This window comes from Pandoraea eparura (assembly GCF_902459725.1).
GTDB classification, from domain to species: Bacteria; Pseudomonadota; Gammaproteobacteria; order Burkholderiales; family Burkholderiaceae; genus Pandoraea; species Pandoraea eparura.
Map to the genome: position 1 here is coordinate 1 of NZ_CABPSH010000019.1, position 52,326 is coordinate 52,326.

The 52,326-nt window shown below is 63.9% G+C and carries 44 protein-coding genes; 23 read left to right on the forward strand and 21 right to left on the reverse strand.

From position 1 onward, the window contains the following. The first annotated feature begins 496 nt into the window (after window positions 1-496). Genes PEP31012_RS22665 through PEP31012_RS22680 form a run of 4 tightly spaced genes read left to right on the forward strand, consistent with a single transcriptional unit; the run spans window position 497 to window position 4,675 of the window. Window positions 497-1,921 carry a circularly permuted type 2 ATP-grasp protein gene (locus PEP31012_RS22665; RefSeq protein ID WP_150591463.1) on the forward strand — a complete coding sequence of 475 codons (1,425 nt, stop codon included), beginning with the start codon at window positions 497-499 and terminating at the stop codon, window positions 1,919-1,921. Window positions 1,922-1,966: 45 nt separating this feature from the next. After that, window positions 1,967-2,965: an alpha-E domain-containing protein gene (locus PEP31012_RS22670; protein ID WP_150591464.1), complete on the forward strand. Its 999-nt coding sequence runs from the start codon at window positions 1,967-1,969 to the stop codon at window positions 2,963-2,965. A gap of 4 nt (window positions 2,966-2,969) precedes the next feature. After that, entirely contained in the window at window positions 2,970-3,776 is an 807-nt protein-coding gene (locus PEP31012_RS22675; RefSeq protein ID WP_150591465.1) for a transglutaminase family protein, read from the forward strand. Between the two features lie 50 nt (window positions 3,777-3,826). Continuing rightward, a complete protein-coding gene (locus tag PEP31012_RS22680) occupies window positions 3,827-4,675 on the forward strand; it encodes a proteasome-type protease (RefSeq protein WP_150591466.1) in 849 nt (282 codons plus the stop codon). 76 nt (window positions 4,676-4,751) lie between these two features. Here the strand turns inward: PEP31012_RS22680 and PEP31012_RS22685 are convergent, their stop codons facing one another. The 5 genes from PEP31012_RS22685 to uraH all read right to left on the reverse strand — a co-directional run bounded on the left by PEP31012_RS22685 (window position 4,752) and on the right by uraH (window position 10,466). Next, window positions 4,752-6,131, reverse strand: a complete 1,380-nt coding sequence (locus tag PEP31012_RS22685; protein WP_150591467.1) for an MATE family efflux transporter — start codon at window positions 6,129-6,131, stop codon at window positions 4,752-4,754. 535 nt (window positions 6,132-6,666) lie between these two features. Beyond that, window positions 6,667-7,791 (reverse strand): nickel/cobalt transporter, encoded by a 1,125-nt coding sequence (locus PEP31012_RS22690; RefSeq protein ID WP_150591468.1) that lies wholly within the window; start codon window positions 7,789-7,791, stop codon window positions 6,667-6,669. After that, window positions 7,785-8,417, reverse strand: a complete 633-nt coding sequence (locus tag PEP31012_RS22695) for a DUF1007 family protein (protein WP_150591469.1) — start codon at window positions 8,415-8,417, stop codon at window positions 7,785-7,787. Before PEP31012_RS22695 ends, PEP31012_RS22690 begins: the two co-directional genes overlap by 7 nt. A 450-nt stretch (window positions 8,418-8,867) precedes the next feature. Then, on the reverse strand, window positions 8,868-10,073 hold the full coding sequence (locus tag PEP31012_RS22700; protein ID WP_150591470.1) for a urate hydroxylase PuuD: 1,206 nt from the start codon (window positions 10,071-10,073) through the stop codon (window positions 8,868-8,870). 42 nt (window positions 10,074-10,115) lie between these two features. Continuing rightward, window positions 10,116-10,466 carry a hydroxyisourate hydrolase gene (gene uraH, locus PEP31012_RS22705; protein ID WP_150591471.1) on the reverse strand — a complete coding sequence of 117 codons (351 nt, stop codon included), beginning with the start codon at window positions 10,464-10,466 and terminating at the stop codon, window positions 10,116-10,118. A 441-nt stretch (window positions 10,467-10,907) separates the two neighbouring features. Here uraH and PEP31012_RS22710 point away from each other — a divergent pair, with 441 nt between their 5' ends. Beyond that, window positions 10,908-12,269 carry a nucleobase:cation symporter-2 family protein gene (locus PEP31012_RS22710; RefSeq protein ID WP_281355553.1) on the forward strand — a complete coding sequence of 454 codons (1,362 nt, stop codon included), beginning with the start codon at window positions 10,908-10,910 and terminating at the stop codon, window positions 12,267-12,269. Next, entirely contained in the window at window positions 12,269-13,627 is a 1,359-nt protein-coding gene (locus tag PEP31012_RS22715) for an 8-oxoguanine deaminase (protein ID WP_150591473.1), read from the forward strand. Before PEP31012_RS22710 ends, PEP31012_RS22715 begins: the two co-directional genes overlap by 1 nt. A gap of 200 nt (window positions 13,628-13,827) precedes the next feature. Here PEP31012_RS22715 and PEP31012_RS22720 read toward each other — a convergent pair whose 3' ends face one another. Continuing rightward, entirely contained in the window at window positions 13,828-14,766 is a 939-nt protein-coding gene (locus PEP31012_RS22720) for a LysR substrate-binding domain-containing protein (RefSeq protein WP_150591474.1), read from the reverse strand. Window positions 14,767-14,863: 97 nt separating this feature from the next. Then, the gene (locus PEP31012_RS22725; RefSeq protein ID WP_217427160.1) at window positions 14,864-15,394 is read right to left on the reverse strand and encodes a cupin domain-containing protein; all 531 of its coding nucleotides are present in this window, start codon (window positions 15,392-15,394) and stop codon (window positions 14,864-14,866) included. Between the two features lie 378 nt (window positions 15,395-15,772). Between PEP31012_RS22725 and PEP31012_RS22730 the strand changes: the two genes are divergently transcribed. Further along, window positions 15,773-17,368 carry an ABC-F family ATPase gene (locus PEP31012_RS22730; RefSeq protein ID WP_150591475.1) on the forward strand — a complete coding sequence of 532 codons (1,596 nt, stop codon included), beginning with the start codon at window positions 15,773-15,775 and terminating at the stop codon, window positions 17,366-17,368. A gap of 180 nt (window positions 17,369-17,548) precedes the next feature. Continuing rightward, window positions 17,549-18,982 carry an aldehyde dehydrogenase family protein gene (locus tag PEP31012_RS22735; protein WP_150591476.1) on the forward strand — a complete coding sequence of 478 codons (1,434 nt, stop codon included), beginning with the start codon at window positions 17,549-17,551 and terminating at the stop codon, window positions 18,980-18,982. On the opposite strand, the gene PEP31012_RS22740 is transcribed toward PEP31012_RS22735, so the two are convergent. From PEP31012_RS22740 to PEP31012_RS24095, 6 genes are all read right to left on the reverse strand, one after another. Then, window positions 18,963-19,178: a DUF1289 domain-containing protein gene (locus PEP31012_RS22740; RefSeq protein ID WP_150591477.1), complete on the reverse strand. Its 216-nt coding sequence runs from the start codon at window positions 19,176-19,178 to the stop codon at window positions 18,963-18,965. The genes PEP31012_RS22735 and PEP31012_RS22740 overlap by 20 nt on opposite strands. A 156-nt stretch (window positions 19,179-19,334) precedes the next feature. Further along, entirely contained in the window at window positions 19,335-20,639 is a 1,305-nt protein-coding gene (locus PEP31012_RS22745) for a phospholipase A (RefSeq protein WP_150591478.1), read from the reverse strand. A 142-nt stretch (window positions 20,640-20,781) separates the two neighbouring features. Continuing rightward, entirely contained in the window at window positions 20,782-22,116 is a 1,335-nt protein-coding gene (locus PEP31012_RS22750; protein ID WP_150591479.1) for a putative bifunctional diguanylate cyclase/phosphodiesterase, read from the reverse strand. Between the two features lie 315 nt (window positions 22,117-22,431). Beyond that, entirely contained in the window at window positions 22,432-23,697 is a 1,266-nt protein-coding gene (locus PEP31012_RS22755) for an NAD(P)/FAD-dependent oxidoreductase (RefSeq protein WP_150591480.1), read from the reverse strand. Between the two features lie 369 nt (window positions 23,698-24,066). Next, complete coding sequence (locus tag PEP31012_RS22760) at window positions 24,067-24,537, reverse strand: Cd(II)/Pb(II)-responsive transcriptional regulator (RefSeq protein ID WP_150591481.1); 471 nt, start codon at window positions 24,535-24,537, stop codon at window positions 24,067-24,069. Between the two features lie 56 nt (window positions 24,538-24,593). Continuing rightward, entirely contained in the window at window positions 24,594-24,926 is a 333-nt protein-coding gene (locus PEP31012_RS24095) for a hypothetical protein (RefSeq protein WP_246171433.1), read from the reverse strand. Between the two features lie 39 nt (window positions 24,927-24,965). On the opposite strand from PEP31012_RS24095, the gene PEP31012_RS22765 reads away from it, so the two are divergent. Then, complete coding sequence (locus PEP31012_RS22765) at window positions 24,966-27,140, forward strand: heavy metal translocating P-type ATPase (protein ID WP_246171434.1); 2,175 nt, start codon at window positions 24,966-24,968, stop codon at window positions 27,138-27,140. 21 nt (window positions 27,141-27,161) lie between these two features. Here the strand turns inward: PEP31012_RS22765 and PEP31012_RS22770 are convergent, their stop codons facing one another. Both PEP31012_RS22770 and PEP31012_RS22775 read right to left on the reverse strand, forming a co-directional pair. Next, the gene (locus tag PEP31012_RS22770) at window positions 27,162-28,076 is read right to left on the reverse strand and encodes a CHAD domain-containing protein (RefSeq protein WP_174978364.1); all 915 of its coding nucleotides are present in this window, start codon (window positions 28,074-28,076) and stop codon (window positions 27,162-27,164) included. 515 nt (window positions 28,077-28,591) lie between these two features. Then, window positions 28,592-28,870, reverse strand: a complete 279-nt coding sequence (locus PEP31012_RS22775) for an HU family DNA-binding protein (protein WP_017234305.1) — start codon at window positions 28,868-28,870, stop codon at window positions 28,592-28,594. 454 nt (window positions 28,871-29,324) lie between these two features. Here PEP31012_RS22775 and PEP31012_RS24300 point away from each other — a divergent pair, with 454 nt between their 5' ends. Continuing rightward, the gene (locus PEP31012_RS24300; protein WP_425494986.1) at window positions 29,325-29,933 is read left to right on the forward strand and encodes a metallophosphoesterase; all 609 of its coding nucleotides are present in this window, start codon (window positions 29,325-29,327) and stop codon (window positions 29,931-29,933) included. Further along, window positions 29,884-30,654: a ferredoxin--NADP reductase gene (locus tag PEP31012_RS22785; protein ID WP_150591484.1), complete on the forward strand. Its 771-nt coding sequence runs from the start codon at window positions 29,884-29,886 to the stop codon at window positions 30,652-30,654. The genes PEP31012_RS24300 and PEP31012_RS22785 overlap by 50 nt, the downstream gene beginning before the upstream one ends. A gap of 81 nt (window positions 30,655-30,735) precedes the next feature. Here PEP31012_RS22785 and PEP31012_RS22790 read toward each other — a convergent pair whose 3' ends face one another. The 5 genes from PEP31012_RS22790 to PEP31012_RS22810 all read right to left on the reverse strand — a co-directional run bounded on the left by PEP31012_RS22790 (window position 30,736) and on the right by PEP31012_RS22810 (window position 37,661). Further along, window positions 30,736-32,316 (reverse strand): isocitrate lyase, encoded by a 1,581-nt coding sequence (locus PEP31012_RS22790; protein WP_150591485.1) that lies wholly within the window; start codon window positions 32,314-32,316, stop codon window positions 30,736-30,738. A 538-nt stretch (window positions 32,317-32,854) separates the two neighbouring features. Next, the gene (locus tag PEP31012_RS22795; RefSeq protein WP_150591486.1) at window positions 32,855-34,441 is read right to left on the reverse strand and encodes a PepSY-associated TM helix domain-containing protein; all 1,587 of its coding nucleotides are present in this window, start codon (window positions 34,439-34,441) and stop codon (window positions 32,855-32,857) included. Window positions 34,442-34,451: 10 nt separating this feature from the next. Then, a complete protein-coding gene (locus PEP31012_RS22800; protein ID WP_150591487.1) occupies window positions 34,452-34,706 on the reverse strand; it encodes a hypothetical protein in 255 nt (84 codons plus the stop codon). Next, window positions 34,696-34,974, reverse strand: coding sequence for a hypothetical protein (locus PEP31012_RS22805; protein WP_150591488.1), 279 nt, complete (start codon window positions 34,972-34,974; stop codon window positions 34,696-34,698). Before PEP31012_RS22805 ends, PEP31012_RS22800 begins: the two co-directional genes overlap by 11 nt. A gap of 362 nt (window positions 34,975-35,336) precedes the next feature. Further along, the gene (locus PEP31012_RS22810; RefSeq protein WP_150591502.1) at window positions 35,337-37,661 is read right to left on the reverse strand and encodes an FdhF/YdeP family oxidoreductase; all 2,325 of its coding nucleotides are present in this window, start codon (window positions 37,659-37,661) and stop codon (window positions 35,337-35,339) included. Between the two features lie 219 nt (window positions 37,662-37,880). Between PEP31012_RS22810 and PEP31012_RS22815 the strand changes: the two genes are divergently transcribed. The 10 genes from PEP31012_RS22815 (at window position 37,881) to PEP31012_RS22860 (ending at window position 48,866) form a co-directional block, all read left to right on the forward strand. Next, window positions 37,881-38,954 (forward strand): substrate-binding domain-containing protein, encoded by a 1,074-nt coding sequence (locus PEP31012_RS22815; protein ID WP_150591489.1) that lies wholly within the window; start codon window positions 37,881-37,883, stop codon window positions 38,952-38,954. Between the two features lie 266 nt (window positions 38,955-39,220). Continuing rightward, a complete protein-coding gene (locus tag PEP31012_RS22820) occupies window positions 39,221-39,703 on the forward strand; it encodes an NAD(P)H-dependent oxidoreductase subunit E (protein WP_150591490.1) in 483 nt (160 codons plus the stop codon). Beyond that, window positions 39,696-41,336, forward strand: coding sequence for a formate dehydrogenase beta subunit (locus PEP31012_RS22825; RefSeq protein WP_150591491.1), 1,641 nt, complete (start codon window positions 39,696-39,698; stop codon window positions 41,334-41,336). Before PEP31012_RS22820 ends, PEP31012_RS22825 begins: the two co-directional genes overlap by 8 nt. A gap of 30 nt (window positions 41,337-41,366) precedes the next feature. Next, window positions 41,367-44,252: a formate dehydrogenase subunit alpha gene (fdhF, locus tag PEP31012_RS22830; RefSeq protein ID WP_150591492.1), complete on the forward strand. Its 2,886-nt coding sequence runs from the start codon at window positions 41,367-41,369 to the stop codon at window positions 44,250-44,252. A gap of 34 nt (window positions 44,253-44,286) precedes the next feature. Further along, window positions 44,287-45,279 carry a formate dehydrogenase accessory sulfurtransferase FdhD gene (gene fdhD / locus PEP31012_RS22835; protein WP_343039922.1) on the forward strand — a complete coding sequence of 331 codons (993 nt, stop codon included), beginning with the start codon at window positions 44,287-44,289 and terminating at the stop codon, window positions 45,277-45,279. 27 nt (window positions 45,280-45,306) lie between these two features. After that, window positions 45,307-45,567 (forward strand): formate dehydrogenase subunit delta, encoded by a 261-nt coding sequence (locus PEP31012_RS22840; protein ID WP_150591493.1) that lies wholly within the window; start codon window positions 45,307-45,309, stop codon window positions 45,565-45,567. A 97-nt stretch (window positions 45,568-45,664) separates the two neighbouring features. Then, window positions 45,665-45,859: a hypothetical protein gene (locus PEP31012_RS22845; RefSeq protein WP_150591494.1), complete on the forward strand. Its 195-nt coding sequence runs from the start codon at window positions 45,665-45,667 to the stop codon at window positions 45,857-45,859. A gap of 93 nt (window positions 45,860-45,952) precedes the next feature. Further along, on the forward strand, window positions 45,953-46,321 hold the full coding sequence (locus PEP31012_RS22850; RefSeq protein ID WP_150591495.1) for a hypothetical protein: 369 nt from the start codon (window positions 45,953-45,955) through the stop codon (window positions 46,319-46,321). Between the two features lie 115 nt (window positions 46,322-46,436). Further along, a complete protein-coding gene (locus tag PEP31012_RS22855; protein ID WP_150591496.1) occupies window positions 46,437-47,198 on the forward strand; it encodes a phytanoyl-CoA dioxygenase family protein in 762 nt (253 codons plus the stop codon). 282 nt (window positions 47,199-47,480) lie between these two features. After that, window positions 47,481-48,866: a sodium-dependent transporter gene (locus PEP31012_RS22860; protein WP_217427161.1), complete on the forward strand. Its 1,386-nt coding sequence runs from the start codon at window positions 47,481-47,483 to the stop codon at window positions 48,864-48,866. A 172-nt stretch (window positions 48,867-49,038) separates the two neighbouring features. Here PEP31012_RS22860 and gor read toward each other — a convergent pair whose 3' ends face one another. Further along, window positions 49,039-50,400 (reverse strand): glutathione-disulfide reductase, encoded by a 1,362-nt coding sequence (gor, locus tag PEP31012_RS22865; protein ID WP_150591497.1) that lies wholly within the window; start codon window positions 50,398-50,400, stop codon window positions 49,039-49,041. Window positions 50,401-50,764: 364 nt separating this feature from the next. Here gor and PEP31012_RS22870 point away from each other — a divergent pair, with 364 nt between their 5' ends. Continuing rightward, complete coding sequence (locus PEP31012_RS22870) at window positions 50,765-51,277, forward strand: hypothetical protein (protein ID WP_150591498.1); 513 nt, start codon at window positions 50,765-50,767, stop codon at window positions 51,275-51,277. A gap of 517 nt (window positions 51,278-51,794) precedes the next feature. Continuing rightward, window positions 51,795-52,220, forward strand: a complete 426-nt coding sequence (locus PEP31012_RS22875; RefSeq protein WP_150591499.1) for a F0F1 ATP synthase subunit epsilon — start codon at window positions 51,795-51,797, stop codon at window positions 52,218-52,220. Window positions 52,221-52,326 lie beyond the last annotated feature (106 nt).

The following is a 52,326-nucleotide window of genomic DNA, read 5'->3' on the forward strand; positions in this document are numbered from 1 at the left end:
TTCTGCAGCGAGTTGGGTCTATGTTTGAGAGGCGGAAAGGGGCCCCGGTCCGTCCAGGGGGGAGGTGTTGAGGGGGGCGGATACGCCTAGAGGGGGTGTTGAGGGGGCTGATAACTTTAGGGGGGGTGAGGTGGGCTGATAACTCTGGGGGGTGTGTTGAGGGAGCCGATAACTCTGGGGTGTGTTGAGGGAGTCGATAACTCTGGGGTGTGTTGAGGGAGTCGATAACTCTGGGGTGTGTGGGGGTGTCGATAACTCTGGGGTGTGTTGAGGGAGCCGATAACTCTGGGGGGTGTTGAAGTGCGGGACTGCAGAGGCTGCGTCCGAGAGATAAACTAAGCCCCAACACTTGGCGAAAACCCAACTCCTATACTAAGAATCACCAGCATGGTGCGGAATGGCGGGAGAGGTGCACGGAAATCGTGCGATAGGGATAAAAAAACAGCTCGGGCATGGATATTGCTCGATCTCGACACAGCAATCTGCGGAGAAGCGTATGGTCGAGAGCTACAACGAGATGGCGAGCACCACGGGTGCGACGCGGGCGCATTACCGTCGGTTTGACGATTGGCTGAAGTGCCAGTCCGACGATATCTTGCACCACAAGCGGGCCGAGGCTGATTTGGCATTCCGGCGCGTGGGGATCACATTTGCTGTGTATGGCAACGACGCGGGCACAGAGCGCTTGATCCCATTCGACCTGATCCCAAGAATCATTCCGGCGCACGAATGGCAGACTTTACAGACCGGATTACGTCAGCGTGTGGAGGCGTTAAACCGGTTCGTACATGACGTCTACCATGAGCAGGACATCCTGCGCGCTGGGGTCATCCCGGCTGAGCAGGTCTTAAAGAATGCGCAATATCGTCCTGAGATGCAGGGCGTTGACGTGCCGGGCGACATCTACGCCCATATTGCGGGCGTGGACGTCGTGCGTGCCGGGGCGGGCGATGATGGCGTGTTCTATGTGCTCGAGGACAACCTGAGAGTGCCGTCCGGCGTGTCGTACATGTTGGAAAACCGCAAAATGATGATGCGGTTATTCCCTGAACTGTTCGCGCGAAACCGCATTGCGCCAGTCGAGCATTATCCGGACCTTCTGCTTGACAGTCTGCGCGCCGTGGCGCCTGTGGGGGTCGATGACCCCACCGTCGTCGTCATGACCCCGGGCATCTACAACTCCGCCTACTTCGAGCATGCCTTTCTGGCGCAACAGATGGGCATCGAGCTGGTCGAGGGACAGGACTTGTTCGTCGAAGACAACCTCGTCTACATGCGAACCACCAATGGTCCGAAGCGCGTCGACGTCATCTATCGCAGAATCGACGACGACTTTCTGGATCCCTTGGCCTTCCGCGCCGATTCCACCTTGGGCGTGCCCGGATTGCTCAGCGTCTACCGGGCGGGACGCGTCACCTTGGCCAATGCCATCGGCACCGGCGTTGCCGACGACAAATCCATCTACCCGTTCGTGCCCGACATGATCGAGTTTTATTTGGGTGAGAAGCCCATCCTCAACAACGTTCCGACCTACCAATGCCGTCGAGCGGACGATCTCGCCTACACCCTCGACAACCTTGGCGAACTCGTCGTCAAAGAAGTCCATGGTGCCGGAGGCTACGGCATGCTCGTGGGCCCCGCGTCCACCCGCGCCGAAATCGAGGCATTCCGGCAACGGCTCATCGCCAAACCCGACGGCTATATCGCCCAGCCGACGCTCGCACTGTCCGCGTGCCCCACCTTCGTCGATGCCGGCATTGCGCCTCGACACATCGACCTGCGTCCCTTCGTGCTGTCCTCCGGCAAAGGCGTCACCATGGTGCCGGGCGGCCTGACCCGCGTTGCGCTCACCGAAGGCTCACTCGTCGTCAACTCCTCCCAGGGCGGGGGGACAAAAGACACCTGGGTGCTCGAAAAATAACCTGCGTTCGCCGGAAACGACAAAAAATTCTATCGGGAAGCCATCATGCTCAGCCGTACCGCCGATCACCTGTTCTGGATGGCTCGCTACATGGAGCGGGCCGAAAACACCGCTCGCCTGCTCGACGTCAACCTGCAAAACCTGCTGCTGCCGCAAGACGCCATCGATGACGAAGACGATGCCGACAGCGCCCGTGCGCATGCCAGCACCTTCAACGACGAGGCCGGCTGGCGCGCCACCTTGCGCATCTCCGAACTCGAGCCGGCGTTCAATCGCAAACATGCGCGCGCCACGCGTGCCAATGTCCTCGACTTCGTTGTGCGCGACCGCGATAACCCGTCGAGCATCGCCTGCTGCCTGGAAGCAGCACGCGAAAACGCGCGCGCCGTGCGAGGTACGCTCACCACAGAACTATGGGAAACCGTCAACAGCACCTGGCTCGAATTTCCCCGCATGCTCGACCTGCTCGAGCGTGATCCAGCTCACCTGTTCGAATGGGTCAAAGTGCGCTCGCACCTCTCACGCGGCGTCAGCTTCGGCACCTTGTTCCAGGACGATGCCTTCTACTTCACCCGCCTGGGCCTCTTCCTCGAACGCGCCGACAACACCGCGCGAATTCTCGACGTGCGCTTCCACGAAGCCGTGCGAGCCGACCGGGCGGGCCCGGACGCGTCCCATCCCACCGACTTCTACTACTGGTCCGCCGTGCTGCGCAGCGTGTCCGGCTTCGAGATCTACCGCAAAGTCTACCGCGACGTGATCACCCCCGAGCGTGTCGTCGAACTGCTCATGCTCAACGCACACATGCCGCGCTCCCTGCTTGCATCGCTCAACGGCGTTTGCGAAAATCTTGCCACCCTGTCCAATGCCCAGTCGGGGGACGTTGAGCGATACGCGGGAAAATTACAAGCCGAACTCAAGTACACCGATATCCAGCAAATCCAGCAACAAGGCCTGCACCCCGTCCTGACTGAATTCCTCGAGCGCGTCTCCTTGCTCGGCAACAAGATCAGCCAGACCTTCCTGATCCCGCTCGCCGCCTGATGCCATGCGCCTGACCATTCGTCACGAGACCACCTACCGCTACGACACGCCGGTGCGATACACCATCCAGCAACTGCGGCTCACGCCTGCGGCGTCAGACGTGCAGCGTATCGTGCACTGGCGGTTGGTCGCGCCCGGCAAACTCACCCCCGCGCGCGACGCCTTCGGGAACGACATGCACACCCTCGTGCTGCACCAGCCGCACAGCGAAATCCGCCTCACCGCCGAAGGTGAGGTCGATACCACACCGCTCATGGACGGACGGCTAGGCGAGACCAACCACGCCGTACCGGTGTTATCCTTCGCCAGCCCGACGCCGCTCACCGGCCGCAGCGACGCCATCGACGCACTTGCCGCCGCCGCCGGTGTCACCTCGCCGGGCGACCTGCTGGCGCTCGCGGCCACCATCTGCGAACATGTCGACTACGCATCCGGTATTACCGCCGTGACCAGTACCGCCGCGCAGGCGCTGGCGCTCGGACGCGGTGTTTGCCAGGATCACGCGCACCTGATGCTCGCCGTTTGCCGAGCACGGGGCGTGCCCGCGCGATACGTCAGCGGATACCTCGATCCCGGCGACGTCCCGCATGCGGCCAGCCACGCGTGGGTTGACGTATGGATTGATGGGGCGGGGTGGGTCAGTATCGATGTCACGCATGCCTGCTTCGCCAGCGGCAACTACTGCCGACTGGCCGTCGGACGCGATTATGAATCTGCCGCACCCGTCAGAGGCATGCGCAGCGGCGGGGCGACAGAAGCACTGCACGTATCGGTCAAAGTCGATACCGTGCCGCCCGACCAACAACAATAGCTTTCAGCGTGCCCGGGGCAACATGCCCCGCGCGGCAAGACAGGAACGACATGACGTATTGCGTGGCCATGAAGCTCGATGCCGGGCTCGTCTTTCTCTCCGATACCCGCACCAATGCGGGCGTCGATCACGTGAGCACCTTTCGCAAGATGCTCGTGTTCGAGCGACCGGGCGAGCGCGTGCTCGTGCTGCTCTCGGCGGGTAACCTCGCGCTCACACAGGCAGTACGCCAACAACTCGCCGAGGCCCGAGATACCGAGACGCTGTGGAACGCCAAAACCATGACCGACGTCGCGCGCGTCGTCGGTCAGGCCATTCGTGACGTGTATACCCGCGATGCCAAGGCGCTCGAAGCCTTCGGTGTCGACTTCAATTGCAGCTTCCTGCTCGGCGGGCAAATCGCAGGCGCGCAGAGCCGCCTGTTTCAACTTTACTCGGCGGGTAATTTCATCGAGGCGTCATCCGTCAACCCGTATTTTCAGATCGGCGAATCCAAATACGGCAAGCCGATCATCGATCGACTGGTCACCCCCGCCACCTCGCTCGACGACGGGGCCAAGTGCGCACTCATCTCCATGGATTCCACGCTGCGCTCGAACGTGTCCGTGGGGCTGCCGCTCGACCTGCTCGTCTACGAAGAAGACAGCCTGCGCGTGACGCGCTTCGCGTCGCTCGACGATGAAAACGTCTACTACAAGATGATCCACGACACCTGGGGGGCACGCCTGCGACAGGTGTTCAACGAACTCCCCGAACCGCAATGGGCGACGATCTGCGCAGAAAACGCGCCGGCGTCGCTGCCGCCGCGTGCCGCGCCACCCGAAGGCATGCCCGGCGCGAACGACGCGGCCAACGTGCAGTCGCTCGCGCAAACGTTCTCGCTAAAAATGCCGAGCTGAGCCGTCGCGGCACGACAATGAAAATCGGCGTGACCACAAAGTCACGCCGTGTGCCGGAAAGCCGGATGCCAGGGCCTCAGCGAGACGCTGCCGGCGCCAGCAGCGCTTCGCCGTGGTCACTGCGCCAATACAGCCATACGCTGATCGCAAGCGTCAGCACTTCGGTGATCAACAGCGTGTACCAGATCGCCGTGCCTCCGAACCCGACATTGAGCAGCCAAAGCGTGGCCAACAACAATACCCAGCTTCGTAGCATCGCAATGGCCGCCGAGGGACCCGGCGATTCCACGGCAGTCAGAAAGCCAGCCACGATCAGATTGCCAGCCGCAGGCAAAAACGCCAGCGCGTACCAAAGCACGGCGTGCTCGAGAATCGACCACGCCTGAACGCCTGCCGGCAAGAACAGGAACGTCAGCGGACGAGCGAGTGTGGCCATGGCAATAGCCACCAACACCGAGAAACCCGTCACCGCCATCACGCCAAGCCGGAACGACTCGCGCAACGCGTTCAGATCGCGCGAGCCACGGTAGAAGCTGATCATCGGCTGCATGCTCTGCACGAGTGCGACCATGGTCACCGTGGCACCGAGCGTCATGTATTCCAGAATGGCGTAAGCGGCCAGCCCGGGCTCGCCGAAATTCCACAGAATGACGCGGTTGAACGCAAACACGGTCACCGCCGGGGCGATTGCCCCCAGAAATTCCGAGGCGCCGTTGTACATGACGCGCCAAATATGGACCTCGGCACCTGCGAAAGCCCGCCGTGCAGGCACGACCTGCTTGGCCAGCACGATGTGATAGGCCAGCATCACGCTACTGGAGACCATCATCGACAAACCGGTGGCGAGCGATGCCCCGTACATGCCCATCTCCTTCACGACGATGAACCAATAGTCCAGCGCCACGTTGGCGAGCGCGCCAAGAAACATCGCGTACAGTCCGAAGCGCGCTGCCGGCGCGCCTTCCACACGCAGGAACAGCTCCATCGCGTAAAGACCGTTCGCGAACAGCACAAACCAGCCCCAGCCCGACAGAAAGCCCACTACATGGTGTGTGATTTCGCCCTGTGCGCCGAGCGCGGCAGCGATTTCGTGACGGAAGGAAAGCACCCCGGCGCTCATCGCGATACCGAAGGCGAGCATCACCCAGAGCACCTGCGAGAATGCGCGACGCGCTTCCGCGTCGCGTCCCTCACCCAGCAGGCGGGCAATGAGCGTGGCACCTCCCACACCGATCATGACACTGAATGCATACGGCACATACAGCAGCGGGACAACAAGGTTGAGCGCGGCCAACGCTTGTTCGCCGACATATCGACCGATGAAGATTCCGTCGATCAGCGTGTAGACCGTGTACACCCAGCCAGAAAGAATGGTTGGAATCGCGAGCGACGTAAATTGTTTGAGCAGCGGCGTCTTTGCGCCCTGCGTGGATTGATTGATAGTGGAATGAGACATGGTCCCCCCGATGGCACATTGCCGCGTCGTGTCGGGACGCAGCTCACCGTGGCTTGCACATCGAAACTTCGAGATGGGAGATCGACCGGGCGCGCGCAAGCGATGGCGAGCCCGTCCCGCCCGCAACATCACGCGCAGCCGTGGCGCGCAGACATCGTCAGGCAGTCAGATCGGACGGCGGAAACATTGCCTGGTGCAGATGCACCCAGACAACGCCTTGCCGGGAAGCGGAGAAAAGCAGGAAATTCATGATGTCTGATTCGTGACGCGCCTGCCGTCATCGGCATCGCACCCGTGGTTTGACGTGATGGGAAGGTTGAGCAGGCGCCGCCCTCGCAAGTACGTCACGCCCGGACTGCCGGGCGCGTATTACAGACCTGCGTAGCTGTGCCGAAGTTCCCAAGTGATTGTTTTGTCGAGGAACAGGAGACACGTCGCACGACGGGCACTGATGCTTCTCCATGGCCGGCACCGCACAGTGCCGTGGTGCGCATGGTATCGCCAGAGTCCCGCGCAGGTGCGCGTCACGGGGCGCTCAGGCGAGTCCGGTCAGCTGCCAGCCTGCCAGCAAGGCGAACGTCTGCCACGCGGCGAACAGGGTAATGAAAACTGCGCCCGCGAGCGCGAAGCGCGAGCGAATCGTTTGCAATGCCTGTGTGCGCGCGGCGCTCCGATTGGATACCACCCGATTGATGCCGAGGCTTGCCAGACCGATCGCCAATACAGTCAATGAAACGCCTGCAGCCATGGCAAACGCGGAGAAGACGCCCACCATGAATATGCCATTGGCTAGCGCAGCTATGAGAACGAAGATGGCACCGACACAGGGTCTTACGCCCACCGCCAACCCCGTCATCAAGATCTGACGTGCAATCCAGGCGTTCCCCGTATTCATGTCCACTCGCGCCCAGGGGGTAACGCGGCGGCGTCGCGTCAATTGTCCGCCAAGGTAGTGGCCCTGCTGGGCGCCATGATCGTCGTGCTTGATCCCGAAAAGACCGATGCGGGGTTTGCGGGCGAGCGTGATGCGACCTTCGTCGCAACAATCGCGGCGCGTCACGATTGACCAAACGGTGAAGAGACCCACGCAAAGTAAAGAAAAATAGCTGACCAGCTCAAGCGTCGCCGCTCGCGTCAGCACGCCACCCAGACCCGCATTTGCAATCCAAGCGGCACCGCCAACCAGGGCAATCGCCGAGATTGCTTGCACACACGCGCTCCACGTGCTGAGCGCAACAGCATGGCTCACGCGCGCACGATGGGATAGCAGATAGGCACTCACGACGAGCTTGCCGTGCCCTGGACCGAGCGCATGAAGTACACCATAGCCGAACGACAGAAGCATCAGGATCCAGGCAGCTTGCATGCTCGTGCCGTCCCGCTGCTCGGCGAGCTTGTCCTGGAGCCGGGCATTCAGGCGGCTCTGAAGTGAAATGCTTGCGCTGACCGCCCATCGTACAGGTCCCAGCATGGTGGACTGCGGCTCGGCAGGCGTCTGGGATGTCGGTGTCTGAGCATTCGCTGCGCTTGGTGCTCCGGATGAAGTCCTTCCAAAGACATCGACCGTCTGAGCCCCGACGGTCTGCGTGACGAGGACCAGGAGCCACAGCAATGCAAACACCTTGCGCCGAATTCCGCGATGCAGCAAAACGTTCAACATGCGAGCTCCACTGCGAGCGGATAAACGGCGCCGCCAAATATGGCGTGGTTTTTATCCTCGAAAGGTTTCGCGCGACAGGCCGCCTGGGCGGTCCCGTTGAATACGACGGGTGCTGCGCCTTTCGGCGATGGCTGAAAATCGACAAAAAAAGTTTCATCCCAGATGCCGAGCTGTACCTGCCCGAGCCTCAGGTCCACGGGATCGATGAGTGGCAATTCAAACGAATAGACGATTCGGCCATCGTCAATGGATACCGCGAAATGGCGAGGCGCGCCGAAGGGCGTAGGCTTGCCGTTGACGAAGACGTGTGTGAAGTAGTCGGCGCCCTTGAGCGAGTCGAATGCCTGCTGCTTGAAGATGCTGACGTGCTTCGGCCCGAGGGGGCCGGCTTTGGGCATGTCGCTCAGGTCGCCAACGAGCGCTACCGGAAATCCTCGCGAAAACGTCCACATCTCTTTCACCGCTTCCAACGCCGTGCCGTGCATCAGCGCAACGCTTTCATAGGTGATCCACACATGCGGATGAGCGCTGACCGATCCCGCACAGGCCAAGCTGCTTGCCGCGACAACTGTGCGAAACAAGAGGGGGACGCGCTCGCGAAACGAGTAGATAACGCTGCTGATCATGGACATCCGTCGAAACATGCGCTCGTCATCACAACGATGACGACGGGATAACCGGAGACTGTACCAGCATTTTCTGACGACTAGGTAGCCGCTCCTGCTGCCGGCCGCTTGTCGCCGAATCGTCCGCGGATGTCCTGTTACCGCTTGCCCCGATCTGCGTCGCGGGTGGAACGAAAACCGGATGGCTTGCGCGGATTTCGTGACGGGTTCGGCGCAAATCTCGGCATCGACTGCCCAACGCCTTTCGGTGCAGTCGAATCGGGCAGTAACGGAAGATGCATGAAAACCTGCATCGTCTCGTGCTGTGTAAGAGGGCTGCTCCCCGGTTTCGCCCAACGAGATATGGAGAATCGGGGCGAGACTGGGAATGGGGCTGCGCGGCGCGATGAACGAAAAAAGGGGCGCCGAAGCGCCCCAACATGGGTCCAGCAAGAAAGTCGGTCGCGGCGGCTACTGCTGTGCGCCGCCGTTGAACCATGCGGCGATCTTCTGGCGCTCGGCGTCGGTCATCTGCGTCACATTGCCCAGTGGCATTGCCTTGAGGGCGACAGCCTGCTGATAAATCCGCTGTGCGTTCTGCGAAATCTCAGCCGGCGTGTCGAACATCACCCCCGCCGGTGCGCTGCCCATCATGGTCGGCTTGGCCGAATGACAGGTCGCGCAGCGTTGCGTCAGGATCGGCTGAATTTCCGAGAGTTTCACGCTCGACGCCGCGGCTTCACCATGCGCGCCTGCGGCTGGCGCCGGCGCGGGGCGCGGGGCCGCGAACACGGCAACGCCTGCCAGCAGCGCGGCGCCGGCGACCGGCAGCACGTAAAGATTCTTGCCAGCGTGACGCAGCACGAAGAACTGACGAATCATCGCGCCTGCGGCCATGATGATCGACAGGATTACCCAGTTATGCGGATTGCTGTACGTGAACGCGTAATGGTTGCTGATCATGATGAACACGACCGGCAGCGTGAAATACGTGTTGTGCACCGAGCGTTGCTTGCCCAATTTTCCCCAGATCGGGTTCGGAACCTCGCCCTTCGACAGCGCATCGACGCTCTTGCGCTGCCCCGGAATGATCCAGAAGAACACATTCGCCGACATCGACGTCGCCATCATGGCGCCGACAATCAGGTAGGCTGCGCGACCGGCAAAAATATGCGTCGTGGCATACGTTGCGGCGACCACGAACAGGGCAACGGCAATGCCCAGCACCCGTTCGTTCTTGCCCAGCATGCGGCACAGGAAGTCATAGACGAACCAGCCGCCGATGAGGAACGCCACCGCGAGGCCCACGGCCTGCCCCGGTTGCAGATCCATCACGGTCTTGTCGATCAGATACGTCTGCGGCTGCAGCAGATACAGCGCGCAGAACAGGCCAAAGCCCGACAGCCACGTCGTGTACGACTTCCACTTCGACCAGTGCAGGTCTTCCGGCATCTGCGGCGGCGAGTTCAGGTACTTCTGGGCGTGGTAGAAACCGCCGCCGTGTACCGACCACATCTCGCCGAACACACCCTTTTGCTTGTCCTCGGCCGCCTTGGGCGGCTTCAGACCATTGTCCAGCATCACGAAATAGAACGACTCGCCAATCCAGGCAATGGCTGCCACCACATGCAGCCAGCGCAGCAACAGATTGACCCAGTCGGTAATAAACGCTTCCATCTTATGTTCTCCTCAACTGCCTGACGTTCACGCTCGCGCCGATCAACTGCCGCGATACGTGGAATAGCTCCACGGCGACACCAGAAGGGGCACGTGGTAATGCTGGGAAGGCTCGGCCACGCCGAAACGCAGCACAACGCGATCCACGAAGCGCGGCGACGGCACCTCCACGCCTTGCGCGGCGAAATAGTCGCCCGCATGGAACATGAGTTCGTATTCGCCCGCGACGAACGTTTCGCCTTCAAGCAGCGGGGTGTCGCATCGCCCGTCGTCATTCGTCTGCACGTCGCGCAGCAAGCGGCGCTCGCCGTCCACGCGCCACAGTTCAACACGGATGCCCGCGCCTGGCTTGCCGTGCGATGTATCAAGTACGTGGGTAGTCAGTCGTCCCATGATGTCTCCTTTGATGGATGGGTGCATTGTAGGGAGATGGCGGCCAGGCAACGCGCGCAATACCAAAGATAAAAACGCGCACATACCACGTCACGCCAGCGATAAACATGACCGTCATCAAGGCGTCGCGTCGAGGTACTCAGCCTGCGCCGCATGCCCCGCGCCGAGGATTTTTGGGATCACTATTTGTTTCTGTTATCCACGGTATAACACTGGCCATATGACGCGTTGCCGCCATGGGGCGTGCATCGCCCGGAAAGCCCAATGGCGACGTGCGTGCCTCGGGAAAACCCGAGCGGCAAGATCAGCATTCAGGCATACGCTCCATGAAAAAAACACTATAGCCCCGGACGGTCTTGTCGCAAAAGGCGTCGACCTGCACCATTGAGTCACCCAAAAATAGCAATCAAACAGCCCCCCTGGGACGGAGACGCAATGAGTGTGACAACCAACACCGTGGATCCGGTCGACGAGCGACTGCCGATCGGAAAACTGTTCATGCTGGGCCTGCAACACGTGCTCGTGATGTATGCGGGAGCGGTCGCCGTGCCGCTCATCATCGGCGGCGCCCTTGGCTTGCCCAAGGACCAGATCGCCTTTCTCATTTCCGCAGACCTGATGTGCTGCGGCATTGCCACGCTCATCCAGAGTGTGGGCGTGGGGCGTTTCGGCATTCGCATGCCGGTCGTCATGGCCGTCACGTTCGCGGCGGTCGGTCCGATGCTCGCGATCGGCACCAATCCATCGCTCGGGTTGCCCGGCATCTTCGGGGCGACCCTTGCCGCCGGCATTATCGGCACGCTGCTCGCGCCGGCCGTCGGCAAGCTGCTGCGCTTCTTCCCGCCCATCGTCACCGGCATTGTGATCACGTCCATCGGTCTGACCATCATCGGCGTGGGCATCAACTGGGCGGCGGGCGGCGTCGGCAACCCCGATTACGGCGACCCTGTCTACCTGGGGGTGTCGTTCGCGGTGCTCATCTTCATCTTGTTGATCACGCGCTTCGTGAAGGGCTTCTTCTCGAACATCGCCGTGCTGCTCGGCATTCTGTTCGGCTTCGCCATCGCGCTGATGCTCCACAAAGTCAATTTCGACGGCCTGGATCAGGTGAAGTGGTTCGACGTCGTGCTGCCGTTCCATTTCGGCATGCCGGTGTTCGATCCGTGGGCCATTTTGACGCTCACCATCGTCATGCTGATCACGTTCATCGAATCGACGGGCATGTTCCTGGCGCTGGGCGAGATCGTGGGCAAGCCGGTCGACGAGAAGGCGCTGGTGGCCGGTCTGCGTGTCGACGGTCTGGCCACGGTGATCGGCGGGCTGTTCAATACGTTCCCGCATACGTCGTTCTCGCAGAACATCGGCCTCGTTGGCGTGACCGGCGTGAAAAGCCGCTGGGTGTGCGTGGCGGCGGGCGTCATCCTGCTTGTCTTTGGCTTCATTCCGAAAATGTCGGTGGTCGTGGCCTCGATTCCGCAGTTCGTGCTGGGCGGCGCGGGGGTGGTCATGTTCGGCATGGTGCTCGCCACGGGCATCAAGATCCTGTCCAAGGTCGACTATTCGCACAACCGCTACAACCTGTACATTGTGGCCATCAGCATCGGCATGGCGATGATTCCGGTCGCGTCGAACAAATTCTTCGCGAAGATGCCGGAACAACTCGCGCCGTTGCTCCACAGTGGGATTCTCCTGGCCACGCTCTCGGCGGTGATCCTGAACGCCTATTTCAATGGCCTCAAAGCGCCGGCCGCCAATGGCCATGGCGAGTCGCAAGGGGCAGGCATGGGACTGGAGGCGCATTGATGAAAACGCTGCTTGTCACGAATGCCGATGTGCTGGTCACGATGGACGCGGGCCGCCGCGAAATTGCCCGAGGCGGCCTGTACATCGAGGACAACCGGATCGTCGCCGTTGGCACCCGCGATCGGCTGCCGGACACGGCCGACGAGGTGCTCGATCTGACCGGGCACGTCGTCGTTCCCGGCCTGGTCAACACGCACCACCACATGTACCAGAGCCTCACGCGTGCCATTCCGGTCGCGCAGGACGGCGAACTGTTCAATTGGCTGACGAATCTATACCCGGTGTGGGCAAACCTGACGCCGGAAATGATCCGCGTTTCTACCCAGACGGCGATGGCCGAATTGCTGCTCTCGGGCTGCACGACGTCGAGCGACCATCTCTATCTCTACCCGAATGGCTGCAAGCTCGACGATAGCATCGAAGCGGCTGCCGAGATCGGTATGCGGTTTCACGCCAGCCGGGGCAGCATGAGCGTCGGGCAGAGCCAGGGCGGACTGCCGCCCGATCGTGTCGTCGAGCGTGAAGACGACATTCTCAACGACACACAGCGCCTCATCGAGGCGTATCACGACCCAGGCCGCTATGCGATGCTGCGCGTGGTCGTGGCGCCGTGCTCGCCGTTCTCCGTGAGCCGCGACCTGATGCGCGAGTCGGCGACGATGGCGCGTCACTATGGGGTGTCGATGCACACCCATCTGGCGGAGAATGTCAACGACGTTGCCTACAGCCGTGAGATGTTCGGCATGACGCCCGCCGAATATGCACAGGATCTGGGTTGGGTTGGCCACGACGTCTGGCATGCCCACTGCGTGCAGCTCGACGATGCGGGTATCGCACTGTTCGCCAAGACCGGCACCGGCGTGGCGCATTGCCCGTGTTCGAACATGCGGCTCGCGTCGGGCATCGCCCCGATTCGTCGCATGCGCGACGCGGGCGTGCCCGTCGGACTGGGCGTGGATGGCTCCGCGTCGAACGACGCGGCCAACATGATCGGCGAGGCCCGTCAGGCGTTGCTGCTTCAGCGCGTCGGGTTCGGCCCGAGCGCGATGACCGCGCGTGAAGCCCTGGAAATTGCGACGGTGGGCGGGGCGCGCGTGCTTGGCCGCGACGACATTGGCGTGCTCGCGCCTGGCATGGCGGCGGACTTCGTGGCGTTCGACACGCGCGGTATCGGCATGGCGGGCGGCTTGCACGATCCGGTGGCGGCGCTGGTTTTTTGTAATCCTGGACACGCCGCATACAGCGTGGTGAACGGGCGCGTGGTGGTGCGCGAAGGGCGTCTGGCGACGCTCGACCTGCCGTCGCTCGTCATGCGTCACAACGCGCTGGCGCGGCAACTGGCCGAGGCGTCTCGTTAAGGCCGTGCCGCACCCGCCGCATATTCATGGTGTGCGGCCCGGGTGCGGCAACGGGCTGGCGGGGCGTCGGGGGTGGTGTGCCTGAACTCTGGGCACGCCGCTGTGCGGTTCGGCGGAGCGGTGGGGGCCGCTCCGCCGGTAAAAACCGCGCGGGGACCCCGGTACGAACCCATGACGCGGGTGATGTCGGGAAGGACTGCTCAGGCCTGCGGGCGCATCTCGAGCAAGGTCCGAGTGGCGTCGGATATGACGCTGCGCAACCAGCGCACTTCATCCGAATAGTGTGTGCGCTCGTGCCACAACTGGTAGTACTGCATCGGCGGGAAGTCGATGGGCGCCTCGAGCACGGTGAGCGGCAGAAACTCGGCGTAATAGTCGGCAAACAGGCGCGTCGTGGTGAAGATCAGATCCGATTTCAGCAGGACGTAAGGCGCCAGATTGAAATACGGAATCGTCACGACGACATTGCGCTTCAGGCGCTCGCGCGCGAGGTGCATATCGATGGCACCGCGCTGGGCGACGGAATAGGGCGTCGGGGCGAGATGCGGGCTGGCGAGATACTGGTCGAGCGTGAGGCCGCGTTTGGCGTAGGGATGCGTATTGCGCACCAGGCAAACGATCTGGTCGACGAAAAGGTTCGAGAGGTGAAGCTGTTCGGGCGGCTCGGGCCAATTGCCGATCACGATGTCGACCTTGCCGTCTTCTAGGGCGTGCTCATAGTCGAAGGCGGGGCCCAGCGAATGCAGTTCGAGCTGTGCGTTGGGCGCCTGTTGGCGAAATCGCTCGACGACCGTCGGAACGAACAGCGTGTTCAGATAGTCGGGCGAGCCGATGCGGAACGTGCGTACCGTCGTCGCTGGATCGAAATTCGATTGCTGCACCGTGATGCGCTCGATTTCGCGCAGCGCGTTCTGTGTCGGCTCCAGCAACGACTGACCGTACTCCGTGGGCACCATGCCCGATTTGCCGCGCACCAGCAACGGATCGCCGGTGATGTCGCGCAAGCGCCGCAGGGCCGCGCTGATCGCCGGCTGCGACTGGTTCAGCTTGACGGCCGCGCGCGTCACACTGCGCTCGATCAACAAGGTGTGAAGGACGCGCAGCAAATAAGTGTCAATCGGTTCGCGGTTCTGGCTCATGAGGAATATAACAATCCGAATATGTCGGACCGTGGAATGCATAAGTGATTCATTATGAAGCAGAACACGCGTACCGCTCTATAGCGGAAAGTCCCTATCACCCGGGGACGTCCAACGCGATGCTGTCCGCGTCGGGTGCCGGTACCGACAGCGGCTGCTGCGCGGTACCCGCATAGAAGACCAGCAGTTCGACGCCAGCGTCGCCCGTGCGGCCCCGGTGCGGCACATCGACCAGCTCCATGATCGTCTGCCCGGCAGTAAAGGTGCGTTGCGTGCCGTTATCGGCGCGCTCGACCGTCAACTGACCGGAGCGCACGTAGCCAATGGCCGGCATCGGGTGGACGTGCCAGTCCAGTTGCGTGTTCGGGGCAATGGAGAGGCGCACGAGCGTGGGGGCCGGAACGCCGCTCGGGTACGCCGTGTAGCCGGTCTGATCCCATGCAGCGGTGGATTTGACGAGGGTTTCGGCGCTCACGCCCGACAGGCTGGCCTCGGCGGCGGACAGCGGCGCGGTGGCCAGCAGCGGCGTGGCACTCAGGAGCGTAAGGAACTTACGGAACGTACGGAACGGGCGAAGGCGCATACGCTGGGCACGTGCGGTGGTCATCGGCAAGCAGATTGAGGTCATGGCTGGGATGCAGGTGTCGGTGAGGGCAGCGGAATCGCCGGGGCGAGTCGACAGGGATACGGGAAATCGAAAAGTGAAAATGACGGTCGCTCCGACGTTCTTGGCCCCGTTGATCGGCGCGTGGGCGTGACAGGCTTGCGCGGGATACCAACCCCGCGGGGAATTGCGCACGGGCATAGGTACGGGCATGCGCGCCGATTCACGAGACTCCCGGCAGCGTAAGGCCGGCGACACCTCATCCGCCCGTGCGTACGCCATATTTCGGATGCTTCACAAGCGCTCGGGTCGGCCGAGGGCGCGCGTCATGCATCGGTGTTAAAATGTCAGGTTTCGTGGCGCAATTTCTCGCTGCCGCACTTCATCTCCCGGATACCACCTGTGCTGTCTACTGCCAATATCACGATGCAATTCGGCGCGAAGCCGCTCTTCGAGAACATCTCCGTCAAGTTTGGCGGGGGCAACCGTTATGGCCTGATCGGCGCCAACGGCTGTGGCAAGTCGACGTTCATGAAGATCCTGGGCGGCGATCTGGAGCCGAGCGCCGGCAACGTTATGCTGGAGCCGAACGTTCGCCTGGGCAAGCTCAAGCAGGACCAGTTCGCGTATGAAGACATGCGTGTGCTCGACGTGGTGATGATGGGCCACACCGAGATGTGGGCGGCGATGAGCGAGCGCGATGCCATCTACGCCAATCCGGAGGCGACGGACGACGACTATATGCACGCCGCCGAACTCGAGGCGAAGTTTGCCGAGTACGATGGGTACACGGCCGAAGCGCGTGCGGGCGAGCTGTTGCTGGGCGTGGGGATTCCCATCGATCAGCATCAGGGCCCGATGAGCAATGTTGCACCGGGCTGGAAACTGCGTGTGCTGCTCGCCCAGGCGCTGTTCTCGAACCCGGACGTGCTGCTGCTCGACGAACCGACCAACAACCTGGACATCAACACGATCCGCTGGCTGGAAGACGTGCTCAACGAGCGCAACTCCACCATGATCATCATTTCCCACGATCGCCACTTCCTGAACGCCGTGTGCACGCACATGGCCGACATGGATTACGGCACGCTGAAGATCTATCCGGGCAACTACGACGACTACATGCTGGCGTCGGCACAGGCTCGTGAGCGTCAGATGGCGGCGAACACCAAGGCGAAGGAACGCATCACCGATCTGCAGGACTTCGTGCGCCGCTTTTCGGCGAACAAGTCGAAGGCACGTCAGGCGACGAGCCGTCTCAAGCAGATCGACAAGATCAAGGTCGAAGACATCAAGCCTTCATCGCGTCAGAACCCGTTCATTCGTTTCGAATTCGAGAAGAAGCTGCACAACCTGGCCTTCGAATTCGAAGGCATTGCCAAGTCGTACGATCGTCAGATCTTCAGGAATGTCTCGGGCGCGGTGCGTGCGGGCGAACGGGTCGCGATCATCGGCGAGAACGGCGCGGGCAAGACGACACTGCTGCGCAGCCTGATGGCCGAGTTGCCGGTCGACGCGGGCAACGTGAAGTGGGCCGAGAACGCCAATATCGGCTATATGCCGCAAGATACGTCGGAAGCCTTCCCGGAAGACATGTCGCTCACCGACTGGATGACGCAATGGGGCCAGGAAGGTGACGACGATCAGGTGATCCGTGGCTCGCTGGGCCGTCTGCTGTTCGGCGGCGACGATGTGCGCAAGTCGGTACGAGTGCTCTCCGGTGGTGAAAAGGGCCGCATGATCTGGGGCAAGCTGATGCTGGGCCGTCACAACGTGATGATGATGGACGAACCGACCAACCACATGGACATGGAGTCGATCGAGTCGCTGCAGATCGCGCTCGACAAGTACCCTGGCACGCTGGTCTTCGTCTCGCATGACCGGGAATTCGTGTCGGGCCTGGCCACGCGCGTCATCGAAGTGAAGAGCGACGGAACGCTTGTCGACTATCAGGGCACGTACGACGAATACCTGGCGAGCCAGGGCGTGGAAGTCTGATAGACGGACAACCCTCGTTGCGCAAGTGAAAGAACCCGCCTGTTTCGGCGGGTTTTTTATTGGGGGTCATGGCAGACGCCCCGTGTAGGCGTCGGTCGATGTTGTCGCAAGCCTGCGAGCTGCGAGGGCGAGCGGACTACAATGAGCGTTCGTGGGGAACCTCCCCGCAGGAGACATCGCATGATCACGTACGACAAATTTTTCATCGACGGCCAGTGGGTGACGCCGGTGGGGCGCGCAACGCTGGACGTCTTCCATTCGGCCGATGGAAAGCTCATGGGGCGCATTCCCGAGGGGGCAACGGACGATGTGCAGGCGGCAGTTGCCGCCGCGCTCAAGGCGCGGGATCGCTGGGCGGCCACGCCGCCTGCCGAGCGTGCTGTCTATCTGCGCAAGATCGCCACGGGGCTGAAGGCGCGCACCGAAGCGCTCGCGCAGGTCATCACCGGCGAGACCGGCATGCCGATCAAGCTCGCTCGCGCGATTCAGGTGGGCGGACCGGTCTATCACTGGAACCAGTACGCCGAGCTCGCCGAGACGTTCGACTTCGAATCGCGCGTAGGCAATTCGCTGGTGGTGCGCGAACCGGTAGGCGTGGTGGCCGCCATTACCCCGTGGAATTACCCGCTGAATCAGATTACCCTGAAGGTGGCGCCTGCCCTGGCGGCGGGTTGCACGGTTGTGCTCAAACCGTCGGAGGTGGCGCCGTTCAATGCCTTCATCCTGGCTGAGGTGATCGCCGAAGCGGGGCTGCCCCCGGGGGTGTTCAATCTGGTGACGGGGCTCGGGCCGGTGGTTGGCGAGGCGCTGGTGCGGCATCCGGACGTCGACATGGTGTCCTTTACGGGATCGACGCGGGCAGGCAGGCGCGTGTCCGAAGTCGCGTCGCAGACCGTCAAACGGGTCGCATTGGAGCTGGGTGGGAAATCGGCATCGGTCGTGCTCGACGATGCGGATCTTGCTGCGGCGGTCAAGGGCACCCTCAATGCCTGCTATCTGAATTCCGGCCAGACGTGCTCGGCACACACGCGCATGCTCGTGCCCGCGTCGCGCTATGACGAGGTCAAGGCGCTGGCGAAGGATGCGGTGGCGCGCTTCACGCTGGGCGACCCACGCGAGGAAACGACACGTCTCGGGCCGTTGGCATCGGCCGCACAGCGCGAGCGCGTGCGAACCTATATCCGAAAGGGTTTGGCGGAAGGCGCAGAATTGATTGCGGGTGGGGAGGCTGTGCCGGCGGGGTTCGAGGCCGGGTTCTTCGTCCAGCCGACAGTGCTGGGCCGTGTGACGCCGGACGCAACGGTCGCGCAGGAAGAAATTTTCGGTCCGGTGCTCTCGATCATCACGTATCAGGACGAAGCCGATGCGGTGCGTATCGCCAACGACTCGATCTACGGGTTGGGAGGGGGCGTGTGGTCAGGCGACGAGGCGCGTGCGGTGCGGGTGGCGCGTCAGATTCGCACGGGGCAGGTGGACATCAACGGCGGGGAGTTCAACGTGAAGGCGCCATTCGGTGGCTTCAAGCAGTCGGGACACGGGCGGGAGAACGGCGTATACGGCTTTGAGGAGTTTCTCGAATACAAGTCGCTGCAGTTCAGGTCTGCGAAGTCGTAGACCGGGTCTCGCAAAAGCGCATCGCCTTGCCCTCGCCGGTGATGCGCGCCCACACGGCGGCCTTCTCGGCGTCGGTGAGGAACACCCAGTTCGACACTTCTTCGGCGGTGCGGCCGCAGCCCTTGCAGACGTCGTCAAAGAGCGTCGAGCAAATGCCAATGCAGGGGCTGTCGGGGCGGTCGTGCAGTTCGGACATAACGGGGAGCGTGTCGGCCAGCGTCGGCAGGCGCGTTGAAATCAGGCGCCATTATCGCATTGATGGGCGGACCGTCGTTGATTCCCCTACGACCGGGTCGTGGCGGTGGACATGCCGGTGCGTTTCAGGTTGCGCCGGCAATGCCCTCCGGCTGGGTCACCAACGGAACACGCTATATCCGATTCGCACTTGTGACGGCGAATGGCGGTTGTAGTCGAGCATGTCTTCGCCATAGCCGGTGAAGTAGCCGAGCCACAGGTAGCCGCCAGTGCCCGGAATGAGCTTGCCGAGTGGATACGTCACCTGCAGATCCACGCTGCCATAGTTGCGCTTCATGCCCTTGCGCAGCGTTGCGCCGATCTGCCAGCCATTCGGCTTGCCCCACAGGACGAGCAGATCCAGATAGCCGCGGTAGTCCTGGATGTCGCGGTTGTCCTTCTTCTCGACATACGCGTAGAGCTTTGGCGCGACTGTCCAGTGATACTCGGCTGGATTCCCGAACTTGAAGATCGGTTTGACGAAGAGCGTGTTGATGCTGCGCGAATCCGTGCCCGCCTTGCCATTGGACTCGTGTTCGAACCCCGCTGCGAAGCCCAGCGATGAGAACCAACTCGCGCGCGCGCCGGTGTCGGGGACGTAGTAAAAGAGGCTCGGCCGGTAGTTCGAGTCGCGGAAAGGCGCCGATTCGGCTTCCAGGTCCCAGACCGACAACTGGGTGTAGCCGAAGTACAGATTGTCGAGAAAGGCCTTCGATGTCGGGTTGTCCGGCTTGAGAATATGGAACTTGAAGCTGAGCTGGAAGCGCGCGTTGGCGTCGCCGTTCTTGCCGAAGGCGATGTACATCGGCTCGTTCGACGAGATGCGCGCAAATTCGGCATCGCTTGTCGGTGCGATCGCATCGGGGGCGGCGCTGGCGAGTGCGCCAGACGCTGCAGCCGCCGTTGCGGCGGACGCGGACGCGCCGACGGCGGTACCCGGCACCGCACCGCTGCCGTATGGGACCGGGGCGGCGGCGACCATCGGTTCGGCCGGGGCGGCACGATCGAGCACGATCGTCGTGGTCGACGCATCCCAATCGACCGGCTCGATGCGCACCGAGCCGCGCAGCGCCTTCGGAAGCTCGGCAGCGTACGTGATGCGCCGGAACTGGCCGTTCGCGAGCGTCACATGTGCGGGGGCGAGCGCCGCGCGCTTGAGGGCGAGGCGCATGGGTTTGAAGTCGTCGTTCGAGATGCGCACGACAATCTCTGGCGGTAGCGGGATTGTCTCGTGGCCCGGCCCGTCATGCGTGGCCAGCAATGTGAGTTGCAGCGGCGCGTCGCCCGAGAGGGCGCGCGGGGGTTGCAGGAGCGAGAGGTCGGCACGTGCCGCGGTGCTCAGAGTCAGGCAGAGGGCGGCAGCGACGAGTGAGGTGGCGCGCAGCGGCGATGGGGCGAATGCGTTGGGATTCGTCTTGGGCATCGGTCCTGTGTGAGTTGGCGACGCCGGGCGGGTGAGCCCGACGTGCGTGTCGACTCGCCCCGGGAGTCGCCGGGGGCGGCCTTCGGTGGACTGCGGCAATGGTGCCGCGCGTCGACCCACAACAGGGCGCTGATCGACGCGCTTACAGTCGCCCGTGCCAGTCGCGGATGAACGTCTCGATGTGTCCGGGCGGCAGGGGACGCGTGCAATGATACCCCTGCCATGCGTGGCAGCCCAGCGACGCGAGCGCATCGCGCTGGGCGCTGGTCTCGACGCCTTCGGCCACGGTCTCGATTTCAAGCTTGCGGGCAATGGCGATGATGGCGCGGATCAACTCGGTATCGTAGCCGCCAAGCAGCACGCCGGCCACGAACTGGTAGTCGATCTTGACAGTGCCGAACGGCCATCGCTTCAGGCGCACAAAGCTCGAATATCCGGTGCCGAAATCGTCGAGCGACAGGCGCACCCCCATCGCCACGAGTTCGTTCATCAGCGTGGCGGCTTCATCGAGGTGGGAGATCAGCGACGACTCGGTGATCTCGATCTCGAGCTTGTCGGGCGGCACGCGATGGTGCTTGAGCGCGTAACGGATCGTGTCGAGCGTATGCACGCGCATCTGCTGTGCGGAAAGATTCACCGCCACACGCGGATACTCGTCACCGTTGGTATGCCATTGGTCGAGCTGGCGGCAGGCTTCATGCAGGGTCCAGTCGCCGATCGGGCCGATCACATCGCAACGCTCGGCCGCCGGGATGAATTCGCCCGGCATGATCAGTTCGTCGTCACGCTGCCAGCGGATCAGCGCCTCGAGACCGGTCAGCCGATGCGTGCGCATATCGATCTGCGGCTGATAATGCAGCCGGAACTCCGACCCGGACAGTGCGCGTCCGATGGCGTTGCGCCAGTGGTGCTCGTTACCGGCTTCGTCGGGCGGATTGACGCTTTCGGTGGGCGCTGCCGGGGCTTCGGTTACCAGAAACCGCGACGCGCTCTCGCGAATCGCCTGATCGGCGACATCCGAGGTGTGCTCAAGCAGGGTGGCGGGCCATACCGGTACCTGCGGCAGATGCGTGATCCCGGCCGAGACGATCGGGTAGAGCAAGCCGTCACCGCACGGCACCGGCGATTCGCCCGCACGGATGAAGCGGCGCGTGATTTGTACCGCCGCATCGCGGCTGCCGAGATCGCGCAACAAAATGGCGATCTGCTGATCGGAAACGCGACCGATGATGTCGCGTCGACGAATGCGCGAACCGATGCGGAACGCCACGGTGGCGAGCAGATCGGCATCCGAAACGGCGGGTTGACGGGTCGCCATGCGCTGGCCTCGGCCCACGTGAAGCACGACCAGCGCACAGTGGCTGCCCGGCGGACTCGGGGTGCGCAACTCCAGGCTAAGGGCGCGCAGGAGTCGCTGGCGATCCAGCAGTAGATCGGCGAGGACGACTTGTCGTCGCAGCGCGTTGGTATCGTTCATCTCGGCAGGCAGGCAGACATCGCCCGTACGGTTGAACGTTTGTCATTGCCGCGTGCAACGCCAGCCGGCAGAGGAAGCTCACGCGTCGAACAGGTCGTGCCGCCAGAAAACCCTTGAATCATGTTCTGCATAAGACGCGTAAATGTGTCGGCCATCGTGCGAGGGGCGGTTGCGACTGACCGGCCATTGCACCGCATGCCTCGCGCTCAGGCAGACCGCGCACAAGGCGTGGCCCGACAAGAAGCTCGTGCCCGGTCGCAAAACCGGGTCCTATGTCCATTAACGGCACCTGTCTTTGGAAATTGAGTTCGGGTTTTACCTATGGCCTGGGCGGCTGGGTTTCGCCAGCCACTCCCGACCGCGAAGCATGACATTCCAATAAACCTTTGGCAGCACGTACTTTTTCAGCATCCAGGCGAAACGGTTGGCTTGCGTGCCATCGATCGGGAACGTGGGCATGAGCTTGCCGCCATAGCCGAACTCCGCGAGCACAATCTTGCCGTGCTCTACCGTGAGCGGGCAAGCGCCATAGCCATCGTAGTGCAGCGGCAGCGGGCGACCGTCCATGGCGGCGAGCAGGTTCTCGGCGACGACGACTGCCTGCTTGCGAGCGGCGGCGGCCGTCTTGGCGTTGGGCGCCGAGATGGCGTCGCCGAGGCCGAAAACATTGGCAAAGCGTGCGTGGCGCAGCGTGGCCGGATCGACCTCGCACCAGCCGGCCGCATCTGCCAGCGGGCTTGCGCGCAGCACATCCGGGGCGCTCTGCGGCGGGACAACGTGCAGCAAATCGAAGGGTTTGTCGACAAACTGCGACTGACCGTCGGCGTCGAATATCTCGAAACGAGCCACGCGCCGTTCGCCGTCGACCGCACGCAGGTGCGAGAGGTGATTGAGCGAAATTTCGTAGCGCTTAACGTATTCCATGAGCGCGGGGATGTAATCCTTCACGCCAAAGAGGGCGGGCGCCACGAGATGGAATTCGATCTTCGCCTTGTCCTGCAAGCCGTTCCGACGCCACGTGTGCGCCGACAGATACATCGCCTTTTGCGGCGCACCCGCGCACTTGATCGGCATCGGCGGTTGCGTAAACAGGGCGTTGCCGCCCTTGAAGTCGCGTACGAGCGACCACGTGTAAGGCGCGAGATCGAAGCGATAGTTGGACGTGACGCCGTTGCGCCCGAGCGTGTCGGTCAGGCCGTCGATGGCTTCCCAGTTCAGTTGCAGGCCCGGCGCCACGATGAGGTAGCGATAGCCGAGGCGGCGACCGTCCGACAGCAGGATCTGCTGATGTTCCGGCGCGAACGCGGTCACCGCCGCTTGAATCCACGTCACGCCCTGCGGAATGACGCTCGCCATCGGACGCGCCGTGCGTGCCGCATCGAACTCGCCGGCGCCAACGAGTGTCCACGCCGGTTGGTAGTAATGCGTGTCGGCGGGATCCACGATCGTGATCGAGAGCGATGGGCGGCGGCGGCGCAGACTGGCTGCCACGGAAATGCCCGCCGCGCCAGCGCCCATGATCACGATGTCGGCGCTGCTTTGCGTCGTGGGGGTGGGCGTAGCGGATCCATCGCTGGACATAAGGTCTCCGACAAATGAGCAAAAATTGAAACGGATGACGACATATCGATGTGCATCCTGAATGCCGCAAGAGAGCGGTTCACACGAATGCGGTCATGCCGGCAGGGTCGTGTGCGGGACATTGTATAGAGAAATTGTGTCGGTTTGCCCGTGTTTTCAGGGCAAGCACCGCGATTCATCACAATCGTTGCCGCGTTCACGGCAAGCCGGGCGGAAATCAGCGAGCGAAACAGTGAAACTGTGAAATGCGTGAAGCGTGCATGTGCACTCGATACTTACGACGCGTGCGCAATTTTGGCGGCGTTGCGTGTTGTCGATGCCTCGGCGTGTCGATGGCGGGGCGCCACAGCACAGCGATATCCGTGCGGTTCACACGTGCGAGTGATCGTGATCGCAGGCGACTTCGATCGGGGCGCCGTCGCTATGGCAGGCGCAGGCCTCGCCATGCGCGCCTTGCATGAGGGCGCGCAAGATGCCGCAATCGCTCGTTTCGTGGCGGCTCTGGCATTGCGCCTGAAGGTGCAGCAACTGTTGTTCGAGCGCCTGCAATTCGTGGATGCGGGCATGCACGCGAGTCAGATGGGCTTCGATCAACTGGTTCGCGTCTTCGCACGTCACCCTTGTGTCGTGCGCGAGTTCGCCGAGTCGCTTCGCGTCGGCGAGGGGCATGTCGAGCGAGCGGCAGTGGCGGATGAAACGCAGCGCTTCCAGGTGATCGTCACCGTAGGCGCGATAGCCGCCGTCGGTGCGTGGCGGGGCCGCGAGCAGGCCGGCCCGCTCGTAATAGCGGATCGTTTCGACATCGGTGCCCGCCGCACGGGCCAGTTCGCCGATTTTCATGCTTGACTCCGTAGTGACTACAGGGTTTTCAATGGAGAGTAACACGAATCAGTCAATCAGGAGTTCCCATGTCCAACCCCTCGGATTCGGCGCGTTGCGCCGGCTCGACGGCGGCAGATCACAAGATGCATGACCACGGTCATGGCGACGATCATGGGCATGCGCACGATCACGAGCCATCGTCCGGTCACTCGCACGAGCACGGTTGCGACCAGCGCCACGGCGAAGGTCAAGGTCTCGCACACGGGTACGGTGCCGACCGCGACCATGACAACAGACGCGGTCACGGTGACGTCCACGGCCACGGCCACGCCCACGACCACGGCCGAGACCACGGCCGAGACCACGATCACGACCATGCCGCGCCGTGCGCTCGGCGTGCAGTGCATGCGCACGGCGAATCGTCGTGCTGTGCAGGTGCGGCGAGCTTGCCGTACGTCGAACCGATGCCCGACACCCATGCACCGCAGGCCCGTTTCCGCATCGATCAGATGGACTGTCCGACGGAAGAGCGCCTCATTCGCGATCAACTGGCGCATCGGCCCGGCGTCGACGCGCTCTACTTCAATCTCCTCAAACGTGAATTGACCATCGTCTTCGACGACAAGGCGTCGGCGGCCGATGTGGCGCGGCAAGGGGAGGCCGCGGCCGACACGCTGCGCAAGCTCGGCATGACGCCAGTGCCGCTCGCCGCAGGCGATACCGATGTGGCGCCGCCGCCCGCGAGCCGCAAGGCCGAGGTGATCGGTCTGGTGGCCGGCGGCGTGCTGGCCGCGGCAAGCGAGCTTGCGGTCTGGTCCGGTGTGCCCGAGCACAGCCCCTGGGTCGGCGCCGTGGTGGTGGCCGCCATCCTCGCATGCGGTGTGCCGACGCTCAGGAAGGGCTGGATCGCGCTGCGCCACTTCACGCTGAACATTCACTTCCTGATGTCGCTCGCGGTGATTGGCGCGATGAGCATCGGTCAGTGGCCGGAAGCGGCGATGGTGATCGTGTTGTTCGCGTTGTCGGAAAAGCTCGAAGCCGCGTCGCTTACGCGCGCGCGCCGTGCCGTGGAGGCGCTGATGCGCCTGGCGCCCGATTACGCGTCGGTCGAACAGCCGGATGGCACGTGGTTGGATGTGTCCTCGGCATCCCTTGCGGTAGGCACGCGCGTGCGGGCGCGTCCGGGCGAGCGCATCGCCATCGACGGCGTGATCGAGCAGGGCAGTTCCGCGCTCAATCAAGCGTCGATCACCGGCGAGAGCGTCCCTGTCGACAAGACGGTGGGCGACGAAGTCTACGCAGGCAGCATCAACGAAAGCGCACTTATCGTGTATCGCACGAACGTGGCGCCGGGCGATACGACGCTTGCGCGCATCGTGCGCATCGTTGAAACGGCGCAGCAGCAACGCTCCCCGACGCAACGCTTCGTCGACAAGTTCTCGCGCATCTACACGCCGGTTGTCGTGCTCTGTGCATTGCTTGTTGCACTGGTGCCGCCGCTGGTGTTCGGTCTGGCATGGTCGCCCTGGATCTACAAGGCGCTCGTGATGCTGGTCATTGCGTGCCCGTGCGCGCTGGTGATTTCGACGCCCGTCACGGTCGTGAGCGGTCTGACGGCCGCCGCGCGTGGCGGGATCCTGATCAAGGGCGGTGCGTTTCTCGAAACCGGTCGCCTGATTCGGGCGGTAGCACTCGACAAGACGGGCACGCTCACCCGTGGCGAGCCGCGCGTGACCGACGTGGTGCCGCTGGGCGAAACGTCACACGATCAAGCGCTCACCCTGGCCGCTGCGCTCGACGCCCAGACCACCCACCCCATTGCGCGCGCTGTGGTCGACGGGTACACGCGAGCGGGGCTGGGCGCATTGCCACCGGTCTCGGATGTTGAGGCACTCGCCGGCATGGGCGTGAAGGGGCGTATCGGTGACACCCTGTACTACCTGGGCAATCATCGACTGATCGAATCGCTCGGCGTTTGCAATGACCGCGTGGAGGCGACGCTGGCACGTCTCGAGGCGCAGGCCCGCACCGCCATCGTGCTGGCGAGCGAAACGCAGGCGCTTGCCGTGCTGGCGGTGGCCGACACGCTGCGCGCGGAAAGCCGTGATGCCATCGCACGTCTGGCTGGCATGGGCGTTCGCACGGTGATGTTGACCGGCGACAATCGGGCGACCGCGGAAGTGATCGGCCGGCAGGCGGGCGTCAGCGACGTGCGTGCCGAAATGCTGCCGGAAGACAAATGGCAGGCGGTATCGGCCCTGCGGGAGACATACGGACACGTGGGCATGGTCGGGGATGGCATTAACGACGCGCCTGCGCTCGCGGCCGCCGACGTTGGGTTCGCGATGGGCGTGAGTGGCACCGACAGCGCTCTGGAAACGGCCGATGTTACGCTGATGGACGACGACCTGCACAAGCTGCCGGCGTTCCTGGCACTGTCGAAGCGCTCGGCGACGGTCCTCAAGCAGAACATCGCCGTAGCGCTCGCCATCAAGGCGGTTTTCTTCGCGCTGGCGGTGGCTGGGCTGGCGTCGCTGTGGATGGCGGTGTTCGCCGACGTGGGGGCCAGTCTGCTGGTGATCGCGAACGGCATGCGCCTGCTTCGTACGAAGGTCGCGTGAGAGCGGTGAGCGGCGCGACGCTCAGCGGCCGTGCATGCCGCGCTCCAGCGTATGCGCGTCGGGCAACTGGCCCAGCACGTGTGCTGCACGGCTGGCCGTGTTGACGATGATCGTATCGAGACGCCGGACCAACGTGTCGCGCTGCGCGTCGCTTAGCGGCATGCCTTCGCACATGCGCTGCGCAACGACCGCGTCGTTGAGTTGGCCGAGCAGCGTCTGCGCGGCATGCAGCGTGCTCTCGTAGGGTAAGCGCACCGACTTGCGCAGCCATGGCGTCAAAACTTCGGCGCTGTAACGGGCCTTCTTGATGGTTATGCGCAACGCGTGCAACTGCTCGGTGTCGAGCATTGCCAACTGACGGCAATCCGGAAATAGGGCCATGTACTGGGCGCGAAGCATGTTACGCGCGTGTTTCGCGAACGCGCGGGGTCGCTTGCCAGGCGTACGCGAGGGCCGTCGCAACGCCCTGGCCGAGCGGATTTCGCCTCGGCCGTCGTGGCGAATGCCAAACGCCTGCAACAGCAGCGCATGCAGTGCCTGCTGACGCTCGCCGGTCAGCGCCTCGACCACTTGGGCGCGGGCATCGCGGCGCAGGTGTTCCACATGCGTGACCACTGCGGGCCAGTCGAAGTCGGGATAGTCGGCGCGTAGCGCGGGTAAGGTCGTTGTCGCCAGAACGTCCGTATCGCGCGTCGGCCCCATCGATTGCCCGAGCCAGCGCAGCTCCCCGTTCAATCGATGGTGCCAGCGCGGCTTGAGCCAAGGCGAAAACACATCGATCAACGCGCGCAGCCGGCGGACTGCAATTCTCAACTGATGCACGGCTTCGGCATCGATGGATGAGGGGCTGCCTGCATTCTCGCCAGTATTCGGTAGCGAGGGCCATTGCTGCAGGGTCAGCGCGGCGAGGTTGACGAGCAGGCCCGCGGCAGACATGCGTCGCATACGCCTGGCGCTGGACGCTGCGCTCACCTGCGTGGCGGCCTGGCCGGCAGCGGGCGGTTCGTCAGGGGAGGCGGCGATGGCCGCTGGTGTCGCACATGTCATGTCACGCAACATAGCATAATTGCCCGGGCGCCAACCCTGAGACAGAGTGCGGTGCGACGGCGCGCCACAGGGGCCGCGCGAGGGCCGGCGATCGGCATTCGGCGAAGCTCGATCCGCAATGGGTATCGGAGCGGCAGGCGCTAGGTTGTGCGCTTGGAGACAGGGGAAGACAACAGGAGAGTCATTGCCGCGCATGGGCGGGAAAAGAGGCGGGGAACCTCTCGTCGCGGGCGCCCGGTGTCCGAGCTGCGGTGTACAGGACACCCGCGAGGCGCGCAGCGTCACATCAGTCGTGGACCTCGCAAGAGGATGACGTGACGCCTATCCATTGCCGCGCACCGCCGGGCGGTCATGCGAGCAAAAAAGATAGGCCGGCACGGAGGCCGGCCTGCGCGCAACTGGTTTTACTTCTTGTTCACAGCGTCCTTGAACGCCTTGCCAGCCGTGAACTTCACGGTCTTGGCGGCCGGGATCTTGATCGCTTCGCCGGTCTTCGGGTTGCGGCCGGTACGTGCGGCGCGCTTGCCCGAACCGAACGAGCCGAAGCCGATCAACTGGACCGCGTCACCCTTGGCGACGGCCTTCTTGATGGTCTCGAGCAGAGTGTCGAGGGTTTCGCCAGTTTGCGCCTTGCTAGCACCCGTAACACCAGCGACGGCGTCGATCAGTTCCTGTTTGTTCATGTGTGTTTCCCTTGAGAGGTGGTGAATACCGGCGACAACTCTAACACTTTCGCCATTTGACGAGTGTCGGTGTTGTATCCGCGCCATAAGGCACGCGGCAAGCGCCAGAATGGCGCCGTCGCGATGCGTCACGCGAAACCAATCTGAAGATCCATTCCGTCACGCTTCGAGACGGCCTCGGCACTGGCCGGGCAGGCGCATTATAGAGCCTTCGACGGGCTGTGGGCCAGTCCTGACAACGGTTTGCGGCGATTTTGTTGCGCGATGCCGCGTACTTTCTTGTTCTTGGTGATAAAAACCCGGTAACTGTGGGCATCTCCGGTCATGCCATCGCGCAATCCCTTGCTGGGCGGGCTTTGGGGGTTTCCCTAGCTGGTTGGGGCTTGCGTACCTGCGCGACTTTTGGTTGACGTCACCTCCGCTTTATCCGGGACTCCACATCGCGCGGCCCGGCATGCTTGCGTGCGCACGCGTTGATACCGCGCGCGCCCTGCGCCGCGCGATCGCCACGATCAATGGCTGGACGCCGCCGCCCGACGCCGTCATCGCGACCGGCGACCTGGTTGACGCGCCATATCCATCGGAATACGAAGTACTTCACGCGTGTCTGGCGGCGTTGAGGTTGCCCGTCTATCTGGTCGTCGGCAACCACGACGACCGGCAAGGACTGCGCGACGCGTTTCCAGCGCATGCCTATCTGCGCATGGGGGTGGCGACAACGCTTGCCGTGACACGCGTCGCTTCGTTGCGCAGCAACATGCCCGACGACACGGCATCGGCGCGCGATTCCGCCAAAACCCCTGCCTTGCGATGGGGACAAATGAAAGCAATTCCTGTTTGGGGTAAAATAATGGAGTTTTCCCGCCCAAAACCGAAAGTGCGTCCATCCGGCGTGCCCAGGGCCCGGGCATCGGGGCCATCAAGGACGGCTCGTGTACACGCATGTCAGGCGAATCGGGCGTCAGCTCCGCCGATGTGCTGCGCCGCCGCCCGCCGTCATACGTCAAGCCAATATGAGTACTCAGAATCAACAGACCGTGCTGGAAGTCCATCACTGGACTGATACGTTGTTCAGCTTCAAGACCACTCGAGACGCGTCGTTCCGTTACGTCAATGGCCAGTTCACGATGATCGGGCTGGAAGTGGAAGGCAAACCGCTGCTGCGCGCCTACAGCATGGCGAGCGCGAATTACGAGGAAGAGCTGGAGTTCCTGAGCATCAAGGTGCAGGACGGTCCGCTGACCTCGCGTCTGCAACACTTGAAGCCGGGCGACAAGGTCATTGTCGGGCGCAAGCCGACCGGCACGCTCATCGACGACAACCTGCTGCCTGGCAAGAACCTTTATCTGCTCTCGACGGGCACGGGCCTCGCGCCGTTCATGAGCATCATCCGCGACCCGGAAGTCTACGACCGCTACGAGCACATCATCTTGGTGCACGGCTGCCGCTTCACCAGCGAACTCGCGTACCGCGATCTGATCACGCAGCACCTGCCTGCGCACGAGTATCTGGGCGAGTACGTCCGCGACAAGCTGATCTACTATCCGACGGTAACGCGCGAAGAGTTCGAAAACCAGGGCCGTATCACGGAGCTGGTCGAGTCGGGCAAGATGTTCACGGACATCGGCCTGCCGGAATTCTCACCGGAGAACGACCGCATCATGCTGTGCGGCAGCCCGGCGATGCTCAAGGACACCCGCGAGCTGCTGGAAAAGCGTGGCTTCGTCGAAGGCCACAACCACGCGCCGGGGCACTACCTCGTTGAGCGTGCGTTCGTCGGCTAAGCCGTCGGCACGTTGCCGCACGGCAGCGCTTGCTGCCGTGGGATAAAAAAAACCGCTCGATCGAGCGGTTTTTTTTCGTCATCAGAACTGGTTCATGGTGTTGTCTTTGCCCGCCGCCTTGAGGGCTGCGGCGCCGCTGAAATACTCCTTGTGGTCGTCACCGATGTCCGAGCCGGACATGTTCTGGTGCTTGACGCAGGCGATGCCTTCACGAATTTCCTTGCGCTGCACGCCAGCCACATACCCCAGCATGCCCTGGTCGCCGAAGTATTCCTTGGCCAGATTGTCGGTCGACAGGGCCGCGGTGTGGTACGTCGGCAGCGTAATCAGGTGGTGGAAGATACCCGCTTCGCGCGAGGCATCGGCCTGGAAGGTGCGAATTTTTTCGTCGGCAAGCGTAGCCAGTTCCGAGTGATCGTATTCCTCGCTCATCAGTTGGCCGCGTTCGTACGCCGAAACATCCTTGCCGGCCGCCTTCATCGCGTCATACGCCTGCTGACGGAAGTTCAGGGTCCAGTTGAACGACGGGCTGTTGTTGTACACCAGCTTGGCGTTCGGGATGACCTTGCGAATCTCGCTGACCATGCCGGCGATCTGGGCGATATGCGGCTTTTCGGTTTCGATCCACAGCAGGTCGGCGCCGTTTTGCAGTGCGGTGATGGAATCCAGAACGCAGCGTGCTTCACCCGTGCCGGCGCGGAACTGGAACAGGTTGCTGGGCAGGCGCTTCGGACGCAGCAGCTTGCCGTCGCGCTTGATGACGACGTCACCGTTGCCCAGAGCGTCGGCCGCAATCTCGTCGCAATCGAGGAACGAGTTGTATTGGTCGCCCAGGTCGCCCGGCGTGTGGGTCACGGCGATCTGCTTGGTCAGGCCGGCGCCCAGCGAGTCGGTACGGGACACGATGATGCCGTCGTCCACGCCCAGTTCCAGGAACGCGTAGCGGATGGCGCGGATCTTGGCCAGGAAGTCTTCATGCGGCACGGTGACCTTGCCATCCTGGTGGCCGCATTGCTTCTCGTCGGACACCTGGTTCTCGATCTGAATGCAGCAGGCGCCCGCTTCGATGAACTGCTTGGCCAGCAGGTAGGTCGCTTCGGCGTTGCCGAACCCCGCGTCGATGTCGGCGATGATGGGCACGACGTGCGTGACGTGGTTGTCGATCTTTTCCTGGATGGCGGCCTTGGCAGCGCCTTCGGCGGCGTCGAGTTGGCGGAACAGGCCGCCCAGTTCACGGGCGTCGGCTTGGCGCAGGAACGTGTACAGCTCGCGGATCAGCGCGGTGACCGAGGTCTTTTCGTGCATCGACTGGTCCGGCAGCGGACCGAACTCGGAGCGCAGCGCGGCGACCATCCAACCCGACAGGTAGAGGTAGCGGCGCTCGGTGCTGTTGAAGTGCTTCTTGATGGAGATCATCTTTTGCTGGCCGATGAAACCGTGCCAGCAGCCCAGCGACTGGGTGTACTTCGCCGGATCGGCATCATAGGCGGCCATGTCGGCACGCATGATCTTGGCGGTGTACTTGGCGATGTCGAGGCCCGTCTTGAACTTGTTCTGGGCGCGCATGCGAGCGGCATATTCGGGGTTGATGGCATTCCAGGCGCTGCCTTGTTGTTCCTTCAAACCAGCCACTGCATTGATGTCGTCTTGATACTGAGTCATGTGCTTCTCCTGAGAGCCAAGCGCGTGTGAATAAAGGGTTCAGCGTGTCGCCCCCGTTTGTAGAAGCGAACTGCATGACAAAATAGTAGCGCTGTTTGATGGGAATTGCTCAAGTCTTATATAAGACATAAGACTTAATTTATTGTTATTTTTCAATGGGATGCGCGATAGATTTCGCAATTTGAAACATGTTTTCGAGTGACGAAAATATGAGGCTTCGAAAATCCGAAGGATATTCCATGATATGAAATGCCCTTTCGTTTGCTGAAGTCGGAACAGCTGCGGATGGCGTGAGCGACGAGCGCTGGCGGAAGGATGTCGCGGGCGTGTGTTGAGACGACGCGAGTGTCGAACGCGCGATGAGGGGGCGCGATGAGGGGGTGCGATCCGATGCGGGATCACGCGCGCTACGGAGGTCGACAGACGGACCCGGCTGGGGCTTGATCGCGTCGGGAGGCGAATTTGGAAGGTGAATGCCCAGCGATCGACGCACGGCCGGTCCAGCGCGTGTCGGCGTGGCCTTGCGTACGACGCGTGGCTAGGGCTTGGCGCTCAGGTCGACGGTGGTATTGGGTGTCGAGGCGGTGGGCGTCGCCACGGGGCGTGCCCACACGCTGTTCGGATCGCCACTGCGGGCACGTTTCCAGGTCGCGCGCGCGAACAGCGCAAAGCCGCCCGCGCAGACGATGGCGATGAGGTCAACGCCGGCCAGCACCCAATCGTGCGCAGCGATCGTGCGTATGAGATTGTCCGGCGTGAGCGCGGCGTCGGCGGCCGGTATGGCGAGGCAGGCGAGCGCCGTCGCCGCGAGCAGTCCCGTGGCCGCTACCGCTGGCGCTGCGAGCGCGGCGAAAAGCACCGAGGCGGCGAGCGTAGCGACGAAGATCGAGAGCGCGGTCATGTCCGGTGCCACGACCGCCCCGACGAAAGCCGCGGCAATCCCCAGGCATGTGCCGAGAAACACCCCGGCGGTAGCCTTGGCCATCCCGCGCAGATGGGCGGGTTGTGTCGCTGCGTTGCGCTTGCGACGCGATTCGAGCCAGAGCAGGTTGCCACTGTACACAAGCACCGCGCCCATCAGGCCGAGCACGAAGTACACCCAACGCATGGCGTCGCCCGCGAAGTTGCCGAAGTGGGCGCCATAGATCATGCTCAGCACCGCGTGGTTGGTGTCCCGTGCGCCGGGACTGTGCTGACCGACGATCGCCCCATCGTTCAGGCGCACGGCCACGGCTGAGAAGACGCCCAGCGAGTCGCTGGCCTCGCCATAAACCTCGGCCACCGCGTCCGGCTTGCCGTAACGGGTCCACGCCACGGCAGTCGCCTCCATGCCGGGCGCCGCGTGCTCCGCGCGGGCGAGCACGGCGGCCAGGCCGAGCGGCTTGCCGTCGACCGGCGCGATCGTTGCCGGCACTGCGCCGGTTATCTGCGGAATCTGCGAAAGCAACTTGTCATCGAACGTCACGACGTTGAAGGCCATCATCAGCGGCAGGAGGAGGCACAACAGCGCCCCCGTCAGCGCGAAGACAATATGAAACGGCAGACTCAGCACGCCGATGGCGTTGTGCGCGTCTTGCCAGAAGCGCTTGAGGTTGCGTCCCGGGCGTAGCGCAAAGAGGTCTCGTGTCATGCGCGGCAGATGCACGATCACGCCTGAGATCAATGCCATACCGTAGAACAGCGACACCACGCCCATCAGGTACAGGCCGTAGGTCGGGATCGAGAGCGAATAGTGCAGCGCATTGATTGTGCCCGACAGGCCGGGGCGCGCATCGCCGATCACGAGCGACGGCGCGGCGCCTTCGGCGCTCGGACGCAAGCGTGCCTGTTGCCATTCGCCGTTCGGTTCCTGCCAGTAGGCAAAGGGCGTCGGTGAGTGATTGGGCAACACCACGCCCATCTGTTCGCGCGCGGCGGGGAATTGCGCACGGACCCTGTCGGCGAGCTGTTCCGTTTGCGCGAGCGAGAGCGGCGCATGACGCGTGGCGGGCTGCTCCCAGCGTTCGATCTCGTGATGGAAGACGGTCAGGGCGCCGCCGAGCATGGCGACAAACAGCGCGAAGCCGGCGACGATGCCGGCCCACGTATGGACACTCAGATATTGACGAAGGGTTTGGGCGCGCATTGAACGATCCTTACCCGACGGCGCGCGCTAACAGCAGCGCGGCCCAGGCGACGACGGTGGTGGCGCCAAGTCCAACCCACGCGTGTTTGGCGGTGCGGCTAGCGTAGGCGACGGCGCAGAGGCCAAGCCACAGGAGCGGGAAGAGGGCGATGACGGGTATAACCGCCGTTTGCCAACCGGCTGGTGTCAGGAAGGCGATGGCGCCGCACAGCGCCATCGCGGCAAAGCCGCCGAGCACGAGGCCCGCGAAGGTTCTACTCCACATGGGCGTCTCCACGCAGCCAGTGCCAGCCGCCCGCGGCATACGGCCAGAACAGCAGGCCGAAACACAGCGACATGAAGGCCGCCGCGATGCCGGCCGAGGCGCCTGCCGCCAGCCACCAGCAAACGAGGCAGGCAATGGCCGCCACCAGCGAGACCGACCGGGCGGGCTGTGCAGCCAAACGCTGTGCGCTCACACGCTGGTGGTCTGAGGTGAGATAGTAGGCACCGCCTGCCAGCCATGCCAGGGCAATCGCCAATCCAATCAACATGCTCGGGAATCACTGAAAAATGTGGCCTGCAAGCGGAGGCACCGCCCTGAGGCGACGCGGCTGGCGAGGCCGATCCGAAGACGGTTTGCGTCAAACGCTGCGGCCACGCATTTTTCAACGGCGATGCAAACGCTAACGAAAACGATTCGCATTTATAACATGATTCGCCAGAATCCCGAAATAGCGCACCCGGAAATGGGGTGAGGCACCTGCCCGCACGGCCAGCGTGCGCGCAGGCGGCAGGCGGCAGGCGGCAAGCGCCAGGCGTTGGCCGTTAGCCGTCAAGCGGCAAGTCGCAAGTCGCAAGTCGCAAGTCGCAAGTCGCAAGTCGCAAGTCGCAAGCGTCGGGCCGCCTCGCCTCATCAGGCCGCTCGGCGCTCCAGCACCACCGGAATCGACTTGGAAGTCGGCGTGCCCGCACCATCCGTGATGGCGTCGAGCGGCACCAAGGCGTTGGTCTCGGGGTAGTAAGCCGCAATGCAGCCACGCGGAATGTCGTAGGCCACCAGCAGGAAATCATCGGCGCGACGCGCCACGCCGTCGTGCCAGACGCCCACAAGATCAACCCGCTCGCCGGCACGCAAGCCTCGCGCATCCAGATCCTGCGCGTTGGCGAAAACGACGCGGCGCTGCCCGAACACACCGCGATACCGGTCGTTCAGGCCGTAGATCGTCGTGTTGTATTGATCGTGAGAGCGGATGGTGGCGAGTTGCAGCACCTCGGCACTTCGCTCACCGGCCTGACGGCGCGCCACGTCGATCGGCATCTCGTGTGGCAGCGGGTGCGTCGTGAAGTTGGCGCGCGCGTTGGCCGTGAGCCACTGGCGGGTCGATGGCGGCACGGGCAGCCGGAAGCCGCCCCGCTGACGAACGCGGCGATTGAAATCCGCAAAGTCGTCGAAGGTTGCGGCGATGGCATCGCGAATGCGGTCGTAGTCCTGCACGTACCAGTGCCAATCGTCGACGCCGCCGAGTGCATGACCCATCGTGGCCTGCGCGATGCCGGCGACAATGGCCAGTTCCGAGCGCAGATGTTCGGACGCCGGGGCGTTGATGCCGTATGACAGGTGCACCATGCTCATCGAATCTTCGACGGTGATGCCTTGCACTGCACCTTCCTGGACATCGATTTCGGTGCGTCCCAGACACGGCAGGATCAGCGCATCGCGCCCATGAACAAGATGGCTGCGGTTGAGCTTGGTTGCGACGTGCACAGTCAGGTCGCACTGGCGCAGCCCTTCCCAGGTGCGCGGCGTGTCGGGCGTGGCCATCGCGAAGTTGCCGCCCATGCAGACAAACACCTTGATGCGGCCGTCGCGCATGGCCGAGATCGTATCGACGACGTTCAACCCGTCGCGCCGCGGCGGGGCAAACGCGAACACCTGGCCGAGCCGGTCCAGGAAGTCGGGCGACGGCTTTTCATTGATGCCGACGGTGCGGTCGCCCTGCACATTGCTGTGACCCCGCACGGGGCACAGACCGGCGCCCGGGCGTCCGATGTTGCCGCGCAGGAGCATCAGGTTGACGATCATCTGAATGGTCGCCACGGCGTGCCTGTGCTGCGTGATGCCCATGCCCCACGTCGCAATGACGCGCTCGCCGCGCAAATAGACCTCGCCTATCTGTTGCATCTGCGCTTGTGACACGCCTGACGCGCGCTCCAGATCCTCCCAGCGTTCACGACGCACGTCGGCGGCGAAATCGTCGAAGCCGTGCGTGTGTTCCGCGATGAAGGCGTCGTCGAGCCACGCAGGCTCGCCGTCGGCACGCGCGAGGGCATCTCGCTCCAGCACGTGTTTGATGACGCCCTTCACGAAAGCGAAGTCGCCACCGCACGCCGGTGTGACGTAGTGGTTGCTGATCGCGGTGCCGCCGAGGCTCAGCATCTCGGTCGGACTCTGCGGGTCGGCGAAGCGCTCCAACCCGCGTTCATGCAGCAGATTGACCGACACGATGGTTGCGCCGCGGCGGGCCGCCTCGCGAAGTTCACCGAGCATGCGCGGATGATTGGTGCCTGGGTTCTGGCCGAACAGCAGCAACGTGTCGGCCTGTTCGAAGTCGTCGAGCGTGACGGTGCCCTTGCCGATCCCGACCGTGGGCGGCAGGCCAACGCTCGTCGGCTCGTGACACATGTTCGAGCAGTCGGGGAAATTGTTCGTGCCGTACTGGCGAACGAAGAGTTGATAGAGGAACGCGGCTTCGTTGCTTGTGCGCCCGGACGTATAGAAGGCCGCCTGATCGGGGTCGGGCAGGGCGCGCAAGTGCTCGCCGATCAGTGTGAAGGCGTCGTCCCAGGCGATCGGCGCATAGCGGTCGGTGGCGGCGTCGTAACGCATGGGATGGGTGAGGCGGCCGTAGCCTTCGAGCGTGTAATCGTCGAGGGCGAGCAAGTCGGTCACCGAGTGCGCGGCAAAAAAGTCAGGTGTGACGCGACGACGGGTGGCTTCGGCGGCAACCGCCTTGGCGCCGTTTTCGCAGAATTCGAACGTCGACGCATGGTCGCGATCCGGCCAGGCGCAGCCCGGGCAGTCGAAGCCGCTCGGTTGGTTCGCGCTGAGCAGTGTGCGGGCGCCTTTGAGCGGAATCCCTTGGGTGACGAGTTGAATGGCAACGTTCTTGAGCGCTCCCCAACCGCCGGCGGGGCGATGGTACGGGGCGATTTTCGAGGCGGACATGGGGCGTTTCAGGCGAAAGGAGGCGCAAGGCGTCGGCATCAGGGCAGCGCTGCAGCCATGGACAAAAGGTTGACGTCAAATAGGCAAAATGATGCATAATTGCAAGACGTTGCGACGGGGGTCTTGAGTCGATGTTCGTCAGTTATGCCCCGTTAATTCGACGTTTTCAAGCATCTTATCAGGATATTGCATAAATTGATTTATGCAATGAATAGCATATAAGGTGAATCAATGAAGCAAATTTCCATTGCTCCGCAGCTCCGGTTTCGCCACGACGGCAACGATCTTCCGCTCGACAAGGTGTTGTCGCTGCTCGCCGAAGTGCAGGCGAACGGCAACCTGCAGGCGGCGAGTCAGGCGCTCGGGCAGTCGTATCGTGGTGCCTGGGGGCATGTGAAGGAAGTCGAGGCGCTCATGGGGGCGCCGTTGCTGACGATGGCGCGCGGGCGTGGTGCGGTGCTCACGCCGTTGGCGCAACGGTTGCTGTGGGGGCAAAAGCGTCTCCAGGCGCGGCTTGGGCCCTTGCTGGAAACGATGGCGTCGGAGCTGCAGACCGAACTCGACGATTTGCTCTTGCAGGACAGCGACCAACTGCGACTGTTTGCCAGTCACGGGCTGGCGATCGCGGCGCTGGTCGATTTCGCGGGTCGGGCGGGCCTGCCCATCGACGTGAGCTATCGGGGCAGCATCGAGGCGATCGCCGCGCTCGCGAAGCACGAGTGCGAGGTGGCGAGTTTTCACGTGCCGATCGGCGCGCTGGCGGAGCCGGTGCTCGATCATTACGGGCCGTTGCTCAAGGGCAAGTCGTATCGGGTGGCCGATGTGGCGTCACGCCGTCTCGGACTGCTTGTCGCACGCGGCAATCCGCTCGGCATTCACGCGCTGGCCGACCTGCCGCGCACTGGGGCGCGCTTCGCGAACCGGGAGCGCGGGTCCGGCACGCGCATCATCTTCGATCTGCTGCTCGCGCGTGAGGAGATCGATCCGTCCGCCATCGCGGGGGCGGAGAACATCGAGTTCACGCATGCCGCCGTGGCCGCCTACATCGCCAGCGGACGCGCCGATGCGGGGCTCGCGATCGAGGCGGCGGCAAGCCAGTTCGGGCTCGACTTCCTGCCGATCCTGACCGAGCGTTACTGCCTGATGTTTCCCGAGACCGGCGGCGAGTCCGCGCATTTGCAGGCACTGCTGGACATTCTGCAAAGCGCCGAGTATCGGCAGGCGGTGCATGCCATCCCCGGCTACAGCGAGGCGGCCACCGGGCGCATTGCGCCGCTCTCCGAGGCGTTTCCGTCGTTGGGTTAAGGCTTCATATGTAGTGTCATGCATATGACGGGGGTGGCGATGGATGGCACTGGAACGCCCGTCCGATGTGGCGCATGCCAATGTTGCATGGTGCCATGCAGCGACCACGGGAAAGGCACCCAAATCAAGCTATCGGTGTTTCCACGAGGCTTGTTGGGCGGGGCGGTTTGGACTAATGTCCTAACTGTCGAGCCCCCAGAAACGTGGGATCATCATATGCAATGAAGAACATATGAGATGCCGTTTCGCCCCAGGAGACATTCGAGATGGTGCCCACCCCTCATGCGACGCTCGCGCCGCTGCTGGCCCGCCACGCCGGCCGTGCACACGAGTTGTTGCCGCTGTTGCACGCCTTGCAGGACAGCGACGGTTACATCGACCCGGCCCATGTGCCGGCGATTGCCGCCGCGCTCAATCTGTCTCGCGCCGAGGTGCATGGCGTGATTACCTTCTATCACCACTTCCGCAGCGCGCCGCCACCGTCGACCGTGGTGCAGGTCTGCCGCGCGGAGGCCTGCCGCAGTCGCGGCGGCGAAGCGCTCGTGGCCCATATCGAAGCGTGCACCGGTGCAAAGGTGGACGGCGAGCCGTGTCAGGACGTCGGCGTCGAATCGGTGTACTGCCTCGGACAGTGTGCGTTGTCCCCGGCCGTGATGATCAACGGCGAATTGCATGCGCGCGTGAGCGCGGCGCGCTTCGACGCGTTGCTGGCGTCGCAGCCGGCGCGCAAGGCAGGTGAGCATGTCTGACGTGTCCACGCGCGGCCCTTACCGCGTCTATATCCCGCGCGATTCCGCGGCGCTTGCCCTGGGCGCGGACCGGGTCGCCGCCGCTGTGGCAACAGAAGCCACCCGGAGAGGCATTGCCGTCGATATCGTGCGCAACGGCTCGCGAGGGCTGTTCTGGCTGGAGCCGCTCGTCGAAGTGGCGACGCCCGCCGGGCGCGTCGGGTACAGCAATGTGCAGGCTGCCCAGGTCGCGGCCTTGTTCGATAGCGGCTGGCCGGCCTGTGCCGTCCAGGACGCCGAGCGTGACTTGCCGGCCGACAACCCCGACGGCAGTTGGGAGGCCTTGATGCCTGCGTGCGTTGGACGCGTCGATGCCATTCCCTATCTGGCGCGGCAACAGCGCCTGACGTTCGCACGCATTGGTGTGACCGATCCGCTCAGCCCCTCGGACTACGAAGCGCACGGCGGCCTGACGGGACTGCGCGCGTGCCTGGCGCTCGATGCCGCCGCAGGGTGCCAGACCGTGCTCGACTCGGGATTGCGCGGACGCGGCGGGGCGGCGTTTCCGGCGGGCATCAAATGGCAAACCGTCAGCCGGGCTCCGGCGGCGACCAAATATGTCGTCTGCAACGCCGATGAGGGCGACTCGGGCACGTTTGCCGACCGGCTGATCATGGAGAGCGACCCGTTCGTCCTCATCGAGGGGATGATCATCGCGGCGCTCTGCGTGGGCGCGAGTGAGGGCATCATCTACGTGCGCAGCGAGTATCCGCACGCGATTGCGGCGCTCGAGGCGGCGATTGCCGTCGCGCGCCGGCAAGGCTGGCTTGGCCCGGACATGCTGGGCTCCGGGCGTGCCTGCGAATTGCGCGTCGCCAAGGCCGCGGGCGCCTATATCTGCGGCGAGGAAACGGCGTTGCTCGAAAGCCTGGAAGGCAAGCGCGGCGTGGTTCGCGCGAAACCGCCGATTCCGGCGGTGGCCGGACTCTTCGGGCAGCCGACGCTGGTCAACAACGTCGTGACCCTCGCGAGTGTGCCGTTCATCTTCGCGCAGGGTGCCGACGCCTATCGCAAGTTCGGCATGGGCCGCTCGCAGGGCACGCTGGCAGTGCAGCTCGCGGGCAACGTGCGTCGCGGCGGACTGGTGGAGTTGGCATTCGGTGTGACGCTGCGCACGCTGCTCGACGACTTCGGCGGCGGTACGGCCAGCGGGCGCCCGGCCAAGGCGATCCAGGTCGGCGGGCCGCTTGGGGCGTATCTGCCGAGCGCGCAGTGGGACGTGCCGATGGATTACGAGGCTTATGCCGCGCTCGGGGCGGTCGTTGGTCACGGCGGCGTGGTGGTCCACGACGACACGGCCGACCTCTCGGCGCTGGCCAGTTACGCGATGCACTTCTGTGCGCATGAGTCATGCGGCAAATGCACGCCGTGCCGCATCGGGGCGACGCGCGGGGTCGAGGTGATCGAGCAGATTCGGCGTGGCGACACGTCCGTGCGTCAGATCAAACTGCTGCGAGATCTGTGTGACACGATGGTGTCGGGGTCGCTGTGCGCGATGGGCGGCATGACGCCGTTCCCGGTGCGCTCCGCGCTTGACCATTTCCCGGCGGACTTCGGTCTGCCTGAGGGCGCCGGGCGCGCCGAAGCCGCCTGACGCGCGAGCGCCGGGCAGGGAGGAGAACACATGATGCATCCGAGCACAACCGTTACCCCGGGCCACGACCCGGACATGGGCACACCGCTGCGCGAGAGCGACGTTGTCGTCACCCTCGAAATCGACGGTCAGACCGTGACGGTGCCGGCTGGCACGTCGATCATGCGCGCCGCGGCGGACCGCGACGTCAACATCCCCAAGCTCTGCGCCACGGATTCGCTCGAACCGTTCGGGTCGTGCCGCTTGTGTCTGGTCGAAATCGAGGGGCGGCGAGGATTTCCCGCCTCGTGCACGACCCCGGTCGAGCCGGGCATGAAGGTGCGCACGCAGTCGCCGGCGCTGCAGGATCTGCGCCGCAATGTCATGGAGCTGTATATCTCCGATCACCCGCTCGACTGCCTGACCTGCGCGGCCAACGGCGATTGCGAGTTGCAGGACATGGCGGGCGTGACCGGGCTGCGTGAAGTGCGCTACGGTTTCGAGGGCGATAACCATCTTCACGACGCGAAGGACGAGTCGAATCCGTATTTCACCTATGACCCGTCGAAATGCATCGTCTGCAATCGCTGTGTGCGGGCGTGTGAAGAAACGCAGGGCACGTTTGCGCTGACCATCTCCGGACGCGGCTTCGCATCGCGTGTCTCGGCCGGGCAGGACCAGCCGTTCATGGACTCGGAGTGTGTGTCGTGCGGCGCTTGCGTAGCGGCCTGCCCGACGGCGACGCTGCAGGAAAAAAGCATCATCGCGATGGGGCAACCCGAGCATGCCGTGGTGACGACCTGCGCCTACTGCGGGGTGGGCTGCGCCTTCAAGGCGGAAATGAAGGGCGGGGAAGTCATTCGCATGACGCCATACAAGGACGGCGGGGCGAACGAGGGGCATGCCTGCGTGAAGGGGCGCTTTGCTTGGGGATACGCCACGCACAAGGAGCGCATCACCAAGCCGATGATCCGCAGCAAGATCACCGACCCCTGGCGCGAAGTGTCATGGGACGAGGCGCTCGACTACGCAGCGTCGGAGTTCCGGCGCATTCAGGCGACTTACGGGCGCGAATCGATTGGTGGCATCACGTCGTCGCGCTGCACGAACGAAGAGACGTATCTCGTGCAGAAGCTCGTACGTGCCGCGTTCGGCAACAACAATGTGGATACCTGCGCCCGCGTGTGCCATTCGCCGACCGGTTACGGACTGAAGCAGACGCTCGGCGAGTCGGCCGGCACGCAGACGTTCAAGTCGATCGAGCACTCGGACGTGATTCTCGTGATGGGGGCGAACCCGACCGATGGGCACCCGGTATTCGCCTCGCGGCTCAAACGTCGGGTGCGCGAGGGCGCGAACCTGATCGTGATCGATCCGCGCCGCATCGATATTGTCGACGGGCCGCACGTGAAGGCCGCTTTCCACTTGCCGCTGCGCCCCGGGACCAACGTGGCAATGGTCAATGCCCTTGCGCATGTGATCGTGACCGAAGGGCTGCTGGCCGAGGACTTCATTGCCGAGCGTTGCGAGGATCGCGCCTTCGCACAGTGGCGCGACTTCGTGGCGCTGCCGGAGAATTCGCCGGAAGCGGTGTCCGTCGTCACCGGCGTGGCGGCCGAGCAGATTCGCGGCGCGGCACGCCTGTATGCCACGGGCGGCAATGCGGCGATCTATTACGGGCTGGGTGTGACCGAACACGTGCAGGGCTCGACTGCCGTCATGGGCATTGCCAACCTGGCGATGGCCACGGGCAATGTCGGACGCGAGGGCGTCGGCGTGAACCCGTTGCGTGGCCAGAACAACGTGCAAGGCTCTTGCGACATGGGGTCGTTCCCCCATGAGCTGCCCGGTTATCGCCACGTCTCCGATACGCTGGTGCGCGAGACATTCGAGGCCGCCTGGGGCGTTACGTTGCAGGCCGAGCCGGGACTGCGCATTCCGAACATGTTCGACGCCGCGGTACACGGCAGCTTCAAGGGGCTCTATTGTCAGGGCGAGGACATCGTGCAGTCGGACCCGAACACCCAGCACGTGGCGGCGGCGATGGAGGCGATGGAGTGCATCGTCGTGCAGGACATCTTCCTGAACGAAACGGCCAAGTACGCGCACGTGCTGCTGCCGGGCACGACATTCCTCGAAAAGGATGGCACGTTCACCAACGCGGAGCGGCGCATCTCGCGCGTGCGCCGTGTGATGGCGCCGCTGCCGGGCATGGCGGACTGGGAGGTGACGATCGCGCTGGCGAAGCGATTGGGGTACGACATGCCGTACACGCATCCGTCGCAGATCATGGACGAGATCGCCCGGCTGACCCCGACGTTCAGCGGCGTGAGCTACGCGCGCCTGGACGAGGCCGGCAGTCTGCAATGGCCATGCAACGACGAGGCGCCCGACGGCACGCCGATCATGCACGTGCACGAGTTCGTGCGCGGCAAGGGGCGTTTCATCATCACGCGGTACGTGCCGACGGACGAGAAGGTCACGCCGCGCTATCCGCTGCTGCTCACCACGGGGCGCATCCTCTCGCAATACAATGTCGGCGCGCAGACGCGTCGCACGGAAAATGTGGCCTGGCATGATGAGGATCGACTCGAAATTCACCCGGTCGATGCGGAGGATCGCGGCATCAAGGACGGCGATTGGGTGGGCATTCGCAGCCGCGCGGGCGAGACGGTGCTGCGCGCGGTCATCAGCGAGCGCATGCAGCCGGGCGTGGTATACACGACGTTCCATTTCCCCGAGTCGGGCGCGAATGTGATCACGACCGACAACTCGGACTGGGCGACCAATTGCCCCGAGTACAAGGTGACAGCCGTGCAAGTGCTGCCGGTGGTGCAGCCCTCGGCATGGCAGGCCCAATATTCGACATTCAACCGCACGCAGCTCGCGCTGCTCGAGGCGGCCCACATGCCCCCAGAACCGGCACCTGCAAAGTAGGGGCGGAATCGGTGAATTGATCAGGAGTCAGCGTTTGACGATGTTCAACCCATTACGTGACCGGGACGACGCACCGCCTGCCCACGAATCGCCGACCGAGGACGCGGCGCCGGGCGGCGCCGATGTCATCGACAAGGCGAGCGATGTTGCTGTCGGCGCAGGCAGCTTTGGTGGCGGTGACGCACCGAGGTGCGACGTGGCGCCCGCCGCGATCGACCCGGACAGTCTTGCGCCGAGCGCGACCTTCGCCGTGCGCCGCTTCCGTCATGGGGCGTGGCAGTCGGCGGGCGACGCGCTGGCCGAAGAAGTGCCGGTGGCACTGGAATTCAACGGCATCTCCCACGTGGTGATGCTCGCCACGCCGGCCGATATCGAAGACTTTGCGCTGGGCTTCGCGTTGTCCGAGGGCATTCTGGGCGACCGGCGCGAGTGTTATGGCATTGACGTGAGCGCAACGTCGCAGGGCGTGACGGCGCATCTCGAAGTCTCGTCGCGCGCGTTTGCCGGACTCAAGGCGCGGCGTCGAAATCTCACCGGGCGCACCGGCTGCGGGCTGTGCGGCACGGAAAGCCTCGATCAGGTGCTGCGGCCGCTGCCGGCGGCCGGCGAGCCGCTGCGCGTGACGCATGCGGCGCTGGCCGCCGCGCATGCCGGGCTGGCGCGACATCAGCCCCTGAACGGCGTGACGGGGGCCGTGCACGGCGCTGCCTGGTGTTCGCCGCAGGGCGAGATAATTTGCCTGCGTGAAGACGTCGGCCGGCACAATGCGCTCGACAAGCTGATCGGCGCGCTCGCGCGCAGCGAACAGGCGTTCGATCGCGGCTTCGTCCTCATGACGAGTCGCGCAAGCGTCGAAATCGTGCAAAAGGCGGCGCAGGTGGGCATTCCGATGGTCGCGGCGGTGTCAGCGGCAACGGCGCTCGCGGTGCGAACGGCCGAGGGGGCGGGCGTGACGCTGGTGGGTTTCGTGCGCGGTGAGCAGTGCGTCATCTACACCGGCGGGGCGGCGCTCGACGCCAGCGCCTGACGGCAACGAAGCAGCAGGAGATTTTCGATGGACGGCAACAACCTCGTACGCATGGCCAATCGCATCGCGGACTTCTTTGAATCGCTACCCGATCGCGAGGAAGCGCTCGACGAGGTCGCCTCGCATCTGCACAAGTTCTGGGACCCCCGCATGCGCGCCGAGATCCTGGCGCTGGCCGACACGCCGGCGTCCGCCGAGATGCATCTGCTGGTGCGCGAAGCGCTGGTTCGTCATCGTGAACAGTTGATGCCGCCAGGCAAGCCCGGACACTTGGGGGCGGCGACATAGGGCGGCCTACGACTTGCATCGACGCGAAGATACGCAGGTCGCGGTATAGTGGGAGGTGCCGTCGCGCCTTGGCGCGGCTTTCCCCGCGGAGGACTTGATGAGCGATACCCCGACGCGCAAGCCCGGATCACAACACCCTCAGCCGGAAGACATCGTGGAGCGCGACCTCGACGAAGCGCTCGAGGAGACGTTTCCGGCCAGCGACCCTGTTTCCATCGAGATCGACAAGCCGAAACACGCCCCAAGGTCGACGTCGGCAGGCCCGGCTGGCGGGGCCGGTGGCCGAAAATAATTCGCCGCCCGGCAGGGGTTTGCCGCCCGGGCGGGGCGAATTCATGGCAAAATGCCGCGCCTGACTCTCTCAGGCTGGGACTGTAGGAAATCAATGGCGGCAGGTACGGTAAAAAAAGTTCGACGCTACGCGCTGGAAACCATCGACGTGATGGGGCAGAGCGGGCTGGGTGTCGTCGAGCGCCCTGACGGGCGTTTCGTCATGTATCCGGAATACTGGACACAGACGCAGGCGCTTAGCCAGAAAATGCGCACGTTGTACCGCCGTAATTGCCAGCTCGAGTACCAATTGGCAAAGCTCACGCGCGAACTCGACCGCCTTCGCAGCGTGGTCGACACGCCGCGCCCCGTCGGGAATCCGCAGGCGTCGTTGCCGGGCACGGACGTGCCTCAGCCCGAACCCGCGCTCGAGCGCAAGGCCGCCGCGGAACTGCCGCCACGACGACGCAAGCGCGCCGCCTGAGTGTGACGTTGCGCGCAACGTCACGCCCACGTGGCGCGCCAGACCTCCCGATTCATCCTGCCACACTACCGAATTTCCCTCAACATCCAGCTATTTTCCCGCTTCGCCGACCATCATGGCGCTTACCGCATCGCAGCTCGAAACCTTCCGTCACGACGGTTATCTGATTCTTCCGCGCTATGTGGCGCAGGCCGACTGCGAGGCGATGCTGGCCGACGCGCGAGCGCAACTGGCGGCGGCCACATTGCCGCTCGAGTTCGAAGCCGATGTGGGCTATGCGGGGGCACCGGTATCGCGCGAAGCGCAGGGCGGGCAGACCGTTCGTCGTCTGCTCAAGGCGTATGACCGTGGTGACGCGCTGCGTCGCTGGGCAACGCGTCCGGATCTGGTCGAGTCGCTCGCGCAGATATTCGGCGAGGACGTGGTACTCACGCTGGCGCACCACAATTGCGTGATGACCAAGCACCCGCATTTCGGTACGGCGACCGGCTGGCATCGCGATATCCGGTATTGGTCGTTCCCGCAGAATTCCCTGATTTCGGTGTGGCTGGCGCTGGGGCAGGAAACGCGCGAGAACGGTGCGCTGCGCTTCATCCCTGGGTCGCATCGCGAACAACTCAAGCCGCACCAACTCGATTCGCTTGACTTCCTGCGTCCCGACGAACCGGACAACCAGCCGCTCGTCGCCCGCGGCCAGCAGGTGGCGCTCGCGCAGGGCGACGTCGTGCTGTTTCACAGCGGCCTGTTTCACGCGGCCGGGCGCAACGAGGGCGATACCACGAAATTCTCTGTCGTGTTTGCGTATCGCGGCGAAAGCAATCCGCCAACGCCGGGCACACGCTCCGCATCGGCCGGCGAAATCGCACTGGGGCACTGACAAACCTTGCGCCGAGAATCTCGACGCTCGGCGCAGCCTGACAATTCCGAAAACATTTTGGGTGCTTTCCTAATTCGGTGAGTACCTTTTCCCGCGTAGACTCTCTGGCCACCCTGATGGTGTCGCACGCTGGCGCCCGTGAGCCGAATCGTCCCCGAGGCGATGCCGTGCCGCGCCGGTAATCTGCCTGACGCCATTCCATGACAAGCGTCGTGACGCGCCCGTGTCGACTTCGGTCGGCGCGGCGTGCACGGCCGTTTCCGGAGGAGACACGTGTCCCATTTGTCTGATATCCCTGCTGCACCGCCCGTCGCCTCGACGGGCGCGACGTCGGATGCGCTCGCCGTTGCGGGCCGCGCGACCTGGGGGTCGCGGCTAGGCTTCATCCTGGCGGCGGCCGGCTCCGCCGTGGGGCTTGGCGCGGTATGGAAATTTCCCTACGTGGTGGGCCAACACGGTGGCGGTGCCTTTCTCGCTGTATACCTGGGCTGCGTGCTGTCGCTTGGTGTCGCGCTGCTGCTTGCCGAGATGACCCTCGGCCGGTTGACCGGCAAGTCGGTCACGACGGCGCTGCGGGAATTGGGCGGGCGACGCTGGGCCTGGGTCGGGCGCATTGCCACGTTCAACGCGTTCGCGATTCTGTCGTTCTACGTCGTCGTCGGTGGCTGGACAGTGGCGTATCTCATCCGGGCGATGACCGGCACGGTGCTCGCTGGCGAAACCGATCGTCTGGTCGGTGAATTCTCAAGCTTCATTGCGGACCCGGTGGCGTCGCTCGCGAGCATGGGGGCCTTTCTCGGGCTGACGACCGCCATCGTCGCTGCCGGCGTGCAGAAGGGGATCGAGCGGGCAGGCAAGTGGCTCATGCCCGCATTGTTCCTGTTGATGCTGCTGGTTATGGCGCGCGCGCTCACCTTGCCGGGTGCCATGGCCGGTGTCGCCTGGTTCCTGACGCCCGACTTCTCCGTCATTTCCGGCGCCACGCTGCTCGAAGCGCTGGGCCTGGCGTTCTTCTCACTGTCGCTCGGGGCGGGCATGATCGTGGTCTACGGCTCGTATCTGCCCAAAGACGCGCGACTGGCCGGCTCGGCCGTCTGGGTGGCGACGCTCGCAACGTTTGCCTGCTGCCTGGCCGGGCTGATGATTTTGCCGGCGGTGTTCGCGTTCGGCGTGGCGCCCAACGCGGGGCCAGGGCTGACCTTCATCACGATGCCCGCGATTTTCGCGCAGATGCCGATGGGCCATCTCGTGGCGATCGCATTTTTCCTGTTGCTTCTGTTTGCCGCGCTGACGTCCGCCGTCTCGCTGTTCGAACCCGTCACGGCGTTTCTCATCGACGAATATCAATGGCGTCGCGGGCCGGCCGTGGTGGCGGTGCTGGTCGCCACGTTCGTCTTCGGCGCACCGGCCGCGTTGTCCTTCGGCGTGTGGTCGGACGTGCGCATCTTCGACCGCACGATTTTCGATCTGATGGACTATGCGACCGTCAATCTCTTGATGCCCGCGGGCGGGTTATGCGTGGCGTGGTTCGTCGGCGCTCGGATTTGGCCGACGGCGCGCACCGTACTCGATGGCACGCGAGCGCAGTGGTTCGTGCCGGTGTGGCGCGTGCTGCTGCTTGGGCTCACGCCGATTGCGATCTTCGGCGTGTGGTATCAGAGCCTTTGATGGGCAGGGGACGGGGCGCCGCCCCCGTCGACGACCTGGGTGCCCTGGGCACTCAGCGACCGCTACGCGCGCCAGCCCACCGACGCAGGCCAGATGACCTGAACGGCCCGCGCCATCTAGGTGGTCTACGAGGGATGCGAGAACGACGCGCCCCGGGTGACGTGCCGGCGAATCACGCGACTGGCGTTCGCATCGTCACCCATTCCTCGGCCGCCGTCGGGTGTACCGCGAGCGTGCGGTCGAAGTCGGCCTTCGTGGCGCCCATCGACAGCGCCACACCGAGCAGTTGCACTTGCTCGCCTGCGTGGTCGCCTACCATGTGGGCGCCGACGATCTTGTCGGTGGCACCGTCCACGAGCAGTTTCATCAGGACCTTTTCCTGGCGGCCCGACAGGGTGGCCTTGAGCGGCCGGAACGACGCCTTGTACACCTGGAGCTGGGCATAAACGGCGCGTGCCTCGCTTTCGGTCAACCCGACCACGCCGATCTCCGGGGTGCTGAACACCGCTGTCGGAATCCGCTGGTGGTCGACGCGTGTCGTGCGCTCGCCGAACACCGTGTCGGCGAAGGCCTGGCCTTCGCGAATCGCCATCGGCGTCAGGTTGACGCGATCGGTCACATCGCCCACGGCGAAGATCGATGGCACATTGGTGCGCGAGAATTCGTCAACGATGACCGCGCCCCTGTCGTTGAGCGCCACACCGCTCGCTGCCAAGCCGAGACCTTGGGTGTAGGGCACGCGTCCGGCCGCGCTGAGCAAGACGTCGGAGTCGTGCGTGCTGCCGTCGGACATCGTCACGCGCAACTTGCCAGGCGTCTTGTCGACGCGCGCCACGGTGCGCTCGAGCAGGATCTCGATGCCGCGCTCGCGATACGCGGCTTCGAGCGAGGTGCGAACGTCGTCGTCGAAGCCACGCAGCAAGTGCGGACCGCGATGCACGAGCGTGACCTTCGTGCCGAGTCCGGCGAACACGCCTGCGAATTCCAGGGCGATGTAACCGCCGCCGATGATCGTGATGCGCTCGGGCAGTGATTCGAGATGAAACACTTCGTTAGACGAAATGGCATGCTCGCGGCCGATGAAGTGCGGCTGATCCGCCGGTTTGCCGCCGGTGGCGATCAGGATGTGGCGGGCCGTGATGCGCTCGCCCGTGGCCGGCAGCACGACCGTGTTCGGACCTTCGACCACGGCACGCGCCTCGACCAGTTCGGCGCCCGCGCGTTCAAGGTTGGCCCGATAGATGCCTTCGAGCCGCGCGATCTCGCTGTCTTTGCGCGCAATGAGCGTCTTCCAGTCGAACGTGGGGGCGGGCACTTGCCAGCCGAAACCGGCGGCATCCTCGAACTCGTCGGCGAAGCGGCTGGCGTAGACGAGCAACTTCTTCGGTACGCAACCGCGAATCACGCAGGTGCCGCCGACGCGGAACTCCTCCGCGACTTTCACGCGGGCACCGTATTGTGCCGCGACGCGCGCTGCGCGCACACCGCCCGAACCGGCACCGATCACGAAAAGATCCACATCGAACTGGGGCATCGCTGACTCCTGGAGGTCTTGCAGCACGTCGAACTGTCTCAGCGCTGGCGCAGGCAGTGTGTCGACGGCCACGAATTCTGGCGTTGAGCGATTGTGCCAGAGACCCGCGCGGCACGTCGGCGAGCCCTCGCAATTTCAGCGCCGTCCGAGGCCCGCGTCAGCGCTTGCCGTGTGATCGTGCGTCGCGCGCCGTGCTCGGCCATGCGATGTTTCTGAAATGAAACAATTCCCGCGAGTCATCGCACAGACGTGCAACAGATGCCGCTGGAAGTGCCGAAGAATCAATCGGTTGTGGCTCATGGCCCGAAATTTGCTTTAAGTTCGGCAGGACAGGCGGGTTTCACCGCTGACAGACGAGGATGTCATGACGAAGTCGCTCTATCGCCTCATGGGCGTCATGCTGGCGCTGACGTCGCTGTGTGGCTTCTGGATACCGGCATCGGCACATGCCGCGAATCCGTCGGGTCCCCTGAGTCATTCGGGGGCTTCGGCAAGCAAGAAGACCACCGTCGCGCACACGCGGCATGGCGCCCGGCTGTCGCGGGCCGCACGCATCAAGCGTGCGGCCCGAGCGCCGTTGTTTGACCCCCCGGGTTCTCCACCGCCGGCACTTATCGGTGTTGCACCGGCGCCGTGGCACGATGTATTCGCCGACGCAGGCGTTTGGGTGTCCGATCCGATCGTTGTCAGCGGTGGCACGCTTGGCGGCATGCTTGGCAACGCCGGGGTGATGAAAACCGACGACAGCCTGGTCACCGGACCGCACGCCGGGCTGACGGGTCTGTATCAAACCGTATGGCATCGCGCGCTGTCCAATCCGATGCCGAGCACGCAGCTCTTCGCCGGGGCGCCCGAATACTTCGGACTGCATTTCTAATGCTGGCCGGCCCGGCCGGCCCCTCCCGCCGCTCGGTTTCGAGCGGTAACGCCCCGCGCCCCGCTGGCGTGTCATGCTGGACACGTTCGACACGTTCGACACGCTTGCCGCCTTCTCGGTCGCATTCGCCACCGCATGCTTCACCGCATTGAACGCTTCCGATGCGCCGTGTGCGCCGGGATGATCGTCGCATCTCGTCCACCTCGTCCACCTCGTCCACCTCGTCCACCTCGTCCACCTCGCCCGCGCAGGCCACGTGCAGGCCACGTGCGGCAAGCCTTTGGGGCGCATTCATACCATGCCACGCGGTGTTCTCGCGCTTGCCTCGCCAAGATCAATGCGGTTAGGATGAATCCGCAGCTAACGTGCGGCACTTCCTCAGGATATGCCGACTGTCGGCATGCCATTCCGTTCCGGCGCCCCCTTATGCGCGTGCCCGATGTGTCTGCGCCGAGTCGTCCCGGCAGGAAAATCGATTTAGGCGATGTCTGCGGCATCGCAGGGAGAAGTGAAAGGCATGGCATTACTCAAGGTCGACGTGGTGAGCACCGAGCGGGCGATATTTTCGGGCGAGGCACGTTTCGTCGCGGTGCCCGGCATAGCGGGAGAGTTGGGCGTGCTCCCCGGGCACACGCCGCTGCTCACGGGCATGCGCCCCGGCACGGTGCGAATCGAAGCCAGCGACGGCACTGATACGTTTCTCTATATCGCGGGCGGCTTCGTCGAGATCCAGCCGGATCGGGTGACGATTCTGGCCGATACCGCGATCCGCGCGGAGAGTCTCGACGAAGCCCGTGCCCAGCGCGCTCGCGAAGAGGCCATGGCGCTGCTCGAAACCCAGGCGGGCAATATCGATTACGCCAAGGCGCAGGCGGAACTGGCGGAAGCCGTGGCGCAATTGCAGGCCATCCGACGCATACGCAAGCAAAAGACGACTCGCTGAACGAGTCACGCGGCGGCGGCACCCCGCCACCCGCACCCGCCACCCGCACCCGCCACCCGCACCCGCCACCCGCACCCGCCACCCGCCACCCGCCACCCGCCACCCG

Coding starts and splice junctions, on each gene's coding strand:
- PEP31012_RS22665 (WP_150591463.1), top strand. CDS start 497: ATGGTCGAGAGCTACAACGAGATGGCGAGCACCACGGGTGCGACGCGG.
- PEP31012_RS22670 (WP_150591464.1), top strand. CDS start 1,967: ATGCTCAGCCGTACCGCCGATCACCTGTTCTGGATGGCTCGCTACATG.
- PEP31012_RS22675 (WP_150591465.1), top strand. CDS start 2,970: ATGCGCCTGACCATTCGTCACGAGACCACCTACCGCTACGACACGCCG.
- PEP31012_RS22680 (WP_150591466.1), top strand. CDS start 3,827: ATGACGTATTGCGTGGCCATGAAGCTCGATGCCGGGCTCGTCTTTCTC.
- PEP31012_RS22685 (WP_150591467.1), bottom strand. CDS start 6,131: ATGTCTCATTCCACTATCAATCAATCCACGCAGGGCGCAAAGACGCCG.
- PEP31012_RS22690 (WP_150591468.1), bottom strand. CDS start 7,791: ATGTTGAACGTTTTGCTGCATCGCGGAATTCGGCGCAAGGTGTTTGCA.
- PEP31012_RS22695 (WP_150591469.1), bottom strand. CDS start 8,417: ATGATCAGCAGCGTTATCTACTCGTTTCGCGAGCGCGTCCCCCTCTTG.
- PEP31012_RS22700 (WP_150591470.1), bottom strand. CDS start 10,073: ATGGAAGCGTTTATTACCGACTGGGTCAATCTGTTGCTGCGCTGGCTG.
- uraH (WP_150591471.1), bottom strand. CDS start 10,466: ATGGGACGACTGACTACCCACGTACTTGATACATCGCACGGCAAGCCA.
- PEP31012_RS22715 (WP_150591473.1), top strand. CDS start 12,269: ATGAAAACGCTGCTTGTCACGAATGCCGATGTGCTGGTCACGATGGAC.
- PEP31012_RS22720 (WP_150591474.1), bottom strand. CDS start 14,766: ATGAGCCAGAACCGCGAACCGATTGACACTTATTTGCTGCGCGTCCTT.
- PEP31012_RS22725 (WP_217427160.1), bottom strand. CDS start 15,394: ATGACCTCAATCTGCTTGCCGATGACCACCGCACGTGCCCAGCGTATG.
- PEP31012_RS22735 (WP_150591476.1), top strand. CDS start 17,549: ATGATCACGTACGACAAATTTTTCATCGACGGCCAGTGGGTGACGCCG.
- PEP31012_RS22740 (WP_150591477.1), bottom strand. CDS start 19,178: ATGTCCGAACTGCACGACCGCCCCGACAGCCCCTGCATTGGCATTTGC.
- PEP31012_RS22745 (WP_150591478.1), bottom strand. CDS start 20,639: ATGCCCAAGACGAATCCCAACGCATTCGCCCCATCGCCGCTGCGCGCC.
- PEP31012_RS22750 (WP_150591479.1), bottom strand. CDS start 22,116: ATGAACGATACCAACGCGCTGCGACGACAAGTCGTCCTCGCCGATCTA.
- PEP31012_RS22755 (WP_150591480.1), bottom strand. CDS start 23,697: ATGTCCAGCGATGGATCCGCTACGCCCACCCCCACGACGCAAAGCAGC.
- PEP31012_RS22760 (WP_150591481.1), bottom strand. CDS start 24,537: ATGAAAATCGGCGAACTGGCCCGTGCGGCGGGCACCGATGTCGAAACG.
- PEP31012_RS24095 (WP_246171433.1), bottom strand. CDS start 24,926: ATGCACTGCACGCCGAGCGCACGGCGCGGCATGGTCGTGATCGTGGTC.
- PEP31012_RS22770 (WP_174978364.1), bottom strand. CDS start 28,076: ATGTCTGCCGCGGGCCTGCTCGTCAACCTCGCCGCGCTGACCCTGCAG.
- PEP31012_RS22775 (WP_017234305.1), bottom strand. CDS start 28,870: ATGAACAAACAGGAACTGATCGACGCCGTCGCTGGTGTTACGGGTGCT.
- PEP31012_RS24300 (WP_425494986.1), top strand. CDS start 29,325: ATGCTTGCGTGCGCACGCGTTGATACCGCGCGCGCCCTGCGCCGCGCG.
- PEP31012_RS22785 (WP_150591484.1), top strand. CDS start 29,884: ATGAGTACTCAGAATCAACAGACCGTGCTGGAAGTCCATCACTGGACT.
- PEP31012_RS22790 (WP_150591485.1), bottom strand. CDS start 32,316: ATGACTCAGTATCAAGACGACATCAATGCAGTGGCTGGTTTGAAGGAA.
- PEP31012_RS22795 (WP_150591486.1), bottom strand. CDS start 34,441: ATGCGCGCCCAAACCCTTCGTCAATATCTGAGTGTCCATACGTGGGCC.
- PEP31012_RS22800 (WP_150591487.1), bottom strand. CDS start 34,706: ATGTGGAGTAGAACCTTCGCGGGCCTCGTGCTCGGCGGCTTTGCCGCG.
- PEP31012_RS22805 (WP_150591488.1), bottom strand. CDS start 34,974: ATGTTGATTGGATTGGCGATTGCCCTGGCATGGCTGGCAGGCGGTGCC.
- PEP31012_RS22815 (WP_150591489.1), top strand. CDS start 37,881: ATGAAGCAAATTTCCATTGCTCCGCAGCTCCGGTTTCGCCACGACGGC.
- PEP31012_RS22820 (WP_150591490.1), top strand. CDS start 39,221: ATGGTGCCCACCCCTCATGCGACGCTCGCGCCGCTGCTGGCCCGCCAC.
- PEP31012_RS22825 (WP_150591491.1), top strand. CDS start 39,696: ATGTCTGACGTGTCCACGCGCGGCCCTTACCGCGTCTATATCCCGCGC.
- fdhF (WP_150591492.1), top strand. CDS start 41,367: ATGATGCATCCGAGCACAACCGTTACCCCGGGCCACGACCCGGACATG.
- PEP31012_RS22840 (WP_150591493.1), top strand. CDS start 45,307: ATGGACGGCAACAACCTCGTACGCATGGCCAATCGCATCGCGGACTTC.
- PEP31012_RS22845 (WP_150591494.1), top strand. CDS start 45,665: ATGAGCGATACCCCGACGCGCAAGCCCGGATCACAACACCCTCAGCCG.
- PEP31012_RS22850 (WP_150591495.1), top strand. CDS start 45,953: ATGGCGGCAGGTACGGTAAAAAAAGTTCGACGCTACGCGCTGGAAACC.
- PEP31012_RS22855 (WP_150591496.1), top strand. CDS start 46,437: ATGGCGCTTACCGCATCGCAGCTCGAAACCTTCCGTCACGACGGTTAT.
- gor (WP_150591497.1), bottom strand. CDS start 50,400: ATGCCCCAGTTCGATGTGGATCTTTTCGTGATCGGTGCCGGTTCGGGC.
- PEP31012_RS22870 (WP_150591498.1), top strand. CDS start 50,765: ATGACGAAGTCGCTCTATCGCCTCATGGGCGTCATGCTGGCGCTGACG.
- PEP31012_RS22875 (WP_150591499.1), top strand. CDS start 51,795: ATGGCATTACTCAAGGTCGACGTGGTGAGCACCGAGCGGGCGATATTT.